General features: G+C 73.2%; 47 protein-coding genes, 6 pseudogenes and 1 riboswitch (2 of these 54 running past the window's edge). Of the genes and pseudogenes, 12 read left to right on the top strand and 41 right to left on the bottom strand.

Annotation, left to right across the window (positions count from 1 at the left end):
* From rpoZ to pyrR, 10 genes are all read right to left on the bottom strand, one after another.
* A protein-coding gene (gene rpoZ, locus QMQ26_RS06355; RefSeq protein WP_100835243.1) for a DNA-directed RNA polymerase subunit omega crosses the window boundary here: on the bottom strand, window positions 1–250 show its 5' portion. The gene continues 17 nt to the left of window position 1, outside the view; the window shows 250 of its 267 coding nt (coding positions 1–250); the start codon lies at window positions 248–250; the stop codon falls past the left edge of the window.
* 52 nt (window positions 251–302) lie between these two features.
* On the bottom strand, window positions 303–860 hold the full coding sequence (gene gmk / locus QMQ26_RS06360; RefSeq protein WP_282205058.1) for a guanylate kinase: 558 nt from the start codon (window positions 858–860) through the stop codon (window positions 303–305).
* A gap of 48 nt (window positions 861–908) precedes the next feature.
* Entirely contained in the window at window positions 909–1235 is a 327-nt protein-coding gene (gene mihF, locus QMQ26_RS06365; RefSeq protein WP_030459182.1) for an integration host factor, actinobacterial type, read from the bottom strand.
* 205 nt (window positions 1236–1440) lie between these two features.
* On the bottom strand, window positions 1441–2304 hold the full coding sequence (gene pyrF / locus QMQ26_RS06370) for an orotidine-5'-phosphate decarboxylase (RefSeq protein WP_100835244.1): 864 nt from the start codon (window positions 2302–2304) through the stop codon (window positions 1441–1443).
* Window positions 2305–2354: 50 nt separating this feature from the next.
* Window positions 2355–3452: a quinone-dependent dihydroorotate dehydrogenase gene (locus QMQ26_RS06375; RefSeq protein ID WP_282205059.1), complete on the bottom strand. Its 1098-nt coding sequence runs from the start codon at window positions 3450–3452 to the stop codon at window positions 2355–2357.
* A 92-nt stretch (window positions 3453–3544) separates the two neighbouring features.
* On the bottom strand, window positions 3545–6853 hold the full coding sequence (gene carB, locus QMQ26_RS06380; protein WP_100835246.1) for a carbamoyl-phosphate synthase large subunit: 3309 nt from the start codon (window positions 6851–6853) through the stop codon (window positions 3545–3547).
* Entirely contained in the window at window positions 6846–8003 is a 1158-nt protein-coding gene (gene carA, locus QMQ26_RS06385) for a glutamine-hydrolyzing carbamoyl-phosphate synthase small subunit (RefSeq protein ID WP_282205060.1), read from the bottom strand. The genes carB and carA overlap by 8 nt, the downstream gene beginning before the upstream one ends.
* Window positions 8000–8557: a PH-like domain-containing protein gene (locus QMQ26_RS06390; RefSeq protein WP_100835248.1), complete on the bottom strand. Its 558-nt coding sequence runs from the start codon at window positions 8555–8557 to the stop codon at window positions 8000–8002. The genes carA and QMQ26_RS06390 overlap by 4 nt, the downstream gene beginning before the upstream one ends.
* Window positions 8557–9849 (bottom strand): dihydroorotase, encoded by a 1293-nt coding sequence (locus QMQ26_RS06395; protein ID WP_282205061.1) that lies wholly within the window; start codon window positions 9847–9849, stop codon window positions 8557–8559. Before QMQ26_RS06395 ends, QMQ26_RS06390 begins: the two co-directional genes overlap by 1 nt.
* A gap of 122 nt (window positions 9850–9971) precedes the next feature.
* Window positions 9972–10583 (bottom strand): bifunctional pyr operon transcriptional regulator/uracil phosphoribosyltransferase PyrR, encoded by a 612-nt coding sequence (pyrR, locus tag QMQ26_RS06400; RefSeq protein WP_100835250.1) that lies wholly within the window; start codon window positions 10581–10583, stop codon window positions 9972–9974.
* A gap of 263 nt (window positions 10584–10846) precedes the next feature.
* On the opposite strand from pyrR, the gene bldD reads away from it, so the two are divergent.
* Complete coding sequence (gene bldD, locus QMQ26_RS06405; protein WP_030459171.1) at window positions 10847–11350, top strand: transcriptional regulator BldD; 504 nt, start codon at window positions 10847–10849, stop codon at window positions 11348–11350.
* Between the two features lie 144 nt (window positions 11351–11494).
* On the opposite strand, the gene QMQ26_RS06410 is transcribed toward bldD, so the two are convergent.
* The 5 genes and pseudogenes from QMQ26_RS06410 to QMQ26_RS06430 form a co-directional block, all read right to left on the bottom strand.
* A complete protein-coding gene (locus tag QMQ26_RS06410; protein ID WP_100835251.1) occupies window positions 11495–12280 on the bottom strand; it encodes a hypothetical protein in 786 nt (261 codons plus the stop codon).
* A 198-nt stretch (window positions 12281–12478) separates the two neighbouring features.
* A complete protein-coding gene (locus QMQ26_RS06415) occupies window positions 12479–13267 on the bottom strand; it encodes a thioesterase family protein (protein ID WP_282206446.1) in 789 nt (262 codons plus the stop codon).
* Window positions 13268–13410: 143 nt separating this feature from the next.
* A pseudogene (gene nusB / locus QMQ26_RS06420) lies at window positions 13411–13846 on the bottom strand (transcription antitermination factor NusB).
* Window positions 13847–13848: 2 nt separating this feature from the next.
* Window positions 13849–14412: an elongation factor P gene (efp, locus tag QMQ26_RS06425; protein ID WP_033211640.1), complete on the bottom strand. Its 564-nt coding sequence runs from the start codon at window positions 14410–14412 to the stop codon at window positions 13849–13851.
* A gap of 70 nt (window positions 14413–14482) precedes the next feature.
* Window positions 14483–15596, bottom strand: a pseudogene (locus tag QMQ26_RS06430) (aminopeptidase P family protein).
* 137 nt (window positions 15597–15733) lie between these two features.
* Between QMQ26_RS06430 and rpmG the strand changes: the two are divergent.
* Together rpmG and QMQ26_RS06440 are read left to right on the top strand one after the other, a co-directional pair.
* Window positions 15734–15898, top strand: coding sequence for a 50S ribosomal protein L33 (gene rpmG / locus QMQ26_RS06435; RefSeq protein ID WP_100835254.1), 165 nt, complete (start codon window positions 15734–15736; stop codon window positions 15896–15898).
* Between the two features lie 65 nt (window positions 15899–15963).
* Entirely contained in the window at window positions 15964–16206 is a 243-nt protein-coding gene (locus QMQ26_RS06440) for a type B 50S ribosomal protein L31 (protein ID WP_100835255.1), read from the top strand.
* A gap of 97 nt (window positions 16207–16303) precedes the next feature.
* On the opposite strand, the pseudogene QMQ26_RS06445 reads toward QMQ26_RS06440, so the two are convergent.
* Window positions 16304–16877 (bottom strand): annotated as a pseudogene (locus QMQ26_RS06445) (XRE family transcriptional regulator).
* Between the two features lie 119 nt (window positions 16878–16996).
* Between QMQ26_RS06445 and QMQ26_RS06450 the strand changes: the two are divergent.
* Complete coding sequence (locus QMQ26_RS06450; RefSeq protein WP_282206447.1) at window positions 16997–17842, top strand: DMT family transporter; 846 nt, start codon at window positions 16997–16999, stop codon at window positions 17840–17842.
* A 24-nt stretch (window positions 17843–17866) separates the two neighbouring features.
* On the opposite strand, the pseudogene QMQ26_RS06455 reads toward QMQ26_RS06450, so the two are convergent.
* Window positions 17867–18970, bottom strand: a pseudogene (locus QMQ26_RS06455) (HoxN/HupN/NixA family nickel/cobalt transporter); the annotation flags it as partial.
* Between the two features lie 31 nt (window positions 18971–19001).
* Window positions 19002–19209: riboswitch (cobalamin riboswitch) on the bottom strand.
* 83 nt (window positions 19210–19292) lie between these two features.
* Entirely contained in the window at window positions 19293–19985 is a 693-nt protein-coding gene (locus tag QMQ26_RS06460; RefSeq protein ID WP_100835258.1) for a DUF6445 family protein, read from the bottom strand.
* A 318-nt stretch (window positions 19986–20303) separates the two neighbouring features.
* Between QMQ26_RS06460 and QMQ26_RS06465 the strand changes: the two genes are divergently transcribed.
* Window positions 20304–24317, top strand: coding sequence for a DUF4011 domain-containing protein (locus tag QMQ26_RS06465; RefSeq protein WP_282205062.1), 4014 nt, complete (start codon window positions 20304–20306; stop codon window positions 24315–24317).
* Window positions 24314–25795, top strand: coding sequence for an AAA domain-containing protein (locus QMQ26_RS06470; protein ID WP_282205063.1), 1482 nt, complete (start codon window positions 24314–24316; stop codon window positions 25793–25795). The genes QMQ26_RS06465 and QMQ26_RS06470 overlap by 4 nt, the downstream gene beginning before the upstream one ends.
* A gap of 104 nt (window positions 25796–25899) precedes the next feature.
* Here QMQ26_RS06470 and QMQ26_RS06475 read toward each other — a convergent pair whose 3' ends face one another.
* The gene (locus tag QMQ26_RS06475; protein WP_282205064.1) at window positions 25900–26706 is read right to left on the bottom strand and encodes an Fpg/Nei family DNA glycosylase; all 807 of its coding nucleotides are present in this window, start codon (window positions 26704–26706) and stop codon (window positions 25900–25902) included.
* A gap of 78 nt (window positions 26707–26784) precedes the next feature.
* Window positions 26785–27351 (bottom strand): helix-turn-helix domain-containing protein, encoded by a 567-nt coding sequence (locus tag QMQ26_RS06480; protein WP_282205065.1) that lies wholly within the window; start codon window positions 27349–27351, stop codon window positions 26785–26787.
* Window positions 27352–27445: 94 nt separating this feature from the next.
* Here QMQ26_RS06480 and QMQ26_RS06485 point away from each other — a divergent pair, with 94 nt between their 5' ends.
* Window positions 27446–28348 (top strand): SDR family oxidoreductase, encoded by a 903-nt coding sequence (locus tag QMQ26_RS06485; protein WP_282205066.1) that lies wholly within the window; start codon window positions 27446–27448, stop codon window positions 28346–28348.
* Between the two features lie 476 nt (window positions 28349–28824).
* On the opposite strand, the gene QMQ26_RS06490 is transcribed toward QMQ26_RS06485, so the two are convergent.
* From QMQ26_RS06490 to QMQ26_RS06550, 13 genes are all read right to left on the bottom strand, one after another.
* Window positions 28825–29667: an AAA family ATPase gene (locus QMQ26_RS06490; RefSeq protein ID WP_404814080.1), complete on the bottom strand. Its 843-nt coding sequence runs from the start codon at window positions 29665–29667 to the stop codon at window positions 28825–28827.
* 73 nt (window positions 29668–29740) lie between these two features.
* Window positions 29741–30193: a type II 3-dehydroquinate dehydratase gene (aroQ, locus tag QMQ26_RS06495; RefSeq protein ID WP_100835262.1), complete on the bottom strand. Its 453-nt coding sequence runs from the start codon at window positions 30191–30193 to the stop codon at window positions 29741–29743.
* Window positions 30190–31284 (bottom strand): 3-dehydroquinate synthase, encoded by a 1095-nt coding sequence (aroB, locus tag QMQ26_RS06500; protein WP_100835263.1) that lies wholly within the window; start codon window positions 31282–31284, stop codon window positions 30190–30192. Before aroB ends, aroQ begins: the two co-directional genes overlap by 4 nt.
* Entirely contained in the window at window positions 31277–31807 is a 531-nt protein-coding gene (locus QMQ26_RS06505; RefSeq protein ID WP_100835264.1) for a shikimate kinase, read from the bottom strand. The genes aroB and QMQ26_RS06505 overlap by 8 nt, the downstream gene beginning before the upstream one ends.
* Window positions 31804–32988 carry a chorismate synthase gene (gene aroC, locus QMQ26_RS06510; RefSeq protein WP_100835265.1) on the bottom strand — a complete coding sequence of 395 codons (1185 nt, stop codon included), beginning with the start codon at window positions 32986–32988 and terminating at the stop codon, window positions 31804–31806. Before aroC ends, QMQ26_RS06505 begins: the two co-directional genes overlap by 4 nt.
* A gap of 170 nt (window positions 32989–33158) precedes the next feature.
* Complete coding sequence (locus tag QMQ26_RS06515) at window positions 33159–33986, bottom strand: shikimate dehydrogenase (RefSeq protein ID WP_100835266.1); 828 nt, start codon at window positions 33984–33986, stop codon at window positions 33159–33161.
* 11 nt (window positions 33987–33997) lie between these two features.
* Window positions 33998–34510 (bottom strand): GNAT family N-acetyltransferase, encoded by a 513-nt coding sequence (locus QMQ26_RS06520; RefSeq protein ID WP_404814081.1) that lies wholly within the window; start codon window positions 34508–34510, stop codon window positions 33998–34000.
* On the bottom strand, window positions 34507–35328 hold the full coding sequence (locus QMQ26_RS06525) for an ABC transporter ATP-binding protein (RefSeq protein WP_282205067.1): 822 nt from the start codon (window positions 35326–35328) through the stop codon (window positions 34507–34509). The genes QMQ26_RS06520 and QMQ26_RS06525 overlap by 4 nt, the downstream gene beginning before the upstream one ends.
* Window positions 35329–35417: 89 nt before the next feature.
* Window positions 35418–37415, bottom strand: a complete 1998-nt coding sequence (gene mltG, locus QMQ26_RS06530; RefSeq protein ID WP_282205068.1) for an endolytic transglycosylase MltG — start codon at window positions 37413–37415, stop codon at window positions 35418–35420.
* A gap of 116 nt (window positions 37416–37531) precedes the next feature.
* Complete coding sequence (gene mltG, locus QMQ26_RS06535) at window positions 37532–38719, bottom strand: endolytic transglycosylase MltG (RefSeq protein WP_282205069.1); 1188 nt, start codon at window positions 38717–38719, stop codon at window positions 37532–37534.
* Window positions 38720–38849: 130 nt separating this feature from the next.
* Entirely contained in the window at window positions 38850–39341 is a 492-nt protein-coding gene (gene ruvX, locus QMQ26_RS06540; protein WP_282205070.1) for a Holliday junction resolvase RuvX, read from the bottom strand.
* Complete coding sequence (gene alaS / locus QMQ26_RS06545; RefSeq protein ID WP_282206449.1) at window positions 39338–42004, bottom strand: alanine--tRNA ligase; 2667 nt, start codon at window positions 42002–42004, stop codon at window positions 39338–39340. Before alaS ends, ruvX begins: the two co-directional genes overlap by 4 nt.
* A 443-nt stretch (window positions 42005–42447) precedes the next feature.
* Entirely contained in the window at window positions 42448–42927 is a 480-nt protein-coding gene (locus QMQ26_RS06550; protein ID WP_100835270.1) for a DUF948 domain-containing protein, read from the bottom strand.
* A 225-nt stretch (window positions 42928–43152) separates the two neighbouring features.
* On the opposite strand from QMQ26_RS06550, the pseudogene QMQ26_RS38170 reads away from it, so the two are divergent.
* Window positions 43153–43530 (top strand): annotated as a pseudogene (locus QMQ26_RS38170) (AAA family ATPase); the annotation flags it as partial.
* A 164-nt stretch (window positions 43531–43694) separates the two neighbouring features.
* Entirely contained in the window at window positions 43695–45329 is a 1635-nt protein-coding gene (locus QMQ26_RS06560; protein ID WP_282205072.1) for an ATP-binding protein, read from the top strand.
* Here QMQ26_RS06560 and rpsD read toward each other — a convergent pair.
* The 4 genes from rpsD to ppk2 all read right to left on the bottom strand — a co-directional run bounded on the left by rpsD (window position 45317) and on the right by ppk2 (window position 49067).
* Entirely contained in the window at window positions 45317–45931 is a 615-nt protein-coding gene (gene rpsD, locus QMQ26_RS06565; protein ID WP_100835272.1) for a 30S ribosomal protein S4, read from the bottom strand. The two genes, QMQ26_RS06560 and rpsD, sit on opposite strands and share 13 nt — an antisense overlap.
* A gap of 305 nt (window positions 45932–46236) precedes the next feature.
* Window positions 46237–47586, bottom strand: coding sequence for a replication-associated recombination protein A (locus QMQ26_RS06570; RefSeq protein WP_100835273.1), 1350 nt, complete (start codon window positions 47584–47586; stop codon window positions 46237–46239).
* A gap of 53 nt (window positions 47587–47639) precedes the next feature.
* On the bottom strand, window positions 47640–48260 hold the full coding sequence (locus QMQ26_RS06575) for an L-threonylcarbamoyladenylate synthase (RefSeq protein WP_282205073.1): 621 nt from the start codon (window positions 48258–48260) through the stop codon (window positions 47640–47642).
* A 9-nt stretch (window positions 48261–48269) separates the two neighbouring features.
* On the bottom strand, window positions 48270–49067 hold the full coding sequence (ppk2, locus tag QMQ26_RS06580) for a polyphosphate kinase 2 (protein ID WP_100838353.1): 798 nt from the start codon (window positions 49065–49067) through the stop codon (window positions 48270–48272).
* Between the two features lie 318 nt (window positions 49068–49385).
* On the opposite strand from ppk2, the gene QMQ26_RS06585 reads away from it, so the two are divergent.
* Window positions 49386–50351: a LysR family transcriptional regulator gene (locus tag QMQ26_RS06585; RefSeq protein WP_282205074.1), complete on the top strand. Its 966-nt coding sequence runs from the start codon at window positions 49386–49388 to the stop codon at window positions 50349–50351.
* Here the strand turns inward: QMQ26_RS06585 and QMQ26_RS06590 are convergent.
* The 4 genes and pseudogenes from QMQ26_RS06590 to QMQ26_RS06605 all read right to left on the bottom strand — a co-directional run bounded on the left by QMQ26_RS06590 (window position 50324) and on the right by QMQ26_RS06605 (window position 54786).
* Window positions 50324–50830, bottom strand: a complete 507-nt coding sequence (locus QMQ26_RS06590) for a GNAT family N-acetyltransferase (RefSeq protein WP_282205075.1) — start codon at window positions 50828–50830, stop codon at window positions 50324–50326. The two genes, QMQ26_RS06585 and QMQ26_RS06590, sit on opposite strands and share 28 nt — an antisense overlap.
* Window positions 50831–50985: 155 nt before the next feature.
* The gene (gene aspS / locus QMQ26_RS06595) at window positions 50986–52809 is read right to left on the bottom strand and encodes an aspartate--tRNA ligase (RefSeq protein ID WP_100835277.1); all 1824 of its coding nucleotides are present in this window, start codon (window positions 52807–52809) and stop codon (window positions 50986–50988) included.
* A pseudogene (hisS, locus tag QMQ26_RS06600) lies at window positions 52806–54067 on the bottom strand (histidine--tRNA ligase). The gene aspS and the pseudogene hisS overlap by 4 nt, the downstream one beginning before the upstream one ends.
* An 11-nt stretch (window positions 54068–54078) precedes the next feature.
* Window positions 54079–54786, bottom strand: coding sequence for an MBL fold metallo-hydrolase (locus QMQ26_RS06605; RefSeq protein ID WP_100835279.1), 708 nt, complete (start codon window positions 54784–54786; stop codon window positions 54079–54081).
* Between the two features lie 223 nt (window positions 54787–55009).
* Here QMQ26_RS06605 and QMQ26_RS06610 point away from each other — a divergent pair, with 223 nt between their 5' ends.
* Complete coding sequence (locus tag QMQ26_RS06610) at window positions 55010–55762, top strand: peptidylprolyl isomerase (protein WP_282205076.1); 753 nt, start codon at window positions 55010–55012, stop codon at window positions 55760–55762.
* A 208-nt stretch (window positions 55763–55970) separates the two neighbouring features.
* Window positions 55971–56987, top strand: the 5' portion of a protein-coding gene (locus QMQ26_RS06615) for a DUF349 domain-containing protein (protein WP_100835281.1). It continues 213 nt past the right edge of the window; the window shows 1017 of its 1230 coding nt (coding positions 1–1017); its start codon is at window positions 55971–55973; its stop codon lies beyond the right edge, outside the window.

The following is a 56987-nucleotide window of genomic DNA, read 5'->3' on the forward strand; positions in this document are numbered from 1 at the left end:
CCTCGGCGGTGAGCAGGCCGGCGTTGATCTCGCGCAGCGCGATCGACAGCGGCTTCTCGTGCACGTGGGTGTCGACCAGCGGGCCGACGTACTCCAGCAGGCCCTCGCCCAGCTGGGAGTAGTACGCGTTGATCTGGCGGGCCCGCTTGGCCGCGTAGATCACCAGGCTGTACTTGGAGTCGGTGGCCTCGAGCAGCTCGTCGATCGGCGGGTTGATGATGCCCTCGGGCGCGGTCATCGAAGAGGACACGCTGAACCTTCCGAAGTGGTTTTGTCAGACCGGCTGGGTGCAGCCGATCCGGTCAGGCTACACCGAGCAAGGCTAGCAGTTCGGCCGCTACCTGCTCGACGGAGGTGTTGACAAGGGTCGTGTCGAACTCCGCCTCGGCCGCCAGCTCGACCTTCGCCACCGCGAGCCGCTCGTCGATCACGTCCTTCGGCTCGGTGCCCCGGCCGGTGAGCCGGCGGACCAGCTCCTCCCAGCTCGGCGGGGCCAGGAAGACCAGCTGCGCCTCGGGCATCGACTCCTTGACCTGCCGGGCGCCCTGGAGGTCGATCTCCAGCAGCACCGGCTCGCCCTTGTCGAGCTTGTCGAGCACCGCCTGGCGCGGCGTCCCGTACCGGTTCCCGGCGAAGACCGCCCACTCCAGCAGCTCGCCGTTGGCCACCAGCTTGTCGAACTGCTCGTGGTCGACGAAGTGGTACTGCACGCCGTCGCGCTCACCGGGGCGCGGGTGCCGGGTCGTCGCCGACACCGACAGCCAGACCTCGGGGAACTGCTTCCTCATATGAGCGACGACCGTGCTCTTGCCGACCCCGGAGGGGCCGGAGAGCACGGTCAGCCGCGGACGCTCACTCATGCACCGATTATCCCGGATCGCGGAGGTTCCGCCGACACCGGCCTCCGGTCAGGAGGCGGCGCCGCCGAACTCGCGCTCCAGGGAAGCGATCTGGTTCGTACCGAGGCCGCGCACGCGACGGCTCTCGGAGATGCCCAGGCGCTCCATGATCTGCTTGGCGCGCACCTTGCCGACGCCCGGCAGGGACTCCAGCAGGGCGGAGACCTTCATCTTGCCGATGACCTCGTCGTCGGACTTGCCGGCCTTGATGACGTCGTGCAGCGAGGCGCCCGAGTGCTTCAGCCGGTTCTTGACGTCGGCACGCTTCCGGCGAGCCTCGGCGGCCTTGGCGAGCGCGGCGGTGCGCTGTTCGGGAGTAAGGGGCGGAAGAGCCACGCCGTTCACCTCAGGTGTGGATGGAAGGGATGAGCCATGACTTGGTGGTGCCCGGACGCCACAGGCTCTGACCTGCGGAGGTGGCCGTGACCACCGCCAACTGGCGTCCTACCGCCGGACACTACCCAACTTGGGCCGCCGCGTCAGGAAAAGAACACGAAAAGTCCAGGTCAGCAGGGGCCGACCTGGGAGTTTTCCGGTCAAATCAACCGAGTTGGCGGCCGATTGCCCAGGCGTTTGTGACGCCCCTCACATCGTCGACGAACACCTGCGCGGCCTGCCGGAGCGCCGCCACCGACGGTCCGTGCCTGAGCACGTCCCGGCTGACCGAGGGCACCACGTTGCGCACCTGGTCGCCGAAGACCCGCGGCAGGTCGGCCGCGGTGGCGCCCTGCGCGCCCACCCCGGGGGCCAGCAGCGGGCCGTTGATCGCCAGGTCCACCCCGGCGTCCGCGAGGGTCGCGCCGACCACCGCGCCGAACGACCCGAGCGGCTCGGCGCCCGCGTTCTCCGCCGCCAGCCGGTCCAGCACCGCCTGCGCCACGCTCCGCCCGTCCGCGCCGACCGCGCGCTGCACCTCGTGCCCCTCCGGGTTGGAGGTCAGCGCCAGCGCGAATAGGCCGCAGCCGTTGGCGTGCGCCAGGTCCACGGCCGGCTGGAGCGAGCCGAAGCCCAGGTAGGGGCTGACGGTGAGCGCGTCGGAGAACAGCGGGCTGTCCGGCGCCAGGAAGGTCTCGGCGTACGCGGCCATGGTCGAGCCGATGTCGCCGCGCTTGGCGTCCATCAGCACCAGCGCCCCGGCCGCCCGGGCCTCGGCCACCGCGCGCTCCAGCACGGCGATGCCGCGGCTGCCGAAGCGCTCGAAGAACGCGGACTGCGGCTTGAGCACCGCGACCCGGTCGGCCAGCGCCTCGACCACCGTGCGGGAGAAGGTCTCCAGCCCGGCCAGGTCGTCGTTCAGGCCCCAGGCGGTGAGCAGCGAGGCGTGCGGGTCGATGCCGACGCAGAGCTGGCCCCGGGTGTCGAGGGCGGCGCGCAGGCGGGTGCCGAAGGGCGTGGTGTCAGTCATCGCGGTCTCTCGTCGTCGTGGTCGTGGTGGTGCTGCCGGCGGGGCGGGCCTCAGCGGTTGCCCCGGCCGACCGCCTCGCCGATGGTGGCGTACCCGGCGGCGCGCAGCCGGGCCGACAGGCCCTTGTGCACCTTGCGCATCCAGAACGGGCCCTGGTAGATGAACGCGGAGTAGCCCTGGACCAGGTCGGCGCCGGCCAGGATGCGCTGCCAGGCGTCCTCGGCGGTCTCGATGCCGCCGACCGAGACGAGGGCGAGCCGGCCGTCGGTGCGCTTGCGCAGCCGTTCCAGCACCTCCAGCGAGCGCTCCTTGAGCGGGGCGCCGGAGAGGCCGCCCGTGCCGATCTCGGCGACCCGCTCGGCGGGGGTGCGCAGGCCCTCGCGGCCGATGGTGGTGTTGGTGGCGATGATGCCGTCCAGGCCGAGGTGCAGGGCCATGTCGGCGATCTCGTCGATGTCCTCGTCGGCCAGGTCGGGGGCGATCTTCACCAGCAGCGGCACGTGGTGGCGGGTGACCTCGTCGACGGCCTTGCGGACGTCCCACAGCAGCGGCCCGAGCACCTGGACGGCCTGGAGGTTGCGCAGCCCGGGGGTGTTGGGCGAGGAGACGTTGACGACCAGGTAGTCGGCGTAGGGGGCGAGCGCCCGGGCGCTCTTCAGGTAGTCGGCCGTCGCCTCGTCCTCCGGCACGGCCTTGGTCTTGCCGATGTTGACGCCGATGACGGGGGTGCTGGTGGTGTGCGGGCGGGCGGCGAGGCGGGCGGCGACCCGGGCCGAGCCCTGGTTGTTGAAGCCCATCCGGTTGATCAGCGCCCGGTCCTCGACCAGGCGGAACAGCCGGGGCGCCGGGTTGCCGGGCTGCGGCTCGCCGGTGACGGTGCCGATCTCGACGAAGTCGAAGCCGAGCATGGCCAGGCCGTCGATGCCGATGCCGTCCTTGTCGAAGCCCGCGCCGAGGCCGAACGGGCCGGGCAGGTCGAGGCCGAGCGCGGTGGTGCGCAGCCGGGGGTCGCGCGGGGCGAGCAGGGCCCGCACCAGCGTGCGCAGGCCGGGCACCGAGCGGGCCAGCCGAATCCAGAAGAAGGCCAGGTGGTGGGCCTTCTCCGGGTCCATCTTCTTGAACAGCAGGTGGAACAGGAGCTTGTACATCGCGGGGTGACCTCCGTCAGCCGAGCCGGACCGGGACATGGACGTGGGGGGCACCCGGCGACCGGACCGGCGTGCCCCCCACGGGTTCGGCCTTAGCTGCGGCCGGAGTTGATCAGGGCGGCGTGCTCCTGGAGCGACATCACGCCGATCTCGCCGCGCCGCAGCTCGGCGATGCCCTGGACGGCCGCGCCCATCGCCTGCACGGTGGTCAGGCAGGGCACGCCCCGGGAGACCGCGGCGGTGCGGATCTCGTAGCCGTCGAGGCGGCCGCCGGTGCCGTACGGGGTGTTGATGATCAGGTCGACCTCGCCCTCGTGGATCAGCTGGACGATGGTCTTCTCGCCGTCCGGGCCCACGCCGTCGGAGTGCTTGCGCACCACGGTGGCGGGGATGCCGCCGCGCTGGAGCACCTCGGCGGTGCCGGTGGTGGCGAGCAGTTCGAAGCCGAGCTCGACCAGCGCGCGGGCCGGGAAGACCAGGTTGCGCTTGTCGCGGTTGGCGACCGAGACGAACACCTTGCCCCGGGTGGGCAGGGCGCCGTACGCGCCGGCCTGGGACTTGGCGTACGCGGTGCCGAAGACCCGGTCGATGCCCATGACCTCGCCGGTGGAGCGCATCTCGGGGCCGAGCACGGTGTCCACGCCGCGGCCGTGCACGTCGCGGAAGCGCGACCACGGCATCACGGCCTCCTTGACCGAGATCGGCGCGTCGGCGGGCAGCGTGCCGCCGTCGCCCTCCCGGGGCAGCAGGCCCTCGGCGCGCAGTTCGGCGACGGTCGCGCCGAGCGAGATCCGGGCGGCGGCCTTGGCCAGCGGCACCGCGGTGGCCTTGGAGGTGAACGGCACGGTGCGGGAGGCGCGCGGGTTGGCCTCCAGCACGTACAGGATGTCGCCGGAGAGCGCGAACTGGATGTTGATCAGGCCGCGCACGCCGACGCCCTTGGCGATGCCCTCGGTGGCCGAGCGCAGCCGCTTGATGTCGTACCCGCCGAGGGTGATCGGGGGCAGCGCGCAGGCGGAGTCGCCGGAGTGGATGCCGGCCTCCTCGATGTGCTCCATGACGCCGCCGAGGTACAGCTCCTCGCCGTCGTAGAGGGCGTCGACGTCGATCTCGACCGCGTCGTCGAGGAAGCGGTCGATCAGCACGGGGTGCTCGGAGATCAGGCCGGCGTGCCGCTCCAGGTAGGAGGCGAGCGAGGGCTCGTCGTAGACGATCTCCATGCCGCGGCCGCCGAGCACGTAGGACGGGCGGGCCAGCACGGGGTAGCCGATCTCGTCGGCGATCGCCTTGGCCTCCTCGAAGGAGAACGCGGTGCCGTGCTTGGGCGCGGGCAGGCCGGCGTCGCGCAGCACCCGGCCGAACGCGCCGCGCTCCTCGGCGAGGTGGATCGCCTCCGGCGGGGTGCCGACGATCGGCACGCCGTTGTCCTTGAGCGCCTGCGCCAGGCCCAGCGGGGTCTGGCCGCCGAGCTGCACGATCACGCCGGCCAGCGGGCCGGCCTGCTGCTCGGCGTGCACGATCTCCAGCACGTCCTCCAGGGTGAGCGGCTCGAAGTAGAGCCGGTCGGAGGTGTCGTAGTCGGTGGAGACGGTCTCCGGGTTGCAGTTGACCATCACGGTCTCGTACCCGGCGTCGGCGAGCGCGAAGGAGGCGTGCACGCAGGAGTAGTCGAACTCGATGCCCTGGCCGATCCGGTTCGGGCCGGAGCCCAGGATGATCACGGCGGGCTTGGTGCGCGGGGCGACCTCGCTCTCCTCGTCGTAGGACGAGTAGAAGTACGGGGTCTTCGCGGCGAACTCGGCGGCGCAGGTGTCGACGGTCTTGAACACCGGGCGGATGCCGAGCGCGTGCCGCACCTCGCGGACCACGTCGGCCCGCAGGCCGCGGATCTCGCCGATCTGCTGGTCGGAGAAGCCGTGCCGCTTGGCGTGCCGCAGCAGCTCCGGGTCGAGCTTGTCGCCCTCGGCGAGCTCGGCGGCGATCTCGTTGACCAGGAAGAGCTGGTCGACGAACCACGGGTCGATCTTCGTGGACTCGAAGACCTCCTCGGGGGTGGCGCCGGCCCGGATCGCCTGCATGACGGTGTTGATCCGGCCGTCGGTCGGGACCTGGGCCTTGACCAGCAGCTCGGCCTTGTCGCCGACCTCGCCGACCCAGCTGAACTGGGAGTCCTTCTTCTCCAGCGAGCGCAGCGCCTTGTTCAGCGCCTCGGGGAAGTTGCGGCCCATCGCCATGGCCTCGCCGACCGACTTCATGGTGGTGGTCAGCGTGGCGTCGGCGGACGGGAACTTCTCGAACGCGAAGCGCGGCACCTTGACGACGACGTAGTCGAGGGACGGCTCGAAGGAGGCCGGGGTCTGCTCGGTGATGTCGTTGGGGATCTCGTCCAGCGTGTAGCCGACGGCGAGCTTCGCGGCGATCTTGGCGATCGGGAAGCCGGTCGCCTTGGAGGCCAGCGCGGAGGAGCGCGAGACGCGCGGGTTCATCTCGATGACGATGACCCGGCCGTCGGCGGGGTTGACCGCGAACTGGATGTTGCAGCCGCCGGTGTCGACGCCAACCTCGCGGATCACCGCGATGCCGATGTCGCGCAGGATCTGGTACTCGCGGTCGGTGAGCGTCATCGCCGGGGCGACGGTGATCGAGTCGCCGGTGTGCACGCCCATCGGGTCGAAGTTCTCGATGGAGCAGACGACGACCACGTTGTCGTGCTTGTCGCGCATCAGCTCCAGCTCGTACTCCTTCCAGCCGAGGATGGACTCCTCCAGGAGCACCTCGGTGGTCGGCGAGAGGGTCAGGCCCTGGCCGGCGATCCGGCGCAGGTCCTCCTCGTCGTGCGCGAAGCCGGAGCCGGCGCCGCCCATGGTGAAGGAGGGGCGGACCACGACCGGGTAGCCGCCGAGGGTGTCGACGCCGGCGAGGACGTCCTCCATCGAGTGGCAGATCACCGAGCGGGCGGACTCGCCGTGGCCGATCTTGGCGCGGACGGCCTCGACCACGCCCTTGAACAGCTCGCGGTCCTCGCCCTTGTTGATCGCCTCGACGTCGGCGCCGATCAGCTCGACGTCGTACTTCTCCAGCGTGCCGGCCTTGTGCAGCGAGATCGCGGTGTTCAGCGCGGTCTGGCCGCCCAGGGTCGGCAGCAGCGCGTCGGGGCGCTCCTTGGCGATGATCTTCTCGACGAAGTCGGGGGTGATCGGCTCGACGTAGGTGGCGTCGGCGATCTCCGGGTCGGTCATGATGGTCGCCGGGTTGGAGTTGACCAGGATGACCCGCAGCCCCTCCGCCTTGAGCACCCGGCAGGCCTGCGTACCCGAGTAGTCGAACTCCGCCGCCTGGCCGATGACGATCGGACCGGAGCCGATCACCAGGACGGACTTGATGTCGGTGCGCTTAGGCACGCTGGCCCTCCATAAGGCTCACGAAGCGGTCGAAGAGGTAGGCGGCGTCGTGCGGGCCGGCTGCCGCTTCGGGGTGGTACTGCACGCTGAAGGCGGGGGTGTCGAGCGCCTGGAGGCCCTCGACCACGTCGTCGTTGAGGCAGACGTGGGAGACCTCGACCCGCCCGAAGGGGGTGTCGCTCACCCGGTCCAGCGGCGCGTCCACGGCGAAGCCGTGGTTGTGGGCGGTCACCTCGACCTTGCCGGTGGCGCGGTCCTGCACCGGCTGGTTGATGCCGCGGTGGCCGTACTTGAGCTTGTAGGTGCCGAACCCGAGGGCCCGGCCCAGGAGCTGGTTGCCGAAGCAGATGCCGAAGAACGGGGTCTTCTTCGCCAGCACGCCGCGCAGCACCTCGACCTGCCGGTCGGCGGTGGCCGGGTCGCCGGGGCCGTTGGAGAAGAACACGCCGTCGGGCCGCACGGCGTAGATGTCCTCCACCGAGCTGTTCGCGGGCAGCACGTGCACCTCGATGCCGCGCTCGGCCATCCGCTGCGGGGTCATGCCCTTGATCCCGAGGTCGAGGGCGGCGACGGTGAACTTCTTCTCGCCGATCGCCGGGACGACGTAGGTCTCCTTGGTGGCGACCTCGGCGCACAGGTCGGCGCCCTTCATCTCCGGCGCGGACCGCACCTTGGCCAGCAGCTCGGCCTGGTCGGCGAGGGCCGGGCCGGAGAAGATGCCGACCCGCATCGCGCCGCGCTCGCGCAGGTGGCGGGTGAGCGCACGGGTGTCGATCCCGCTGATGCCGACGACGCCCTGGCGCTCCAGCTCCTCGTCCAGCGAGCGCTTCGAGCGCCAGTTGGAGGCGACCCGGGCGGGGTCGCGGACCACGTAGCCGGAGACCCAGATCCGCTGCGACTCGTCGTCCTCGTCGTTCCAGCCGGTGTTGCCGATCTGCGGGGCGGTCATCACGACCACCTGGCGGTGGTAGGACGGGTCGGTCAGGGTCTCCTGGTAGCCGGACATGCCGGTGTTGAAGACCGCCTCGCCGAAGGTCTCGCCGACCGCGCCGTACGCCTGGCCGCGGAAGGTCCGGCCGTCCTCCAGGACGAGCACGGCAGGCACGCGCTCCCGCCTGGTGCGCTGCGTGGTGGGGGCAGGTGCGGTCATGTGGCGGCCTCTTCCGTCTTCATCGTCTTCGTACGTGTCACTAGTGCCTGCACGGCCTCGACCCAGTCGTCGTGCGCGGCGGCGGCGTCCAGGCGGAAGCCGCTCTCCAGCTCGCTCCCGCCGAGCCGCCAGCCGACCACCAGCAGTCCGCTCGGCACGACCTTCCCGGCGAGGCCGGAGTCGGTGCGGGCGCCGGTGAGCGCGGCGGCCGGAATCCACAGGTCGTCCTCGCCGGGGCGGCGGGCCAGCAGGCCCCGCTCGGTGAGCGTGAGTTCGGCCAGGCTGCGCTTGCCCAGGCCGTGCGCGACGACCCGGTCCAGCCAGTTCCCGGCGGTGGTGGAGCCGTGGTAGCGGCCGGGCGCCGCCAGCAGCGCCGGGCCGGGGTCCTGCGGTGCGGGCTCCGGCGCGGGCAGGTCGGACTGGAGCGTGCGCCGCCAGTTCCAGCCCTGCCGCATCAGCCAGTAGACCAGCGCGATCAGGATCAGCAGGCCGACCGTGGCGCCGATGTACCCGGGCCAGTCGGTGACGCGGCCCTTCTCGGTGGCGAGCAGCATCAGCGCTCGACCAGCTCTCCGGCCAGCACGGTCGCCTCACCGCGGAGGAAGGTGGCGTGCACCCGGCCGGGCAGGTCCATCCCCCGGTACGGGCTGTTGCGGGAGCGGGTGGCGAAGGTGTCGGGGTTCACCACTCCACGGTACGCGGGATCGAACAGCACCAGGTTGGCGGGCTCGCCCACCGAGACCGACCGTCCGTGGCCGCTCAGCCGCCCGATCCGGGCCGGGCGGTGCGACATCCGGTCCGCGACGCCCTCCCAGTTCAGCAGGCCGGTGTCGACCATGGTCTGCTGCACGACCGACAGCGCGGTCTCCAGCCCGACCATGCCCATCGCGGCGACCGTCCAGGCGCAGTCCTTGTCCGCGGCGGGGTGCGGGGCGTGGTCGGTGGCGACGGCGTCGATGGTGCCGTCGGCCAGCGCCTCGCGCAGCGCCTCGACGTCGGCGGCGGTGCGCAGCGGCGGGTTGACCTTGTACACCGGGTCGTTGCTGCGCACCGTCTCGTCGGTGAGCAGCAGGTGGTGCGGGGTGACCTCGGCGGTGACGTCCCAGCCGCGGCCCTTGGCCCAGCGGACGATCTCGACCGATCCGGCGGTGGACAGGTGGCAGATGTGCACCCGGGCGCCGAGGTGCGCGGCGAGCAGCACGTCCCGGGCGATGATCGACTCCTCGGCGACGGCGGGCCAGCCGGGCAGGCCCAGCTCGCCGGAGACGGCGCCCTCGTTCATCTGGGCGCCGGCGGTCAGCCGGGGCTCCTGGGCGTGCTGGGCGATCACGCCGTCGACGGTCCTCACGTACTCCAGGGCGCGGCGCATGAGCACCGGGTCGTCCACGCACTTGCCGTCGTCGGAGAACACCCGGACCGCGGCGGCGGAGTCGTGCATCGCGCCGAGTCCGGCGAGCTCCTTGCCCTCCAGGCCGACGGTGACGGCGCCGACCGGCTGCACGTCGCAGTAGCCGGAGGCCCGGCCGAGCCGCCAGACCTGCTCGACCACCTCGGCGCTGTCGGCGACCGGGAAGGTGTTGGCCATCGCGTGCACCGCGGTGTAGCCGCCCATGGCGGCGGCCCGGGTGCCGGTGAGCACGGTCTCGGCGTCCTCCCGGCCGGGCTCGCGCAGGTGGGTGTGCAGGTCGACCAGGCCGGGCAGGGCGACCAGGCCGTGCGCGTCGAGGTCGATGTCGGCCGTGACGTCCAGGTCCTCGCCGATCGCGGCGAAGACGCCGTCGGCGATGTGGATGTCCCGGGGGGCGCCGCCGAGGATCTGGGCGTTGCGGATCAGGTAGGTGGTCACTGGGCGGCCTCCTGGGGGTCGGGGGTGCGGGGAGCGTCGGTGTCGGTCGCCGGGCCGGGGGCGCGGCGCGGGGCGGCCGCGGCGCCGTCGGGGCCGGGGTCGGGGTGGCGCTTCACGCGGCGCTACTGCGCGGGGTCGGGGTCGGCGGCGAGGGCCTGGGAGGAGCGGGCCGCGTAGTCGCGGTCGCCCAGCAGGACGGCGTCCAGCCCGTCGGACTCGGCCAGCCGGACCTGCACGGCCTCGCGCAGCGAGGTGGGCAGGTTCTTGCCCACGTAGTCGGCGCGGATGGGCAGTTCGCGGTGACCGCGGTCGACCAGGACGGCCAGCCGGACGGCGCGCGGGCGGCCGATGTCGTTGAGCGCGTCGAGCGCGGCGCGGATCGTCCGGCCGGAGAACAGCACGTCGTCGACCATGACCACCAGCTTGCCGTCGATGCCGCCGGGCGGGATCTCGGTGTGCTCCTGGGCCCGGGCGGGCTTCAGCCGCAGGTCGTCCCGGTACATGGTGATGTCCAGCGTCCCGAGCGGGATCTCCCGGCCGGTGATCTGGGCCAGCTTGCCCTGGAGCCGGCGGGCCAGGTGGACGCCGCGGGTGTGGATGCCGAGCAGCACGACGTCCTCGGCGCCCTTGGCGCGTTCGACGATCTCGTGCGCGATCCGGGTGACGACCCGGGCGATGTCGGTGGCGTCCAGCACCTGGTGCGGGGCGCGGGGGGTGGAACTGGGTGTGGTCATGCCGGAGCGGACCTCCTTCCCCGCCTCACGGGACGGGTCTTAAAGGATGTCTGGAATGGTTTCCGACCGCAGCCGGAGCCTCGCCCATGGTAGCAGCGTGCTGATCGCGGCCCGTTCGCCGCCCGTTCGCACGAGTGCCCCATTCGGCTTGACGCGCCACCCTCACTCTACGTAACCTCACAGTGAGTTACGAAGGTGCGCCGCAGTGGCCCTCGTCGCTCACATTTCAGCGCACGCGAAGCAATCTCGTCCGGGGAGATCCATTGTCCAGCGACTACGCGAAGCAGCTCGGAGCCAAGCTCCGGGCGATCCGCACTCAGCAGGGGCTCTCCCTGCACGGCGTCGAGGAGAAGTCCCAGGGTCGCTGGAAGGCTGTGGTCGTCGGCTCCTACGAGCGCGGCGACCGCGCGGTCACCGTGCAGCGCCTCGCCGAGCTGGCCGAGTTCTACGGCGTGCCGGTGCAGGAGCTGCTGCCCGGCGGCACCCCGGGCGGGGCCGCCGAGCCGCCGCCGCGCCTGGTCCTCGACCTGGAGCGGCTGACCCAGGTCCCGTCCGAGAAGGCCGGCCCGCTGCAGCGCTACGCCGCGACCATCCAGTCGCAGCGCGGCGACTACAACGGCAAGGTGCTCTCGATCCGCCAGGACGACCTGCGCACCCTGGCCGTCATCTACGACCAGTCCCCCTCGATCCTCACCGAGCAGCTGATCAGCTGGGGCGTGCTGAACCCGGACGCGCGCCGCGCGGTCCGCGAGGAGGACGCGAGCTGACCTCGGTCGGCCGCTCGTCCGTTTGAAGAAACGTCACAGCGGGGCGGGACACCGGAAGCAACCGGTCTCCCGCCCCGCTGTCTCGCGCTTCCACCGTTTCCACGCTCGGGGCCCGGGCCCGCCGGGCCGCGTCGGCCGGGCGGCTCAGACCACCGTGCCCAGGCTGAACCCGGGGGCCGCCGCCACCCCGGCCACCGCCAGCTCGGCCGGCGACCACTCCTGGCCGGTGCTCCGCCAGGCCCAGGCCACCTGCCGGTACTCCCCGCACAGCGCGCCCGAGCCCTGCGTCCCGTGCAGCACCGCGGCGCCCGGCAGTTCGCGGTAGAGCCCGGCGCACAGCACCGCGGTGACCAGGTCCAGGTCCTCGTCGTTGATCCGCACCGCGCCGTCCTCCCAGTGCAGCACCCGGGCCCGGGCCTCCAGCGGCCCGGACGGCGCGTCCACCACCACCCGGAACTCGTACGCCCCGCAGCCCGCCCCGACCAGCACCCGCCGGAACACCTCGGACGCCTGCTGGTACGTCCAGCGCGCCCGCGGCTCGGCCGCCGCGCCCGCCGTCCCGCACAGCGCCCCGTCCATCAGCAGGTCCGCGTACCGGAGCGTCAGCCCGCCCTCGCGGGCCCGGACCAGCCGCGGCAGGAAGTCCGGCAGGTCCTCGCCGCGGTACGTCACCAACTGGGTCTGCAGCGGCGGGTTGACCAGGTAGCCGTCCCGCGCGGCCTGCTCCCGCACGTCCAGCCCGTGCAGCAGGCAGTAGTCCGCGAAGTCCTCCGGGTGGAACATCCGGGCCCGGACGGTGCCGTACTCCTCGACCGCCCCCGCCAGCAGCTCCCCGGCCTCCCGCAGGTACGTGGCGTAGTCCGGCGCGTCCGTCACCTGCCAGGCCCGCACCCGCTCGAAGTCCGCCTCGCCGGTCAGGATGCCCGTCACGAAGACCTCCCCGCCCCGGTGCGAGGGCTCTGCACTGCAACGGCGCGGCCGGCGGCTGTTCCTGGACATCGGTGGCTCCCGGGGTTCTCGGTCGAGCGACTGCTGTCCCACTCCTCCCCTCCCACACCCGCCCCACACACACGGCCTGTCACAAGTCTGCAACCGACCGTCGCCGGAGCGGGTCCGGGCCGGGGGAGCTCAGCGCGGCGTCTTCGCCAACTGGCGGGACTGGGCGACCAGTCGGCCGTTCTCGTCCCAGATCTCGCAGTCCTCCTCGAAGTACCCGCCGGCCACGTTGCGGGTGGCGTGGGAGACCCGGAGCCAGCCGTCGGCGGGCAGCGCCCGGACGTGCACGGTGAGTTCGATGGTGGGGGCCCAGCCGGGGCGGCCGAGGTCGAAGGTGACCGGCGGGAGGGCGTCGGCGGCGAGCAGCAGGGAGAGCGGGTCGGCGGGGCGCTTGTCGGCGAGCCGGAACCAGCCCTGCATCCGCCCCCGGTGGGACGGCTGCCCCATCGCCCAGCCGATGGCGGCCGGGTCGAGCCGCAGGTCGAGGCGCTGCAACAGGGCGGCCTGGGCGATGAGTTCGCGCGGGGCGTGCTCGACGCCTATGCACTGCTCGGGCCCGGGCAGCTCCGGCGGCAGCGCGGTGGTGGCGACCTCCGCGTCGAGCCCGGCCAGGTCGGTGAAGGAGGCGGTCAGGCGCAGCCGCTCCTCACCGCCCTGGGAGAGGACGGCGCTGCCGGTGGCCAGGCTGCGCCCGCGCCGGACGATCTCGGTGCGGACGGTGGCCGGGCCGGGACGGGACGCGGAGACGTAGGTGCCGCTGACGGTGAGCGGGTGCGGGTGCGCCGGTCCGGCCTCCCGGGCGAGGGCGTGCGCGGCGAAGGCGAGCAGCAGGCCGCCGTTGACGCCGCCGCCGATCTGCCAGCCGTCGCCGAGTTCGCCGTCGTAGCGGCCGGGTTCGCCGGGGTGCGGGGTGAGCGCGATGCCCTGGTCGAACTCGAAGGCGGGGGTGGTCTCCGCATGGCTTCGCGGCCCTTCTGCGCGGCGGGCAAGGACATTACTTGCCGGTAGCTTACGCGCGAAGGCCGCCGGACCAACAGGTCCGACGGCCTTCGGGGGTGCGGGGCTCAGCGCCGGATGCTCGGCTTGAGCTCCATGAACCGGGCGAGCAGGCCGTTGACGAAGGCCGGCGACTCGTCCGTGGAGAACTCCTTGGCGATCTCCACCGACTCGTCCAGGACCACCGCGTCGGGCGTCCCGTCCTCCCAGATCAGCTCGTACGCACCGAGCCGGAGCACGTTGCGGTCGGCGATCGGCATCCGGTCCAGCGTCCAGCCCACCGCGTAGGTGGAGATCAGGTCGTCGATGGTGCGCGCGTGCTGCGCGTAGCCCTCGACCAGCTGCATGGTGTACTCCGCGACCTGCGGGATGCCCTCGTCCGGACGGGGTCGCGGGCCCGCGCGATCCAGTCGGCGAGCACCCGTTCGGGGACACGCCGCGGTGGTCCGCCTCGAACAGGATCTGGAAGGCCCGGGTGCGGGCCTTGCTACGAGCAGCCGCCACGGTTACTTGACCCGGCCGAGGTAGCTGCCGTCGCGGGTGTCGACCTTGACCTTCTCGCCGGTGGTGACGAACAGCGGCACCTGGATCTCGGCGCCGGTCTCCAGGGTGGCCGGCTTGGTGCCGCCGGTGGAGCGGTCGCCCTGGACGCCCGGCTCGGTCTCGGCGATGACCAGCTCGACCGCGGCGGGGAGCTCGACGTACAGCGGGACGCCCTCGTTCTGCGCGACCAGGGCCTCGAAGCCCTCCAGCAGGTACTTGGCGGCGTCGCCGACGGTGGCGGAGTCGACCGGGACCTGGTCGTAGGTGTCCATGTCCATGAAGATGAACGCGTCGCCGTCGCGGTACGAGTACTGCATGGTGCGCTTGTCGACGTTGGCGGTCTCGACCTTGATGCCCGCGTTGAAGGTCTTCTCGACGACCTTGCCGGAGAGGACCTCCTTCAGCTTGGTGCGAACGAAGGCCGGGCCCTTGCCGGGCTTGACGTGCTGGAACTCGACGACGGTCCAGAGCTTGCCGCCGTCCAGCTTGAGGACCATGCCGTTCTTGAGATCGTTCGTGGTAGCCACGGGCGCACTTACTCCTGATATGTCCGCTGTCAAGGAACACCAAGCGGCGCGCCGCCGGGACCGGGCTCGGTCACAGCGCGAGGAGCTCCTTGGTGGTGATGGTGAGCAGCTCGGGCCCGCCCTCCTCGGGAGGCCGCACCACGAGCGTGTCCTCGATCCGGACGCCGCCCCGACCCGGGAGATGGACCCCGGGGCCGACGGTGACCGGCACGCGATTGTCCAGTTTACCCATGTCGGCGGGCCCCAGGCGCGGAGCCTCCCGGATCTCCAGGCCGATGCCGTGCCCCAGGGCGTGCACGGAGCGCTCGGCGTGGCCCGCGGCCTGGAGGATCGAGCGGGCCGCGTCGTCCGGGACGTGCTGCTCGACGCCGGGGCCGAGGGCCTCCCGGCCGGCCCGCTGGGCGTGGAAGACCAGCCGGTGCAGCTCGACCTGCCAGGCGGCGGGGCGGCGCCGATCACGAAGGTGCGGGCGGTGGAGATGCCGTAGCCGCGGTAGCTGGCGCCGAGCGCGACGGTGAGGAAGTCGCCCTCCTCGACCCGGCGGTCGGTGGGCTGGTGGCGCTCCAGGCCGGAGTGGGTGCCGGTGCCGACCGAGACCGGGAAGGCGGCCCGGTCGGCGCCGTGGTCGATCATCCGGCGCTCCAGCTCCATCGCCAGGTGCCGCTCGGTGCGGCCGACCAGGATGGATTCGAGCAGCTCGCCGAGGGCCTGGTCGGCGATCTCGGCGGCGATCCGCAGGTCGGCGATCTCGTGCTCGTCCTTGACCACCCGCAGCCGCTCGACCGCCCGGTCCAGGTCCAGCAGCCGGTCCGCCTGCGCCAGCCGGGCGACGGCGCGGTGCCGGGCCACCGTGAGGTCGTGCTCCTCGACGGCCAGGTCGCGCACCCGCAGCCGGGCGGCGGCCTCGGCGGCGGCGCACGCGGCGTCGGCCTCGCCGGGCACCGGCAGCCGGGTGACCTCCGGGTCGAGCCGCCGCTCGCCGCCCTCGCCGCCCTCGGCCGGCTCGGCGTCCTCGGCACCGCGAGCACCGCGCGCTCGCGGGTGAGCAGCAGCGCGGCGCCCAGCGGCGGGCAGCCGGTCAGGTAGCGGACGTTGGCGGCGCGCGTGATCAGCGCGGCGTCGGCCCCGGCGGCGCTGCAGTGCTCGCGGAGGCGTTCGCGTCGTTCGGCGTGCGCGTCGGACATGCTCCGAGCCTACGAACGGGGGCCCCGGGGCGCCCGTCGGGGCGGGCCGTCGGGTGGGGAATGCCCGGCGGGCGGCCGCGTTGTGACCTGATGAAAACGGCAATCGTTGCCGGGAGAAGGACGGAGAGGAGGCGGGCATGGCACGCAGCGAACTGCGACCGGTGGTCACGCTCCGGTCGACGGCGGGCACCGGGTTCACCTACGCGACGCGGAAGAACCGCCGCAACGACCCGGACCGGATGGTGCTGAGGAAGTTCGATCCGGTGGCCGGGCGGCACGTGGAGTTCCGCGAGGCCCGCTGAGGCGCCCGGGAGGCCCGGGCGCCCGAAAGACCAGACCGACCGACACACGGCGAGGAGGAGCAGTCATGCAGCAGGGAATTCACCCCGACTACCGTCCGGTGGTGTTCCGCGACAAGACCGGGGGCCTGTCGTTCCTGACCCGTTCCACCGCCGCGAGCGGGCGGACGGTCGAGTGGGCCGACGGGCGGACGTACCCGGTGGTGGACGTCGAGACGTCCTCGGCGAGCCACCCGTTCTACACCGGCAAGGCCCGGCTGATGGACACCGAGGGCCGGGTGGAGCTGTACCGGCGCAGGTACGGCGGCTGACGGCGCACGGCGTGACGCGAAGGGCCCCGGGGCTTCCCCGGGGCCCTTCGCCCGTGTCCGGCCGACGGTCGGCGGTCGGTCGTCGGCCGGCTGTCGGTTACGCGCCGGGCGGGGGGACCGAGACCACCATGGTGACCAGGCAGGGCGCGTCGCCGTCGTTGCGGTAGCCGTGCGCGGTGCCGGCCTCGTAGGAGGCGGTGGCCCCGGCCGGGACGCGGTGCTCGCGGCCGTCCAGGGTGAGGGTGAGCACGCCCTCGTCGACCCGGGCGATCTCGACGGTGCCGGGCGGGTGCGGGTCGGAGGCGTGCGACTCGCCGGGGTGCAGCCGCCAGGACCACAGCTCCAGCGGCCCGGGGGCCTCGGCGCCGCCGAGCAGGGTGCCGCTGCCGCCCCCGGGGCCGTTCCACAGCCGGACGGCCTGCTCGGCGGGACGATCCGGACGGCGGAGGTCTCGTCGTAGTCGAGCAGCCGGGCGATCGAGACCCGAGCGCGTCGGCGAGCCGGACCACGGTGCCCACGCTCGGGTTGGTGCGGGCCTGTTCGATCTGGACGACCATGCCGCGGCTGACCCCGGAGCGGGCGGCCAGGGCGTCCAGGGTGTGGCCGCGTTCGAGCCGCAGGCGCTTGAGGTTGCGGGCGAGGGCCTGGGTGACGAGATCGGCGTCCGGCACGGGCAGTCCAATATTCTGGTTGGGCGAGTGCAGCAGGTTGAACTATGCTGCGGCGGCATCGACAGATCCACCGACTGTACTGCGGGGTCCACCATGCTGTCCGCCTACCGGCTCCTCCGGTGAGCGCCGCGTTCGCGCTGCTCGCCAGCCTGCTCTGGGGCGTCGCCGACTACGGGGGCGGGGCGATCACCCGGCGGGTGCCCGCGCTGACCGTGGTGGTGCTCTCCCAGTCGGCCGCCGCCGCGGTGCTCGCGGTCGCGGTGACCGCCACCGGCGGCTGGCCGGGGGCGTCCCCCGTCCTCTGGTACGCGGTGGCGGCGGGCGTGGTCGGGCCGTTCGCGCTGCTGGCGTTCTACCGGGCGCTGGCGCTCGGGCCGATGGGCGTGGTGTCGCCGCTGGCCACCGTCGGCGTGCTGGTGCCGATCGGCGTCGGCCTGTTCCTCGGCGAACGGCCGGGCGCCGTCCAGGGGTTGGGCATCGCGGTGGCCGTCGCCGGGGTCGCCCTGGCGGGCGGCCCGCAGCGCGGCGGGCCCGCGGTCGGGCGGCGGGTGCTGGTGCTGACGCTGGGCGCGGCGTTCGCCTTCGGGGCGGTGCTGGCCCTGGTCGCGCACGCCAGCGCGGGCGGCGCCCTGCTGCTGACGCTGTGCGTGCAGCGGCTGACCAACGCGGTGGTCGGGGCCGGGATGCTGGCCGCCGCGGCCCGCCGACAGCCCCTCGGGCTTTCGGCGGGCGCCCGGTCGCTGCCCGCGCTGACCGCCGTCGGGGTGGCCGACGTGGCCGCGAACGGCCTGTACGCGGCCGCCTCGCACCTGGGCTCGGTGGCGGTGGCGGCCGTGCTGGCCTCGCTCTACCCGGTGGTCACCGCGCTGATGGCGCGCGGCCTGCTGAAGGAGCGGCTGCTGCGGGTGCAGGTGGTGGGCGCGGGCCTCGCGGTGGCCGGGACGCTGATCCTGGCCGCCGGTTGACGCCCCGTCAGGACGCGTCCGCCCCCGCGCCGCCGAACGCCCGGAGCGCTTGGCGATCCGCCAGTAGCCGATCGCGGCGGCCCAGACCACCACGAACAGGCCGACGATCACGAAGCCGACGTTGTCCAGGCCGAGGCCCGCGATCCAGCCGGTGACGGGGTCGGTCAGGTCGAACTTGTCGTGCAGCACGGCGACCAGCTCGATGGTGCCGATCACGAAGGCCACCGCGATCGACAGCCCGGTGATGGTCAGGTTGTAGTACACCTTGCGGACCGGGTTCGAGAACGCCCACTGGTAGGCGATGTTCATGAACGTGCCGTCCAGGGTGTCGAACAGGCTCATCCCGGCGGCGAACAGCAGCGGCAGGCAGACCACCGCGTACCAGGGCAGGCCGGAGGCCGCGCCGGAGCCCGCCATCACCATCAGGGTGACCTCGGTGGCGGTGTCGAAGCCCAGACCGAGCACCATGCCGACCGGGAACATCTGCCCGGGGCGGCTGATCGAGCGGGTGGCCCGGTTCAGCAGCCGGGCCAGGAAGCCCCGGGCGTCCAGGTGCTTCTCCAGCTCGGCCTCGTCGTACTCCCCGGCCCGCATCGCCCGGAACACCCGCCAGATGCCCAACAGGGCGACCAGGTTGAGCGCCGCGATCAGGTAGAGGAAGGCGCCGGACGCGGTGGTGCCGACGGTGCCCAGCACCTGGTGGGTGGTCGAGTCCTCGTCCATCAGGGTGCCCGCCAGCGCCGCGCCCCCGGCCACCAGGGCGGCCATCAGCACCACCATCGAGGAGTGGCCGAGCGCGAACCAGAAGCCCACCGAGACCGGGCGGCGGCCGTCCGCCATCAGCTTGCGGGTGGTGTTGTCGATCACCGCGATGTGGTCGGCGTCGAAGGCGTGCCGCATCCCCAGGGTGTACGCGGTGACGCCCAGGCCGACGCCGAACACCTGGGTGCCGACCCGGTAGTCGTGCGGCACCACCAGGAACAGCAGCGTCCCGAAGGCCACCGCGTGCAGGGCCAGGATCACCGCCATCAGCCCGGCCGTGCGCAGGGTGTCCTCGCGCCGCCAGCGCAGGGCGGGCAGGACGGCGACCGGGCCGGTCCCGGCCAGGGTCGATTCGGGCGCGGTCATCCGCGGATCACGCTCCAGCACCTCGTGGATCACTTCGTGAGATGCCGTGGCCGGTCTCCTGGCTGACGGGGTGTTGCGCGCCGGCGCCCGGCCTTCCCGGCCGCGGGGCCAGTGGCACGGGGTGGGAGCCGACGACTCCCCGATCACAGTGGCGAGGGCCGCTCCGGACTCCCGTGCCGCGCACTCGGTGGCGGACACGGTGCACCGGCTTCCCGAGCACCACGGCCCGCCCACCGTAGGCCCGCCGCGGGTGCCGCGGCAAGGGCGCACCCGGGCCGGGGTGGCGCAGATCACGCCTGGTCAGCGGCGTGCTGAGCGCGGGTCAGGCCATCCAGAAGAAGACGCAGGTCATCCGCTTCTCCTCCAGCGCCGTCCCGTGGTACTCGGTCGCGGTGTGGATCAGGTTGGCGGTGTAGAGCAGCAGCCGGTTGTAGCGGTGCGGGACGGCCAGGTCCTCGGTGAAGGAGTCCGGCGGGACGAAGCGGGTGCCCAGCGCGTCCACCAGGTTGTTGTGCGGGGCGACCACGCTGTTGCCGCCGAGCCGGCCGCCGGGCAGGCTCTGCCGGTAGAAGCTGGTGCCGCAGCGCTTGGGGACGGCCGGGTTGAGGTACAGCACGGCGGCGTAGCGGCACAGCGAGCGGGAGTCGGTGTGCGGGCGCGGCTCGCACTCCCCGGCGCCCACCACCTGCACGCAGTTGTGGTTGAAGGTGCCGCCCTCGGCCTCGTCCAGCGCCCAGATCCGCGGCGCGCCGGTGGCCTCCCGGACCAGCTTCTCGACCTGCGCCAGCTCCGCCGGCTCCAGGCCGGGCATGGCCCGCAGGCCCGGCCAGGACTCCGGCTTGTGCGGGTAGCCCTCGTCCCAGTCGGTGCGCGCCAGGTGCCGGGCGCGCACCGCGTCCGGGTCCGGAAGGACGTCGTCCAGGACCCAGTAGTCGCGGCCGCGGGTGGGCTTGCGGTACGGCAGGACCGGGAGCGCCGGGGCGGGGCGCCGGTCCTGGAACGGGAGAGCGGGCATGGACCCGACAATAGGAGCGGCGTTCCGGGGCCTCGCCCAAGGCCCGGTCAACCTTGCGTCAAGGCTTGCCCGTGACGCGGCGTCAGGACCGCTGGCAGCGCGGGCACATCGGCACCACCCGGTGCGCCGAAATCGTGCTCCCGTCGATGGGGCGGACGCTAGACGAGCACCAGCCGCGCAAGCGTCCGGCCGCGCCGATCCCGATTGCGGCACGAACCGCTGAACACACCCTGCGCAACCGGACGAACGCACTATGCTGCCCCCACCCAATCCGCACGACATTCACACGATCTGACAGGTTTGAACGGAGTCATCTGCATGGTTCACCGCCGCTCCGGACAGCGCAGCGCCACCGACCCCCTGGAGCCGCTCCTGGAGTCCTGGCAGAAGTCCCTGATCGACCTGGGCTTTCGCAACCGGCTGGTGCACTACCGTCGCGGCGGCAGACAGGCGGGCACGGACATCGTCGCCCCGGAACTGGCGCGGGTGCTGGAAGCGCTGCCCAAGGGCTGCCTGTTCGCCCCAGTGCCGGAGACGAGCCCGGATGCCGGGACATCGGTCGAACCGTTCGGATACTCCGACCTCCCGCTCACGAAGCCGACCGGAGGCCGCCCCCTCGACACACCCGCCTCTCGCACGGGCACCGGCGGGACCCGGCTCGCCCTCCGCACGACCAAGGCGACCCAGGGCGAGCAGGACAGGCACCTCAAGCGCCTGGCCGCCGTCGCACAGGAGAAGTACAACGACTTCGGCCTGTGGGTCCTGCACCTCGGTGTCGGTTTCCTCCAGTGGCGGCCGGCCGCCGACGCCGATCCCGTGTCCTCTCCCCTCCTGCTGGTGCCGGTGCGGCTGCGCAAGTGGAGGGGCGACTCCTTCCTCCTGGAACTCAACGGGGACGAGGAGCCGAGTTTCAACCCGGCGCTAGCCGTCAAGATGGAGGAGATGGGCCTCGAATGGCCCGCCCCGGAACAGATCGACCTCACTGACGCCGTGGCCCTGTTGGAGCAGGTCCGCAGGACCGTCTCGGGCCGCACGGGGTGGCAGGTCAGCGAACGTGTGGTGCTGGACGCCTTCAACTCCAGCAAGGAGGTGATGTACCGGGACCTGCGGGACAACGTGCAGAGGATCCTGGGCAGCCCGCTGGTGCGCACCCTGGGGCTGGGCTCCGGTCCGGCCGACACCGCAGGCTGCTTCGACTTCGATCCGGTGCCGCTCGACCTGATAGACCAGAAACAACCGCCGGAGAGAGCCCCGCTCGTGCTGGACGCGGACTCCTCCCAGCGCCAGTGCGTCGCCGCCGCGATCGACGGCAGGAGCTTCGTGATGGACGGCCCGCCCGGTACCGGCAAGAGCCAGACCATCACCAACATGATCGCCGGGCTCCTGGAGCAAGGGCGCAGTGTCCTGTTCGTCAGCGAGAAGGCCGCCGCGCTGGACGTGGTGCGCAACCGCCTCGAACAGGTCGGTCTGGACGACTACGTCCTCGCCCTGCACAGCAACACCGCCAACCGCAAGCAGGTCGCACAGGAGCTGGGCCGCGCGCTCGCCGCGCCCCGCCGTTCCTTCCCCGCCGCGCGTCGGGACGAGCTCCTCACCGCAGAGGAGCTGCGCCGGGAACTCTCCGGGTACGCCGCCGCGATGAACGAGCACCACGAGGGCATGAATCGCTCCCTGCACGACGTCCTGGGCCGGGTCTCGTTGCTGCATTCCCTGCCGCAGCTCGCCCCGGAACGGGAGTTCGACGCGGTCGGCCTCACCGAGGAACTGCTGCGCGGCATCCTCGACGGCGCGCGGTGGGTTTCCCGGTCTTGGCGGCCCGCGGTGGAGGGCGAGTCGTTCGTCTGGCGCGGACTCGGTGAATCCGGCGGTGAACTGGACGCCTTGGCAAGGGCCTTGGAAGACTTCGCCGGCCTGCGCGGAGCCTTGGCCCCACATGGCCCGCTACTGGAGGCCATGGGCTGGGACGGCCTCTACGACGTCGAGCGTCTGATCAACGCCATCCGGCTGGGTGCCGGTCGGCCCGCCGTCCCCCTGCCCTGGTTGACGACCGAACCGGACCGGATCACTGACGGCATCCGGATGTTCGAACGCCGGCTGGAGGCAGTGGAAGCCTCCGAGCGGAAGGCCCGCGACCTGCTCGGAGCGGGCTGGGCCGAACTCGCGGATCCCCTCGCACCGGTCTCCCCCGAACCCGGACCGCAGGAACGGGCACTGGCGGAGCTCGTCCCGGCCGGCCTGGACCTGGCCGAGGCCACCGCCGTACAGGTCGATGCCCTCACCAACCGGCTGACGGCCGATGCGCGGAACCTGGAACGCGCACTGCAGCAACTCGCCAACGCGGCACGCGTGTACGGCGTCCCCGCGCCGGAGACCTGCGCCCAGGGCCTGCGCTTGGTCCAGCTGACCGGTCTGTCCTTGCCGGAACAGACCCAGAAGCCCCCGGCGCAGTGGCTCACTCCCGCCGGTGCGGCCCAGGCCCGTACCGCCCTGGACCGGCTGTCCGACGCGATCGCCGATCTGCGTGCGGCCCGCGACAAGGCCCGTCGGCAGTTCACCGAGCAAGTCCTGGCGGAGACTTCGCTGGTGGATGTGGCCCAACGCTTCGCCACCGTGCATCGCTCGATCACCGCACGCCTGTCCTCCGCGTGCCGGGCCGATCGTCGTACCGTACGAACCCTGCTGCCGGCGGGTGCCAAATGCACGAAGGCCGTCCTCGCCGCACTGCCGGACGCGGTCGCCTGGCAGCAGGCCCAACAGCGGCTCGAGTACGAGGGCCGTCGGGGCGGGGAGTTCCTCGGCCACTTCTGGCAGGGTGAGGAGACCGACTTCTCCTCGGCGGAGAAAGCGCTCGGCCTGGCCTCACGGGCCACCGAACTCGCTCCGCAGGTCCTGGACCTCGAAGCGTTCCGCTCCCAGCTCGCGCACGGCGGGGAGCCCCGTCCGACGGCCCGCGAGGCCGCCCAACAGGCTGGCGAATCGCTCGCCGCGTGGCGCGACTCGCTGGTCCTGCCGCCCCGCCTGGGCGCGCCCGGCGAGTTGGAGGACGGTTCCCTGGCCGATGCCGTCCGTTGGAGCACCGCCCACCTGCCACCGTTGCGGGAGGCCTCCCGGCTGCTCGCGCACGTCCGTACGGTGTCCGGACACGACGACCTGACCCTAGGGCGGGCACGCGCCGCGGTCACGGCCGCGCTGACCGCCCGGGCCGCCGACGAGGAGTTCGCCGCACACTCCGCCGGAGACGGTGAGCTCCTCGACGTGCTGTACGCCGGCCGCGGCACGAAACGAACCATGCTGGAGCAGGCCTTGACCTGGCTGCGGAGGCTGCGGGAGAACTGCCTACTCGAAGACGGGGTGTTCCCCACCGAGGCGGCCCGGATCCTCCACCGGGCGCTTCCCGACCCCGTGCTGGAGGAGGCCAAGGACTTCTGGAACCGCTCCAGCGCCAGACTGACCGACATGTTCGACGCGTCACGTGAACGTGAACTGCGCGCTGCCCTGTCCGTGACCTCGTCGGCCGAGCTGCTGCTGTCGCTGCTGGACGGCGATCGCGGCGGACCTGACGAGTGGGCCGCCTACCAGCGGGGCCAAGGAGCCCTGGAGAAGGCCGGCCTGGGTGATCTGACCTCCCGTGCCGTCCGAGCCGGGATGACCCCGGAAGACTTCCCGCAGGTGGTGGAGAAATCCGTATTGCACTCCTGGGCGGATCGCGTGGTCCAGCGCGACCCCCGACTGGTGTGGAACCGGGCCGAGGACCGCGACGACAAGGTCGCCGCGTTCCGTGACATCGACCGCTCCCTCGCCGAACACGCCCGGACGCGGGTGGCCCGCGCCTGCGATCTGAACCGCCCCGACGCGCTCAGCAGCCCCGGCACGAGGCTGATCCAGCACGAAGGCAAGAAGAAGATCCGGCACAAGCCCGTGCACGTGCTGCTCCGGGAAGCCGGAGCGGCGGCGCTACGCGTCAAACCCTGCTTCATGATGAGCCCCCTGACGGTCAGCCGGTTTCTGCCGCCGGACCTTGCCTTCGACGTTGTGATCTTCGACGAGGCGTCCCAGATCCTGCCGCAGGACGCGATCAACTGCGTTTACCGGGGCAAGGCCCTGATCGTGGCCGGGGACGAGAACCAGCTGCCGCCCACCGCGTTCTTCACCGCGGGCGAGGAGGAGGACGACGACCCGTACGCCGAGGACGAAGTCCCCCGGTACGAATCGCTGCTCTCCCTCGCCAAGGGCAACGGGATGCTCAAGGAGCTCTCGTTGCGCTGGCACTACCGCAGCCGGCACGAACACCTGATCGCCTTCAGCAACCGGCAGTTCTACCGGGGGCGATGACCACCTTCCCCGGCGCGTTCTCCGAGGGCCCCGACGTGGGCGTGGCCTTCTTCCGGGCCGAGCAGGGCCTGTACCGCTCCGGTGCAGCAGCGCGCAACAACCCCGGCGAAGCCGCTGAGGTCGCCCGCCGCGTCATCCACCACTTCCGCACCCGCCCGGGCCGTTCGCTGGGCGTCGTCGCGCTCTCCCAGGCCCAGGCCGAGGTGATCCGAGAGGCGGTCGACCAGGAACGCCGGCAGAACCCCGGCCTGGACGAACACTTCTCCGACGACCGGCTGGACGGCTTCTTCGTCAAGAACCTCGAAGCGGTACAGGGCGACGAGCGCGACGTGATCATCATGTCCGTCGGCTACGGCCCCGATGAGAACGGCAAGCTCAACCAGAACTTCGGACCGATCAACCGCAAGGACGGCTGGCGGCGACTCAATGTCGCCGTCACCCGGGCCCGCTACCGGGTCGAGGTGGTCGCCTCCTTCGATCCCGACGCCCTCCGCCCGTCCGAAAGCGCGAGCTTCGAGCACTTCGCCCGCTACCTCAAGTACGCCAAGTACGGCCCGGCCGCACTCGCTCAGGACACTACGGACGACAACGCCCTGCCCGAGAGCCCGTTCGAGGAGTCGGTGCTGGAGGTACTGCGCGGCTGGGGCTACACCGTCCAGCCCCAGGTGGGCGTCGCGGGCTACCGCATCGACCTGGGGGTGCGTGACCCTCGATGGCCTGGACGCTACGCCCTCGGGGTCGAGTGCGACGGTGCCATGTACCACTCCTCCAAGGCGGCCCGTGACCGGGACCGGCTGCGCGAATCCATGCTCACCGGCCTCGGCTGGACACTGCACCGGATCTGGGGCACCGACTGGTACCGCAACCGGGCGGCGGCCGAGAACCGGCTACGAACCGCGGTAGAACGGGCCGCGGCCCGCAGCGCGGCCACCGCTCCCCCGTCCGGGGTCGCGGCGGAGGTCCCACGAACCGCGTCCGCGCCGCACTCTCCGACGGCGGCACCCGCACCGAGGCGCTCGTCCTCCGACAGCTCGGTCCCGGCTCAGGATGTCCTTGCGAATTCCTCCGAACAGCGCGTCCACCACGAGTTGGAACAGTTGCGGGCACAACTGGAACTGCACTCTGACGCGGCCGTTTCCGACTCCCGGCCCCGGGCCCGTACCGACCAGCAACGCAGGCAGCGCGGGCTCACCGAGCAACTGGAGGAGCGTGCCGCCCTGCTCAAGGCCTACCTGACCGGTGACCGTAGAGCCATGGCGGGCACGGTGTGCCCCGGCCGCCTGGTGCGGATCGATTTCGGCGGGGACCAGCAGGAGTACGAGATCACCTCCCAGGAACCGCACTCCACCGAGGTCGAGAAGCTCAGCCCATTCACACCGCTCGGCCGGGCCCTGCACGGCCGGATGGCCGGCAACCGCATCGAGTACGAGCACGACGGACGCCGGGTCACGGTACAGCTGCTGACCGTCCGGGACTGACCACACTGCGGTGCGCGTCGCCGGGTGGCCTTCTGACAGGAGCCGCCACCCGGCTCGGCACGCCCCTCGGGCGAGGGGTATCCCAGCCCAGGGTCAGGAGTGCGTCAGGACCGCTGGCAGCGCGGGCACCAGAACAGGTTCCGGGCGGCCAGCTCCTCGGTGCGCACCGGGGTGCCGCAGACCAGGCAGGGCCGGTCGTGCCGCCGGTACACGTACACCTCGCCGCCGTGGTCGTCCACCCGCGGCGGGCGGCCCATCGCCTCCGGGGTGTGCTCGGGGCGGACGGTGTCGATCCGGCCCGCGGCCACGCCGTCGCGCATCAGCGCCACCAGGTCCGTCCAGATCGCGTCCCACTCGGCCCGGGACAGCTCGCGCCCGGGGCGGTGCGGGCTGATCCCGAGCCGGAACAGCACCTCGGCGCGGTACACGTTCCCGACGCCGGCCAGCACCTTCTGGTCCATCAGCAGCGCGGCCACCGTGCTGCCGCTGCGGGAGATCCGCCGCCAGGCCGCCTCCCCCGACTCCCCCGCCCGCAGCGGGTCCGGCCCCAGCCGGCGGTGGACGGCCGCCTTCTCCTCCGGCGTGAGCAGCTCGCAGGCGGTCGGCCCGCGCAGGTCGGCGTACCCGGTGTCGTTGACCATCCGCAGCCGGACCTGCCCGACCGGCTCGGGCGCCCCGCCCGCCCCGAACGCGTACTTGCCGTACAGCCCCAGGTGCACGTGCAGCCAGTGCTCGCCGAAGCCCAGGAACAGGTGCTTGCCGTGCGCCTCCGCCTCGTCCAGCACCCGCCCGTCGATCAGCGCGGCCCCCTCCGCGAAGCGCCCCTGCGGACTGGACACCCGCACCGGGCGCCCCCCGAACAGCTCGTCGTTCTGCCTGGCCAGGCGGTGGATCACATGCCCCTCGGGCACCGGCGGTCAACTCCTCGGTCGTGGTGGTCGCGAGGAGTCCATTGTCCCAGGGCGCTCGGACAGGCCGGGCGGCCCGGCTCAGAGGGCGGCGGCGGCCTCGCGCAGGGCGGCGAGTTCGGCCAGGGCGAGGGCGGTGAAGTCCTGGCCGGGGCGGGCCGCCCAGTGGGCGAGGGCGGTGCGCAGGGCGAGCAGGGTGAGTTCGGCGGTGAGGACGGCGGCCGGGTCGGGGACGCCGCGCTCGCGCAGGGCCGCGGTGAGGGCGGTGGCGAGGGCCTCGCGCTTGAGGAGTTCGCGTTCGGTGAGCTCGGGGTTGGCGGCGACCACCTGCTGGCGCTCGCGGACGGCGGGGTGGCGTTCGGCGGTGAAGGCGTGGGCGCCGGCGGCGGCGAGGGCGGCCCCGGCGGCCTCCAGCGGGCCGGCCCCGGGCGGGGCGGCGACGATCGCGTCGGCGAGCAGGCGCAGCAGCGCGTCGCCGCCGGAGAGCACCTCGCGCTTGTCGGCGAAGTGCCGGAAGAAGGTGCTCTTGGCCAGCCCGGCGCGTTCGGCGATCTCGGCGACGGTGGTGCGGTCGTAGCCCTGGTGGACGAAGAGTTCGAGCGCCGCGCGCTCCAGCCGTTCGCGCGCGTTCGGGTCCCATCTGGCCATGGCACGGAGTCTACGTGACGGGAGATGGTCGCATCACGGGGCTCCGCGCGTTATGGTGACGGGACAAGGTCTCATCACTCGGAGGTCCACCCCCATGCACGTCTTCGTCACCGGAGCCAGCGGCCACCTCGGCTCCGCCCTCGTCCCCGAACTGCTCGCCGCCGGCCACCGGGTCACCGGCCTGGCCCGCTCCGACGCCTCCGCCACCGCGCTCACCGCCCTCGGCGCGGACGTCCGCCGCGGCGACCTCGACGACCTGGACGGCCTGCGGGCCGCCGCCTCGGCCGCCGACGGGGTGGTCCACCTCGCCTTCAAGCACGAGTCGATGCTCGACGGCGACTACGCGGGCGCGATGGCCGACGACCTGAAGGCCGTCCGGGCCCTGGTCGAGGCGCTCGCGGGCACCGGCAAGCCGCTGGTCGGCACCGGCGGGACGGGCGGCGGCAACACGCCCGGCCGGCCCTCCCTGGAGAGCGTGGTCGCCCCCGGCGCCCCGCGCACCGAGGCCGAGCAGGCGATCGTCGACGCCGCGGCGGACGGGGTGCGCTCCAGCGTCGTCCGGCTGCCCCCGGTCGTCCACAGCCCGCTCGACCGGCACGGTTTCGTCCCCACCCTGATCCGGATCGCCCGCGCCACCGGCACCTCCGGCTACCTCGGCGAGGGCACCAACCGCTGGCCCTCCGTCCACACCCTGGACGCCGCCCACCTCTACCGCCTCGCCCTCGAACACGCCCCCGCCGGCACCCGCCTGCATGCCGTCGACGACGAGGGCGTCCCCTTCCGCGAGATCGCCGAACGCATCGGCATCCGCCTCGGCGTCCCCACCGCCCCCGTCCCCGAGGACCGCGCCGCCGAACACTTCGGCTTCCTCGCCCGCCTCGTCCCCCTCGACCTGCCCGCCTCCTCCGAAGCCACCCGCGCCCTGCTCGACTGGCACCCCCGGCACCCGGGCCTGCTCGACGACCTCGACCAGGACCACTACTTCACCGAGAGCTGACCCCGCACGGCCCGGGGCAGCGACCGTCTCCAGCCCCCTCCGCCCCCGCCGCGCAGCGGAACCTCAGCGCGCGTGCAGCCGACTCAGGACCGGGGGAACCTCAACGCGCGTGCAACCGGGTCGAGTTCGCACGGTCCGAGGCTGCCGCGGTCTCCGACGCACCCCCACCCCGCCCCTCGCCGCGCAGCGGAACCTCAACGCGCGTGCAACCGGCTCAGGACCGCGCGGTCCGAGGCTGCCGCGGTCTCCGACGCACCCCCACCCCGCCCCTCGCCGCGCAGCGGAACCTCAACGCGCGTGCAACCGGCTCAGGACCGCGCGGTCCAAGGCTGCCGCGGTCTCCGACGCACCCCCACCCCGCCCCTCGCCGCGCAGCGGAACCTCAACGCGCGTGCAACCGGCTCAGGACCGCGCGGTCCAAGGCTGCCGCGGTCTCCGACGCACCCCCACCCCGCCCCCCGCCGCGCAGCGGAACCTCAGCGCGCGTGCAGTCGGCTCAGGACCGCGCGGTCCAAGGCTGCCGCGGTCTCCGGGACGCTCAGGTTGGAGTTGTCGATGATCGGCAGGCCGGAGGTGCGCCAACCGGCCATCCGGCCGTGGATGCGGGCGACTTCGTCGTCGGAGAGGCGGCGGTTGCCGGAGCGTTCGGCGTTGCGGGTGAGGACGCGGTCGAGGCCGGGGAGCAGGACGACGGGGATCATGCCGGGGCCGATGTGGCGCTTCCAGCCGCCGAGGCCGATCGCGGGGCGGTCGGGGAAGACCGCGTCGTCGATGATGCAGGAGATGCCGTTGGCGAGGTAGTTGCGGCAGGCGAAGCCGCAGGTGCGGCGGGCCAGGCGGTACTGGGCCTCGGAGGCGGTGTTCCAGCCGGACTGCGGGTTGGCGAAGCCGGACTGGACCCACTCGCGGACGTCGTCGAGGCTGATGTGCGCGGTGGGGGTGGGGCGGCGTTCGGCCCAGTGCCGGGCGACGGTGGTCTTGCCGGCGCCGGCCGGGCCGATCAGCAGGACGGCGATCGGGCCGGGCAGCGGGGCGGGGAACGCGGGCTGCTGCGGTGGCGGGGCGGGCAGTTGGACGGTCCCTCCGGTCGGGAGCAGGAAGTGGCCGGTGCCGCCGGGCGCGACCGGGCCGACGGCCGTCAGCGGGACGGTCGGGCGGTCCGGCCGGGGCGCGGTCGGCCCCAGGGTGGGGATCGCCTGGGTGGCGCCGGGCGGGGCCGGTGCGGGGTACGGCGGCTGGGGGCCGGTCGGCTGCGGGGACACCGCAGGTCGTGGTGGCACTTGGCCCCCCGCGTGCTGGTTCTGCGCGTACTGGCTCACCGTCACCTCCCTGCGCCGAATGTACACGTGGGCCCGGTGGCGGGCACAAGTCCGCCACCGGGCCCGGCGTGCGTCAGCGGCCGGTGAGCTGCTCGGCGAGGGCGCGCAGGGCGAGCTCGTAGGAGCCGAGGCCGAAGCCGGCGATGGTGCCGGAGGCGACGGCGGCGATGACCGAGGTGTGCCGGAAGGTCTCGCGGGTGTACGGGTTGGAGATGTGCACCTCGACCAGCGGGGCGGTGCGCTGGGCGGCGGCGTCGCGCATCGCGTACGAGTAGTGGGTGAAGGCGCCCGGGTTGATCACCACGGGGGTCTTCGCGTCCGCCGCCTCGTGCAGCCAACCGACCATCTCCGCCTCGGAGTTGGTCTCCCGGACCTCCACCGACAGGCCCAGTTCGGCGCCGAGCGCGGTGCAGCGCTCGACCAGGCCCGCGTACGAGGTGGAGCCGTAGACGTCGGGTTCGCGGGAGCCGAGCCGGCCCAGGTTGGGGCCGTTCAGGACCAGGACGCGGGTGGCGGGCGTGCTCATCCGGAGACCTCCCCGTAGGCGGCGACCAGCACGGACGGGTCCGGGCCCTCCAGGATGGAGGTCTTGGCCAGGCCGTCCAGGACGACGAAGCGCAGCAGGTCGCCGCGCGACTTCTTGTCGATCTTCATGGCGTCCAGCAGCTTCGGCCAGGCGTCCGCGCGGTAGGTCAGCGGCAGGCCGACCGAGGCCAGCACGGTGCGGTGGCGGTCGGCGGTGGCGTCGTCCAACCGCCCGGCCAGGCGGCCGAGTTCGGCGGCGAAGACCATGCCGATGGAGATCGCCGCGCCGTGCCGCCACTTGTAGCGCTCGTTGCGCTCGATGGCGTGGCCCAGGGTGTGGCCGTAGTTGAGGATCTCGCGGCGGCCGGACTCCTTGAGGTCGCCGGAGACCACGTCGGCCTTGACCTGGATGGCCCGGCGGATCAGCTCCAGGGTGTGCGGCCCGGCCGGGGTGGTGGCGGCCTCCGGGTCGGCCTCGACCAGGTCGAGGATGACCGGGTCGGCGATGAAGCCGGCCTTGATCACCTCGGCCAGGCCGGAGACGTAGTCGTGCTTGCCGAGCGTCTCCAGGGTGTCGAGGTCGGCCAGCACGCCCGCGGGCGGATGGAAGGCGCCGACCATGTTCTTGCCCTCGGCGATGTTGATGCCGGTCTTGCCGCCGACGGCCGCGTCGACCATGCCGAGCAGCGTGGTGGGCACCGAGATCCAGCGCACCCCGCGCAGCCAGGTCGCCGCGACGAAGCCCGCCAGGTCGGTGGTGGCGCCGCCGCCGAGGCCGACCACCACGTCGCTGCGGGTGAAGCCGGTCTGGCCGAGCACCGACCAGCAGTACGCGGCGACCTCGGCGCTCTTGGCGTCCTCGGCGTTCGGCACCTGGAGGGCGATCGCCTCGTAGCCCTGGTCGGCGAGGTCCGCGCGGACCGCCTCGCCGGTGGCCTCCAGGGCCTCCGGGTGGATGACGGCGACCCGCTTGGCCTTCGGGCCGATCAGCGGGGCGAGTTCACCGAGCAGCTGGTGGCCGATCAGCACCTCGTAGGGGGCATGGCCGTCGCTGCCCGCGACCTGGATGCGGACGAGGTCCGGGTCAGACATGGGGGTTCTCCAACTCCAGTGCGTCGAGTACGGCGTCGGCGACCTGTTCGGGCGTGCGGTCCCCGGTGGCGGCCACGGTGGTGGCGACCTCCAGGTAGAGCGGGCGGCGGGCCTCCATCAGCTCGCGCCAGCGGGCCCGCGGGTTGACCGCGAGCAGCGGGCGGGGGGCGTCCAGGCCGACCCGCTTGACCGCGTCGGCGAGCGGCACCTCCAGGAACACCACGGGCAGCGGGGCGAGCAGCGCCCGGGTCTCCTCGGCCATGACCGCGCCGCCGCCGAGCGCGAGCACGCCGGGGAAACCGGTGACGGCGGCCCGGACGGCGGCCCGCTCCAGCTGCCGGAAGTGCGGCTCGCCCTCGTCGAGGAAGATCTCCGGGATGGGCTTGCCGGCGGCCTGCTCGACGTCGGTGTCGGTGTCGCGGAACGGCAGGCCGAGGCGGTCGGCGAGGACCCGCCCGACGGTGGACTTGCCGCTGCCGGGCGGGCCGACCAGCACCACCGCGGGTGTGGCCGGTGCGCTCATCGGACGATCAGGTGGTCGAGGTAGGACCGGACGTTGCGGCGGGTCTCGGAGACGTTGTCGCCGCCGAACTTCTCCGCCACCGCGTCCGCCAGCACCAGCGCCACCATCGCCTCGGCGACGATGCCGGCCGCCGGGACGGCGCACACGTCGGAGCGCTGGTGGTGCGCCTTGGCCGGCTCGCCGGTGCGCACGTCCAGGGTCTGCAGGGCCCGCGGGACGGTCGCGATCGGCTTCATCGCGGCCCGCACCCGCAGCAGCTCGCCGGTGGACAGGCCGCCCTCGGTGCCGCCGGAGCGGCCGGAGGTGCGCCTGACGCCGTCCGGCGTCGGGACGATCTCGTCGTGCGCCTGCGAGCCGGGCACCCGGGCCAGGTCGAAGCCGTCGCCGACCTCGACGCCCTTGATCGCCTGGATGCCCATCAGCGCGGCGGCCAGCCGGGCGTCCAGCCGGCGGTCCCAGTGCACGTGCGAGCCGAGGCCGACCGGCACGCCGTAGGCCAGCACCTCGACCACGCCGCCGAGGGTGTCGCCGTCCTTGTGGGCCTGGTCGATCTCGGCCACCATCGCCTTCGACGCGTCGGCGTCCAGGCAGCGCACCGGGTCCTCGTCCAGCCGGGCCTCGTCGGCGGGCAGCGGCAGCACCCCGGCCGGGGCCTTGGCGGCGGCCAGCTCCACCACGTGGCTGACGATCTCGATGCCGCAGGTCTCCTTGAGGTAGGAGCGGGCGACCGCGCCGAGCGCGACCCGGGCCGCGGTCTCCCGGGCGCTGGCGCGCTCCAGGATCGGCCGGGCCTCGTCGATCGAGTACTTCTGCATGCCCGCCAGGTCGGCGTGGCCGGGGCGGGGCCGGGTCAGCGCCTCGTTGCGGGCCAGGCCCGCGAGCACCTCGGGGTCGACCGGGTCGGCCGACATGACCTGCTCCCACTTCGGCCACTCGGTGTTGCCGACCATGACCGCCACCGGCGAGCCCATGGTCTCGCCGTGCCGGACGCCGCCGAGGAAGGTCACCTGGTCCTGCTCGAACTTCATCCGCGCGCCGCGGCCGTAACCGAGCCGGCGGCGGGCCAGCGCGTCGGCCACCATCGCGGTGGTGACCGGCACCCCGGCCGGCAGGCCCTCCAGCGTCGCGACCAGAGCGGGGCCGTGCGACTCCCCCGCCGTGAGCCAGCGCAAGCTACCCACCGAAAGCTCCTTCGTCAGCGGCCCGCGCCGTGAACGGCGGCCGGCCCGGCGTCTCGTCCTGCCCGGCCGCAGGAACACGGCGGGCGAACTCCGATCCTTTCACGTCCCGCAGGTCACCGGGGCCACGGTCCGGGTGGCGGACAGCGAACGTCCGGAACCGAACGGGTCCGTCACCCGGCGAGCGCGGTCTCGCCCGCCTTCCGCATCGCGGCCAGCGGGCCGTGCGGCACGCCGGTGAACCGCTCGAACTGGAGCACCGCCTGGTGCACCAGCAGGTCCAGCCCGCCCAGCACGGTGCCGCCGCGCTCCAGGCAGGCCGCGGCCAGCGCGGTCGGCCACGGGTGGTACAGCACGTCGAACAGCACGCCGGGCGTCGCCGTCAGGTGCGCCGCGAAGCAGTCGGTCGCCCCGACCGGCGTGGTGGAGACCGTCAGCGGCCCGGCCAGCGCCCGCGCGGCGTCCGCCCAGTCGGCGGTGCGCACCACCACGCCCAGCCGCTCCCCCAGCTCCCGCATCTCGGCGGCCCGGGCGGCGCTGCGCACGTACGCGGTGACCTCGCCGTCGCAGACCTGGGCCAGCGCGGCCAGCGCGGAGGAGGCGGTGGCCCCGGCGCCCAGCACCGCGGCCGACCCGACCCGCTCGACGCCGTGCTCGCGCAGCGCGTTGACCAGGCCGGGGACGTCGGTGTTGTCGCCGTGCCGCCGCCCGTCGCGGTCGATCACCACGGTGTTGACGGCGTCCACCGCCCGGGCGGTGTCGCTGACGGTGTCCAGCAGCGGCCGGATCGCCCGCTTGAGCGGCATGGTCAGCGACAGGCCGGCCCACTCGGCGGGGTCGAGGCCGGTGACGAACGCCGCCAGCGCCGACTCGTCGAGCTCGTACCGGCCGTACCGCCAGTCGGTCAGCCCGAGCGCGGCGTACCCGGCCGTGTGCAGGAGCGGGGAGAGCGAGTGGGCGATCGGCGAGCCGAGCACGGCGGCCCGGTGCGGGGTGGTCACGAAGCGGCCTTTCAGGGAGTGGTGCTGGTGGTACGGGCGGCACTGGTGGTGCGGGAGGGGTCGGCGGCGGGGCGGTGCAGGAAGACGTCGACCGGGTCCTCGGACTCCGGCACGAAGCCGTGCCGCTCGTACAGCCGCCGGGCGGGACTGCCCCGCAGCACGTTCAGCCGGACGGCCAGGCCCGCGGCGTCGGCCCGCTCCAGCGCGTCGCGCAGCACGGCGGTGCCCAGGCCGCGGCCGTGCAGCGCCGGGTCGAGGTAGAAGTGCTCCAGCAGCAGGGTGCCGGGCCGCTCGTCGGGGGCGAGCGCCAGGCAACCGGCGGGCGACGGGAAGCCGGGCACCTCGACCACCGAGGTGTGCCGCGGGCGGTACGCGTCGCGCAGCCGCTGCCGGACCTTCCGCTCGTCGTAGCGGCCCAGCCGTTCCAGGTCGGGGCGCATCGCCGCGGCCCGCAGCTCGGCCAGCGGCTCCAGGTCGGCGGCGGTGGCGGGGCGCAGCGTCCAGGCGGGCGGGGCGGTGGTCACTCGGTGCCCCGGCGGGTGCGGGCGGACCAGCGGCCCTCGCTGTGGGTGATCCGGATCGGGTGCCGGAAGCACGCGGAGACCAGCTCGGTGGTCAGCACCTCGGTGGCGGGGCCGGCCGCGGTGGTCAGGCCGTCGCGCAGCAGCAGGGCGTGGCTGGTGGTCCCGGGCAGTTCCTCCAGGTGGTGGGTGACCAGCACGGAGGCCAGCTTGGGGTAGCGGGAGCGCAGCTCGTCCAGGCTCTCCAGGAGCTGTTCGCGGGCGGTCAGGTCGAGGCCGGTGGCGGGCTCGTCGAGCAGCAGCAGCCGGGGCTCGGGCATCAGCGCGCGGGCGATCAGGACCCGGCCGCGCTCGCCCTGGGAGAGCGTGGTCCAGGGGCTCTCGGCGCGGTGCGCGACGCCCAGGGTCCGGATCAACTCCTCGGCGTGGTCGAGCTGTTCGGCGGTGGGCTTGTGCCACAGGTCCGGCTCGATGGTCTGCGTGGTGCCGGTCAGCACGACCTGCCGCACCGTCAGCGGGGAGCGCAGCGGGTGCCGCGGGTTGACGTGCCCGAGGTGCGCGCGCAGCTCCCGGACGTCGACCTTGCCGAGCTGCCTGCCCAGCACCTTCACGGTGCCCGCGGTGGGGTGCTCGACCGCGCCCAGCAGCGACAGCAGGGTGCTCTTGCCGGCCCCGTTCGCCCCGAGCACCGCCCAGTGCTCCCCGGCCCGGACGGTCAGCGACACGTCCCGCAACAGGTACTGCCCACCCCGCACCACGTCGACGGCGGCGGCCTCCAGCAGGGCCGGTTCGGGCAGGTGCGGTGTCTGCGGTGTCTCCATCCGCCTCACGCTACCCGCACCACCCGGCCGTCCCGCAAAGCCATATCGCCCACCGGACGGCCCGTCGTGCTCAGGTCAGGACGCGCAGGTCAGGACGTGCAGGCGACGTGCTTGGAGTCGTACTTCATGCCCTTGGCCAGACACCACTCCTGGGTGTTCTTGGCGTGCTCCGCGCCGGTCGCCGCGAACTTGGTCTCCTGCGGCGAGACGGCCAGCCAGAACACCCAGTCGCCCGGCGTCGGGTTGAGCACGGCGTCGAGCGCCTCCTGCCCCGGGTTGCTGATCGGGGTCGGCGGCAGGCCCGGGTTGATGTACGAGTTGTACTTGTTCGACCCGTCGTTGATCTCCTGCTCGGTGAGCTTGGTGCGGCCCAGCGAGTACTGCAGGGTGGTGTCCACGCCCAGCTTGTGCTGGGTGACGTTGGTGGTCAGGCGGTTGGAGATGGCGCGGGCCATCTTGCCGAAGTCCTCCGAGTTGTTGCCCTCGGCCTGCAGGATGCTGGCCTCGGTCACCACCTCGTACGCGTTCTTCAGGCCGATCTTCTGCGCCGCCTCGTCCAGCTTGAGGTCGCCGTACTTCTGGACGGCGTTGGCCACCATCTGCTTCAGCAGTTCCTCGGGCTTCATGCCGTCGGCGACCGAGTAGCGGGTCGGCCAGAGGAAGCCCTCCGGGTTGTTGTTGGCGTAGCCGGGCAGGCCCAGACTGCCGGCCTGGTCCTTGGCGACGTTCGCCGTGGTGCCCGGGGCGAGCTTCAGCTTGCCGTCGATCTTGGTGTAGACGTCGGCGGCCTTCAGCCCCTCGGGGATGATCAGCGCGTTGCCGCCGTTGGACTCCACCAGCTCCTTGAGCGCCGCGGCGGCGGACATCTGGTGCCTGAGGGTGTAGACGCCCGGCTGGATGCCGCGCCCCTTGGGGTCCTTCTCGTACGCGGCGCTGAACGCCTTGATGCTCTTCACCACGCCGGCGTCCAGCAGGGTCTTGCCGATCGCCTCGCCGGCCGCGCCCTCCTTGACGGTGATGTTCACCGAGCCGGAGCCGTCGCCCTTGAAGTCCGGCGGCGGGCCGAAGTGGTCCTGGTAGAAGCCGTAGCCCCACCAGCCCGCGCCGCCCATGCCGCCGAACAGCACCAGGGCGACCACCAGGCACGCACCGCGGTTGCGGCGGCCCGACTTCTTGCCCTTCTCCTTGCGCTTGCGCTCGGCCTCGCGGGAGTCGTCGTGCTCGGAGAAGAACGAGGCGTCCTCGTCCTGCTCGTCCGGGTACCCGTCCTCGGCCCAGTCCTCGTGCTCCTCGTCGGCCCGCTCGTCGGGCGCGGCGGTGCTCCGGCGGCCGGCCGACGGGTTGTCGAGGGCCGCGGCCTCCGCCTCCCAGTCGATGCCGTCCGGCCCGGGGCCGCCGACCGCCTCCGCGGACCGGGGCTGCGCCGCCCGCGCGGCGGGGCACTGCTGCGGCTGCGGCACGCCCTGCTGCTGCGGGTGGCCGGGCTGCGGGTGGCCGGGCTGCGGCACGCCCGGCTGCTGCTGCACCTGCCGGCCGACCGGGAAGCCGTGCGGCGGGGTGCCCTGCTGCGGCATGCCCGGCTGCGGCGGCAGGCCCGTCCGCTGGCCGAACTGCTGCTGCGGCTGCACGCCCTGCTGCGGATAGCCCTGCGGCACGCCCTGCTGCTGCGGATACCCCTGCTGCGCCGTGCCCGGCTGCATCCCGGGCTGGTGCTGCTGTTGGACGAACTGCTGCTGCCCGCCGTAGGAGCCGCCCTGCTGCTGCGGGTACCCCTGGGGCACGCCCTGCTGCTGCACGAACTGCTGCTGGCCCCCGTACGAGCCGCCCTGCTGCTGCGGATAACCCTGCGGCACGCCCTGCTGCTGCGGGTACCCCTGCTGCGCCGTGCCCGGCTGCATCCCGGGCTGGTGCTGCTGCTGGACGAACTGCTGCTGCTCGCCGTAGGACCCGTCCGGCTGCTGCGGGTACCCCTGGGGGTACTGCTGGAGGTAGTCCGGCTGCCCGTACGGGCCCTGGGACCGGGGCTGTTCGCCGGGGTACCACGGCTGGTCGCCCTGGGAGCCGTAGCGCCCGCTCTGATCAGTCATCGATCCCCTTACAGCGTCCAGGGTGTCCGTCGAACCCGCGTGCTGTCCGCGCAGCCCGTGGTCGGAGACGCTACCGTACCGCAGCGTAGCCAAGGACGGTCACTGCCTGCTGTCGTTCACGGGGAGGGGCTCCCGGCGGGCGGGGGCGAGGCGTGCTGGGCGCGGTAGGCGTTGAACTCGTCGACGTTCTTGCGCTGCTGCTCCTCGCTGTCGGTGAACCTGGTGTCCCCGGGTCGGACGGTCACGAAGTACAGCCAGTCACCGTCGGCGGGGTGGAGGGCGGCCCGCAGCGCGTCCCGGCCGGGGTTGCCGATGGGGGTGGGCGGCAGGCCGGGGTGGGCGTAGGTGTTGAAGGGCGAGTCGAGCCGGGTGTCGTCCTGGGTGGTGGTGAGGGTGGAGCGGCCGAGTGCGTAGTTGATGGTGGAGTCGAGCTGGAGCGGCATCTTCTTGGCGAGCCGGTTGTAGACGACGCGGGCGACCCGGGCCATGTCCTCGGGGTTGTCGGCCTCGGCCTGGGCGAGGCTGGCGACGGCCAGCAGCCCGTACGGGGAGACGCCGTTGGCGCCGGCCGCGTCGGCGACCGCGGGGCCGTCGAGGTTGCCGTCGGCCTCCTTGACCATGTCTTGAAGGAGGGTGAGCGGAGTGCTGTCCCCGGTCACGGCGTAGGTGGCCGGGTAGAGGTAGCCCTCCAGGTGGCCGGCGGCGTCGGCGGGGAGGCCGAGCTCGGCGGCGTGCTGCTCGGCGGCGGCCGCGGTGGTGCCCGGTTTCAGGCCGAGCCGGGTGTCGATCGCGGCGAAGACCTGGGTGGAGCGCCAGCCCTCGGGGATGGTCAGGGCGTTGGCGTTGGACGGGTCGAGCAGCACGTTGAGTGCCGAGACCGCCGACATCTTCTCCTTGAGTGTGTAGGTCCCGGGGTGGATGTTGTCGCCGGCCGGGCTCTTGGCCGCGGCCTCGGTGAACGCCCGGGTGGAGGCGACCACGTGCTTGGCGGTCAGCGTCTTGCCGATCTGGGTGATGCTGGCGCCCTGCGCGACCGAGACCTGGACCTGCCCGGTGCCGCCGCCGGGGTAGTCGGGGGCGGGCTGCTCGCCCTCGGGCCAGAGCACGAACAGCGCGAGCGCGGCGGCCATCGCCACGCCGAGCAGCCCGGCGACGCTCAGGCAGCACGCGGCGCGGGTGCGCAGCTGGTCCGGGTCGGGCGGTTCGACGCCGTACGGCAGGCCGGGCGGGGCGCCCTCGGGCTCCAGCACGGGGGCGCCGAGGTGGCCGGGGGTGAGTCCGGGCGCGGTGTACGGGTCGGTCACGGCGGGCCTTCCGGCGGCGGGCGGCGTCCTGGCGCCGCGGCCGGGCGGCCTCCGCCCCCGCACGACGCCAGGGGCCCGTGCGGACGCGCGTCCGCACGGGCCCCTCGACCGGGAAGCTAACCCGTACCGGTCAGACCACCGGCTCGACACTCTCGCCGGGCGCGCGTCCGCTCACCCGTTCGGTCTCAAGGGCCGACTGCAGGATCACCACGGCGGCGGCCTGGTCGATCACCGAGCGGCCCTTCTTGGCCGACCGCCCGGAGGCGCGCAGCCCGGCGGCGGCGGTGACGGTGGTCATCCGCTCGTCCACCAGCCGCACCCCGACCGGGTACAGCAGGCCGGCCAACCGGCCCGCGTACTCGCGGACCTTGGCGGCGGCCGGGCCCTCCTTGCCGTTCAGCGAGCGCGGCAGGCCGACCACCACCTCGATGGCCTCGTACTCCTCCGCGATCGCCCGCAGGCGGGCCTGCGAGCGGCCCCCGGCGGGGACGGTCTCCACCGGCGTGGCGATCAGCCCGTCGGGGTCGCAGACCGCGACCCCGATCCGGGCGTCGCCCACGTCGACGGCGATCCGCCGGCCGCGCCGGAAGACCTTCTCCTCGATGGGGTGCTCCTCGCTCACGCGCGCTCGGCCACCAGCGCCCGCACGGCCGCGACGGCGTCCGCGACGGCGGCCGGGTCGGTGCCGCCGCCCTGCGCCACGTCGTCCTTGCCGCCACCGCCGCCGCCGAGGGTCTTGGCCGCGGCCCGGACCAGCTCGCCGGCCTTGATGCCGCGCGCCCGGGCGTCCTCGTTGGTGGCGATCACGGTCAGCGGGCGGTCGTTGGCGACGGTGAACGCGGCGACCACGGCCGGGCGGTTGCCGAGCCGGGCCCGGACGTCCAGCACCAGCTTGCGCAGCTCGTCCGCGCCGGTGCCGTCACCGACCCGGGCGGCGACCAGGGCCACGCCCCGGACGTCCTCGGCGCCCTCGGCGAGGCCCGCGGCGGCCTGGAGGACCTTCTCCGCGCGGAACTTCTCGATCTCCTTCTCGGCGTCCTTGAGCTTGGTGAGCATCCCGGAGATCTTCTCCGGCAGCTCCTCCGGGCGGCCCTTGACCAGCTCGGTCAGCTGGGAGACCACGGTGTGCTCGCGGGCCAGGAACTTGTACGCGTCGACGCCGACCAGCGCCTCCACCCGGCGCACGCCGGAGCCGATCGAGGACTCGCCGAGCAGCTTCACCAGGCCCAGCTGGGCGGTGTTGCCGACGTGCGTGCCGCCGCACAGCTCCTTGGAGAAGTCGCCGATGGTGACCACCCGCACCGAGTCGCCGTACTTCTCGCCGAACATCGCGATGGCGCCCTGCTTGCGGGCCTGGTCCATCGTCATCACCTCGGCGGTGACGTCGAGTTCGCGGACCAGCACCTCGTTGATCTTCTGCTCGACGTCGGTCAGCACCGAGCCGGGGACGGCGGCCGGCGAGCCGAAGTCGAACCGGAAGCGGCCCGGCGCGTTCTCCGAACCGGCCTGGGCGGCGGTCGGGCCGAGCGCGTCGCGCAGCGCCTGGTGGGTCAGGTGGGTGGCCGAGTGGGCGCGCGAGACGGCCCGGCGGCGGTCGGTGTCGATGGTGGCGTACGCGGACGCGCCGAGCACCACCTCGCCGAACAGCACCCCGCCGGAGTGCACGATCACGCCGGGCACCGGCTGCTGCACGTCCCGGACCTCGACCACCGCACCGGAGTCGAGGCGGATGCGGCCGTGGTCGGCGAGCTGGCCGCCGCCCTCGGCGTAGAACGGGGTGCGGTCGAGGATCAGCTCGACCTCGTCGCCCTCGGTGGCGGCCGGCGACGGGACGCCGTCCACCAGCAGGCCGACCACGGTGGCCTCGCCCTCGGTGTGGCTGTAGCCGGTGAAGACGGACGCGCCCGCCTTGTCGGCGACCTCGCGGTACGCGGCGACGTCGGCGTGGCCCATCTTCTTCGCCCGGGCGTCGGCCTTGGCGCGGTCGCGCTGCTCCTGCATCAGGCGGCGGAAGCCGGCCTCGTCGACCTGGAGGCCCTGCTCCTCGGCCATCTCCAGGGTGAGGTCGATCGGGAAGCCGTAGGTGTCGTGCAGCTTGAACGCCTGCTCGCCGGAGAGCACCGCGCCGCCGGACTGCCTGGTCTCGGTGACGGCGGCGTCCAGCAGGCTGGTGCCGGAGCGCAGGGTCTGCAGGAAGGCGTTCTCCTCGGCCACGACGACCGTCTCGATCCGCTTGCGGTCGCTCTCCAGCTCCGGGTACTGCGGGGCCATCGCCTTGATCGAGACGTCGATCAGGTCCTTGGCGACCGGCTCGGTGGCGCCCAGCAGCCGCATGTTGCGGATCGCCCGGCGCAGGATGCGGCGCAGCACGTAGCCGCGGCCCTCGTTGCCGGGGGTGACGCCGTCGCCGACCAGCATCAGCGCGGTGCGGAAGTGGTCGGTGACCACGCGCAGCGAGACGTCCGACTTGTGGTCGGCGCCGTAGGTGTGGCCGGTGAGCTCGGCGGCGCGGTCGAGGATCATCCGGCTGGTGTCGATCTCGAACAGGTTGTCGACGTCCTGCAGGACGGCGGCGAGGCGCTCCAGGCCGAGGCCGGTGTCGATGTTCTTGCTCGGCAGGTCGCCGAGGATCTCGAAGCCGTCCTTGCCGTCGCCGTGGCCGCGCTCGTACTGCATGAAGACCAGGTTCCAGATCTCCAGGTAGCGCTCGCCGTTGACCGCCGGGCCGCCCTCCTCGCCGTACGCGGGGCCGCGGTCGTAGTTGATCTCCGAGCACGGGCCGCACGGGCCGGGGACGCCCATCGACCAGAAGTTGTCCTTCATGCCCAGGCGCTGGATCCGCTCGGGCGGGACGCCGACGACGTCCCGCCAGATCTGCTCGGCCTCGTCGTCGTCCTGGTAGACGGTGATCCAGAGCTTCTCCGGGTCCAGGCCGTAGCCGCCGTCCGTCACCGAGCTGGTCAGCAGCTCCCAGGCGAACGTGATCGCGCCTTCCTTGAAGTAGTCGCCGAACGAGAAGTTGCCGCACATCTGGAAGAACGAGCCGTGCCGGGTGGTCTTCCCGACCTCCTCGATGTCCAGCGTGCGGACGCACTTCTGCACGCTGGTGGCGCGCGAGAACTGCGGCTTGACCTCGCCCAGGAAGTACGGCTTGAAGGGCACCATGCCGGCGTTGACCAGCAGCAGGGTGGGGTCGTCGGCGACCAGCGAGGCCGACGGTACGACGGTGTGGCCGCGCTCCTCGAAGAAGCGCAGCCAGCGGCGGCGGATCTCTGCCGACTCCATCAGTGGGGGTCCTTCCGATCGGTCGTGCGGCCCGGCAGCTCGCGCTGGCGGGGCTTGGCAACGAGGGTCTGGGGGGGTGCGGCGCGGTGCGCGCGACGACGGGGGCAGGGCGGCGGCCGGGGAGCCCGGGGCCGCCGAGATAGCTCGGGCCCCGTCGTCGGCGGCGGCCGGTCCGCCCAGCGCGCGGCGGCGGGGCGGCTCGACGACCGCCGTGCCGTCCAGGCCGAGGTCCGCGCGCAGCTCGCGCTCGCGCTCGTCCATGCCGGCCCGGACGTCCCGGGCGAAGCGCTTGGCCGCGTCGCCGAGGTGGAGCGCGCCGCGGGCGGCGGTGCCGGACAGCGAGTCCGGGGTGAGGCGGTGCACCGCCTCGTTGGCCTTGTTCATGGCCCAGACGGTGGCGCCCGCGCCGACCGCCATCCAGAAGATCCTGCGCACCATCGCCGTCAGCCCCTCACGGCCCGGCGGACCCGGGCCAGCAGCCCGCCGCGCGGCGCCGTCGCGGCCCGCACCTCGGCCCGGATCAGCCGGGCCAACTCCTCGCGCTCACCCGCCTGCTGCGGCACCGCGCCGGGCCCGGCCTGCTGCCGGGAGACGGCCTTGCGGACGCCGTAGCTGAACGCGGCCACCTTCACCAGCGGCCCGCCCAGCGTGGCGGCCACGGTGGACGACAGCGCCTTGGCGTCGGCCGCCGCGTCCTGCACGTTGGCGGTGATCTCGTCCACCCGCTCCAGCTGCTCCTGCGCGCTGTGCACGGCGCTGCTCGCGTCCCGCAGCAGCGGGACGGCCTGCTCGGTGACGGCGGAGACCAACCCGGTGGCCTCCCGCAGCACCTTGGACAGCCGCACCAGCACCACGGCGAGCAGGGTGACCAGGACCGCCCAGAAGACGGCCACCAGCAGCCCGGCCAGCTCTCCCACGGACACCTTCGCGCGCTCCCTCGCTGTGTTTGCGGAAGTCAGCCAACTTCCACTGGAACCCTATCGCGACGGCGGCCCGTCCCCCGACCGGTATATCCGCCGGCGGGCCCGCCCCGGCCCGGCCGGACCGGCGGATTCGGCGCGTAACCTACCGTCAGGTCACCTCGTTGGGGGTTTGGCTCGCGGAACGCGGGTCGGCGGGTTCCGGGTTTCCTAGCGGCGGGGGCGTCCATGGCGAGCACGGCGGCGGGCCGGCTGCCGGCCGAGGTCACCAGCTTCGTCGGCCGGGCCGCCGAACTCGACGAGCTGTCCGCCCTGCTGGCCCGGGCCCGGCTGGTCACGGTGACCGGCCCGGGCGGCGTCGGCAAGTCCCGCCTCGCGCTGCGCGCCGCCGCCCGGCTGGCCGACGGCTTCCCGGACGGCGCGCACCTCGCCGAGCTCTCCCCCGTGCAGGACCCGCTGCTGCTCGGCCACGCCGTGCTGGAGGCGCTGCACCTGACCGACCACACCGCCCGCCCGCCGCTGGACGTGCTGGTCGAGCAACTCGCCGACCGCCGGGCCCTGCTGGTGCTGGACGGCTGCGAGCACCTGGTCGACGCCTGCGCCGAGCTGGCGGACGCCCTGCTGCGCGCCGCGCCCGGCCTGCGGGTGCTCGCCACCTCCCGGCAGTCGCTGCGCACCGCGGGCGAGCACCTGCTGCCGCTGGCCCCGCTGCCGTACGAGGCGGCGGCCGACGGCGGGGGCGGGGCGGCGGCGGGCCGGACCCGGAGGCGATGCTACTGTTCGCCGACCGCGCGGCGGCCGTCCGGCCGGGCTTCCGGCTGGAGGCCGGCAACCGGGCCGGGGTGGCCCTGCTCTGCCGCCGGCTGGACGGCATCCCGCTGGCCCTGGAGCTGGCCGCCGGGCGGCTGCGCGCGCTCTCCGTCGAGCAGTTGGCGGCCCGGCTGGACGACCGCTTCCGGGTGCTCACCGGCGGCGCCCGGACGGCCCCGCCCCGGCACCGCACGCTGCGCACCGCGATCGGCTGGAGCCACGAACTCTGCACCATGCAGGAACGTTTACTCTGGGCCCGCCTCTCGGTCTTCGCCGCCGGCTTCGACCTGGACGCCGTCGAGTACGTCTGCGCCGGGCGCGGCCTGGAGCCGGACGACGTGCTCGGGCTGGTCGACTCGCTGGTCGACAAGTCCGTCCTGGAGCGCCTCGACGGCGACGGCGCCGTCCGCTTCCGGATGCTCGACACCCTGCGCGAGTACGGCGCGCACTGGCTGCGGGCCGGCGGCGACGGCCCCCGGCTGCGCCGCCGCCACCGCGACTGGTACCTCGGCGTCGCCACCTGGGGCGAGGTCGAGTGGTTCGGCCCCCGCCAGGCCGAGACCGCCGACCGCACCCGGCTCGCCCACCCCAACCTGCGCGCCGCGCTGGAGTTCTCGCTCGCCGAACCCGGCGAGGAGCAGCTCGCCCTCGTGCTGGCCGGCACCCTCTGGTACTTCTGGGTCGGCACCGGTCACCTCGGCGAGGGCCGGCACTGGCTCGACCGGGCCCTCGCGCTCGCCCCCGAACCCACCGACGCCCGGGCCAAGGCGCTCTGGGTCACCGGCTACCTCGCCACCCTCCAGGGCGACCTGGACCGGGCCCGCCCCGCCCTGGAGGAGTGCCGCCGCCAGGCCCAGGACACCGGCGACGACCGGGCGCTGGCCTACGCCGTCCACCGGCAGGGCTGCGCCGCCCTGATCGGCGACGACCCGGCCCGCGCCGCCGAGCTGTTCGAGGAGGCGCTGTGGCACTACGACACCCTCGGCGAGCTCAACTCCAACGTCCTGATGGCCAGGTTCGAACTCGCCCTCGCCCGGCTCTTCCAGGGCGACGAGGAGGGCGGCCGGGCCGGGATCGAACGGCTCCGGGAGACCTGCGAGGAGCACGGCGAGCAGTGGGCGTACGGCTACTGCCTGTACGCGATGGCCTTCGCCCGGCGGCAGGCCGGCGACCTGCGGACGGCCCGGACCCTGGCCCGCGAGTCGATGCGGCTCAACCACCTGTTCCGCGACCTGCTGGGCATCGTGCTGGCGATGGACCTGCTGGCCCTGCTGGCCACCGAGGGCGCGGACGCCGACCTGCGCGAGGCCCGGGTCCTGCAGGGCGCCGCGCACCGGCTCTGGCGGGCCGTCGGCACCCCGTTCTTCGGCTCCCGCTCCTTCAACGGCCCGCACCTGGAGTGCGAGCGGCGCGCCCGGGCGGGCCTCGGCGGCGAGGAGCACGCGGCGGCCTTCCGGCTCGGCTCCCGGCTCGGCCTGGACGCCGCCGTCCGCCGCGCCCTCGACCCGCCCGCGGCGGACGGCCCCGGGGAACGGGAAACGCCCCCGCGGTCCGAGGACCGGGGGGGCGTTCCGCTCGCGGGTCAGCGCGAGTAGTACTCGACGACGAGCTGCTCGTCGCAGACGACCGGAACCTCGCGGCGCTGCGGCGCGCGGTCCAGGCGGAAGGCCAGGGCCTTCAGGTTGACCTCGAGGTACTTCGGGGTCTGGCCCTCGCCGGCGTTGCCGCCCTCACGAGCCACCTGGAAGGGGACCTTCTCCTTGGACTTGTCCTTCACCGTGACGACGTAGCCCGGCTTCATCTGGAACGACGGCTTGTTGACCTTCGAGCCGTTGACCTCGATGTGACCGTGCACGACCATCTGGCGGGCCTGGTAGATGGTGCGGGCGATGCCCGAACGCAGGACCAGGGAGTCGAGGCGGACCTCCAGCAGGGCGACGAGCGCCTCGCCGGTCTTGCCCTCGACCTTCTTGGCGGCCTCGAAGGCACGCGCCATCTGCTTCTCGCTGAGGTCGTACTGCGCGCGCAGACGCTGCTTCTCGGTCAGACGGACCTTGTAGTCAGAGTTCTGCTTGCGGCCACGGCCGTGCTGGCCGGGCGGGTACGGACGGGCCTCGAAGTACTTGACGGACTTCGGGGTCAGCGGAACGCCGAGAGCACGGGCGATCTTGACCTTGGGGCGCTTCTGGTTCGCCATGTTTCCTTTTCCTGTTCAGATACGGCTGTCACCAGGTGTTGACGGAGGACGCTTCTCGCGGCCCGGAGAAAAACCGCCCGTTGCCGGACGGTCAGCCGCTCTCCGCGACCGGGCACTATGTGCTTGCACACGGGGCACCCACGACCGGGAAGGGTGGTGGGAGGCCCGCGACACCGAAGACCGGTGCACGCCGCTCCTGGGGGAACTCCCTCGCGGGAGGCCCCGGTTCGGTGCCCCGCTGGTGCGGCCGGTCGCTCCTCGCGGAACCCCGGGCCCGGGACACACCCCCCTACTATACGGGACGGTCACTCCCCCTTGAGCCGGGCCCTGGTCCACTCCGCGATGTCCGCGTACCGGGCCTCGCCGCCCCGCCTGGTCGGCCGGTAGTACTCCTTGCCGTGCACCTCGTCCGGCGCGTACTGCTGCGCGGCGATGCCCTCCGGCAGGTCGTGCGGGTACTGGTACCCCTTGCCGTGCCCGAGCTTCTTCGCCCCGCCGTAGTGCGCGTCCCGCAGGTGCGCGGGCACCGCGCCGGCCAGGCCCTGCCGGACGTCGGCCAGGGCGGCGTCGATGGCCAGGTACGCGGCGTTCGACTTGGGTGCCAGGGCCAGCGCGATCGCCGCCTGGGAGAGGATGATCCGGGCCTCCGGGAAGCCGATCAGCGCGACCGCCTGGGCGGCGGCCACCGCGGTGGACAGCGCCGTCGGGTCGGCCAGGCCGACGTCCTCGCTGGCGGAGATCATCAGGCGGCGGGCGATGAAGCGCGGGTCCTCCCCGGCCTCGATCATCCGGGCCAGGTAGTGCAGCGTGGCGTCCACGTCGCTGCCGCGGATCGACTTGATCAGCGCGCTCGCCACGTCGTAGTGCTGGTCGCCGTCCCGGTCGTAGCGCACCGCGGCCTGGTTGACCGCCGTCTCGGTCGCCGCCAGGGTCAGCAGCTTCTCCCCCTGCTCCAGCGCCGCCCCGGCCGCCGCCTCCAGCGTGGTCAGCGCCCGCCGGGCGTCGCCCCCGGCCAGCCGCACCAGGTGGTCCTCGGCCTCCGCGCTCAGCTCCACGCTGCCGCCCAGGCCCCGCTCGTCGGTGGTGGCGCGGCGCAGCAGGGTGCGGACGTCCTCGTCGGTGAGGGACTCCAGGGTGAGCAGCAGGCTCCGCGACAGCAGCGGGGAGATGACCGAGAAGTACGGGTTCTCGGTGGTCGCGGCGATCAGGGTGACCCAGCGGTTCTCCACGGCGGGCAGCAGCGAGTCCTGCTGGGCCTTGGAGAAGCGGTGGATCTCGTCCAGGAACAGCACCGTCTCCCGGCCGCTCATCCCGACCGCCCGCCGGGCGCCCTCGATCACCGCCCGGACCTCCTTGACGCCGTGCGTGATCGCCGAGAGCTCGACGAACCGGCCCTCCACCGCCTGGCTGATCACGTGCGCCAGCGTGGTCTTGCCGGTGCCGGGCGGCCCCCAGAGGATCACCGAGCTGGTGGCCGCCGGGCCGCGCGACCCGGCGACCAGCCGGCGCAGCGGCGAGCCCTCCTTGAGCAGCTGCCGCTGCCCGGCCACCTCGTCCAGCGTCCGCGGCCGCATCCGCACCGCGAGCGGGGCGCGCCCCGGCTCGGCGCTCTGGCGTTCCTCGGCGGCATGGGTGAAAAGGTCGGGCTCGTCCACGCCCCGAGCCTATGCGACGGCTCCGACAGCCGGCCCCGGCCGGGGCCGGGCCGTCATTCGAAGCGTTCCGGGTCGCCCGCGCCGTAGCGGACGATCTCCGGCACCCCGTCGGAGAAGTCGACGACCGTCGTCGGCACCGTCCCGCAGTCGCCGGAGTCGACCACCGCGTCCAGCACGTGGTCGAGGCGCTCCTTGATCTCCCAGCCCTGCGTCATCGGCTCCTCCTCGCCGGGCAGCAGCAGGGTGCTGGAGACCATGGGTTCGCCGAGTTCGGCCAGCAGCGCCTGGGTGACGGCGTGGTCGGGGATGCGGACGCCGACGGTCTTCTTCTTCGGGTGCAGCAGCCGGCGCGGCACCTCCCTGGTGGCGGGGAGGATGAAGGTGTAGCTGCCGGGCGTCGCGGCCTTGACGGCGCGGAAGACGTTGTTGTCGAGCTGGGCGAACTTGCCCAGCTGGGCGAAGTCCTGGCACATCAGGGTGAAGTGGTGGCGGTCGTCGAGCCGCCGGATGGTGCGGATGCGGTCCAGGGCCTCCCGGTTGTCGAGGCGACAGCCGAGGGCGAAACAGGAGTCGGTCGGGTACGCGATGAGGGCGCCGTCCCGGAGGCTCGCCACCACGGTGCCGACGGTGCGCGGCTGGGGCGTCTCGGGGTGCACGTCGAAGTACTTCGCCATTGCTCGACCCTACTTCCCGGCCTGCGCCAGCACCGTCGCGGCGTGGTCGAAGACGTACTTCTGCAGGTCCCGCGGCGGGCGCTGGTAGCCGCGCGGCTCGGGGCGGGGCGGCAGGGCGACGGCGGGCCTGACCACCTCGTGGTACGGGACGGTGGACAGCAGGTGGGCGATCATGTTGATCCGGGCGCGCCGCTTGTCGTCGCTCTCGACCACGTTCCAGGGTGACTCGGGGATGTCGGTGTAGACGAACATCTCGTCCTTGGCCCGCGAGTAGTCCTCCCACCGGGTGAGGGACTCGACGTCCATCGGGGAGAGCTTCCACTGCCGCATCGGGTCGTGCAGCCGGTCGCGGAAGCGGCGCTCCTGCTCGACGTCGCTGACCGAGAACCAGTACTTGCGCAGCAGGATGCCGGCCTCGACCAGCATCCGCTCGAAGGTGGGGCACTGGTGCAGGAACTGCCAGTACTCCTCGTCGGTGCAGAAGCCCATCACCTTCTCGACGCCCGCCCGGTTGTACCAGGAGCGGTCGAACAGCACCATCTCGCCGGCCGCCGGGAGCTGTTCGACGTAGCGCTGGAAGTACCACTGGCCGCGCTGGCGCTCGGTGGGGGCGGGCAGGGCGACCACCCGGGCGATCCGGGGGTTGAGGAACTCGGTGACGCGCTTGATCGCGCCGCCCTTGCCGGCCGCGTCCCGGCCCTCGAAGACGACCACCATCCGGACGCCCTCGGTGCGCACCCACTCCTGGAGCATGACCAGTTCGCGCTGGAGGCGGAGCAGCTCGTCCTCGTAGAGCTTCCTGGGCATCCGCTCGGCCCGGCGGGGCTTCTTGCCCGCCCTGCCCGCGCCGCCCGCCTTGCCTGTGCTGCTGCCCGCCCTGCCCGCCTTGCCTGTGCTGGGTGCCGCCACGGGTGTGCCCTCCGCTCACCGGGTCGTCGACGCTGACGATCCCTCAGGCTAAGGGCCGCCGGGCGCCGCCGCAGTTCGGGCGGCCCACGGGCACCCCTCCCCGGCGGGCACCGGCGGTCCCCCGTGCCGCCGGTGCCGTGCGCGCCGGGGAAGGCCGGACCACTCTGCGGCACCCCCGGGGCCCGGGTCCAATGCCTTGCTCCATAACCTGGGGGCATGGATGTGGACACCCGGATGCTGCGCTACCTGACCGCGGTCGCCGAGGAGGGCCAGCTGACCGCGGCCGCGGCCCGGCTGGGGGTGAGCCAGCCGACGCTGACCCGGCAGGTCAGGGCGCTGGAGCGGCAGCTGGGGGTGGAGCTGTTCCGGCGCTCGCGGACCGGGGCGGTGCCGACCGCGGCGGGCGCGGAGCTGGTGGCGCGGGCCGCGGAGCTGCTGGCGGGCTGGGAGGGGGCGCTGCGGGCGACCAGGCTGGCGGCGGCGGAGGCCGGCGGGGAGCTGCGGGTGGGCTTCGAGGGGTCGACGATCAACCTGCTGGGCCGGGCGGTGGTGAAGGACTTCACCCGCCGGATGCCGGGCTGGCGGGTGCGGCTGCGGCAGAACGACTGGTTCGACGAGTCCTCCGGCCTGGCCTCGGGCGAGCTGGACCTGGCGCTGTGGCACGCCCCGGCGTCGATGGCCGAGCGGTACGCGCACGCGCCGCTGGGCACCGAGGAGCGCTGGGTGGTGCTGGCGGCCGACCACCGGCTGGCGGCCCGGACCGCGCTGGACGCGGCGGAGCTGTGGGACGAGCCGTTCGTGGCGATCCCGGAGCAGGCCGGGGTGTGGCGGGAGTACTGGCTGGGCGCGCCGGAGCGCGGCGGGCGGCCGGTGCGGATCGGGGCGGTGGCGCACAACGCGGACGAGTGGATGGCCGCGGTGGCCTGCGGGCAGGGGGTGGGGTTCGCGCCGCGCGCGGTGGGCCGCTGGGCGAGCCGCCCGGACGTGCGCTGCCTGCCGGTGCGCGGGCTGGGGCCGAGCCTGGTGGGGCTGTTCCGGGCGCCGGGGCGGGCGGAGACGCCGGCCATGGCGGCGTTCGCGGAGTCCTGCCGGCTGCACCTGGAGGTGCAGTTCCGGGCGACCGGTGGCGGCCGGTCGGTCCCGGAGGCGGGCGCTCAGACCTCGGCGAACGGCGCGGGGTAGCGGCACATCCCGTGCGGGACGCCGCCGGCGCCGGGCAGCGGCAGGGCCTGGAAGTACCCGTCGGGGACGTCGAAGGGCCCGGTGATGCGGTGCCCGGAGGCGGGCGCGAAGCCGAACCGGCCGTAGTAGCCCGGGTCGCCGAGCACCACCACGACCCGCTCGCCGGCCTCGGCGGCGGCGGCCAGCGCGGCCCGCACCACGGCGGTGCCGACGCCCTTGCGCTGCCACTCGGGGGCGACCGCGACGGGCGCGAGGGCCAGGCCCCGGCCGTTGCCGATCCGCAGCCGGGTGAGCAGGGCGTGGCCGATGACGACCTCGCGCTCGTCCACGGCGACCAGGGACAAGGCGGGCAGCCAGGCGGCGTCGCGGCGCAGCGCGTCCACCAGGTCCGCCTCTTCGGGGCCTGGGAAGGCCGCCATGTGCACCCGCCGGGTCTCGGCGGTGTCGGTGGGGAGTTCAACTCTGGTGCGTACGGTCATCCTTGATCCCTCGTGCGCCCTGCACCCCGTTGTGCAGCGGTCCGGCCCCGGGCGGTGGCAGCCTACTCCTGGTGGGCGCGCACCGGCCGGGGCCGGGACGAATCGTGATCTCCGTGATGCCCCGTCAGAACTCGGCGGGGCACCCGGGGCGGGGGTCAGGCGGTGGGCTCGGCCTCGCTCCCGGCACCGGCCTTGGCGGCGTCCTTGGCGTCCTTGGCGTTGTCCTTGGCCTTGGGCTGGGCGTCCACCCCGGCCTCGCGGCGCTGGGCCGGAGTGATGGGGGTGGGGGCGCCGGTCAGCGGGTCGCCGCCGGTGGAGGTCTTCGGGAAGGCGATGACGTCCCGGATGGTGTCGTAGCCGCCCAGCAGGGTGACCACGCGGTCCAGGCCGAGCGCGATGCCGCCGTGCGGCGGCGGGCCGTAGTTGAAGGCGTCCAGCAGGAAGCCGAACTGCGCGGCGGCCTCCTCCTCGGACAGGCCGATCGCGTCGAACGCCCGCTTCTGCACGTCGCGCTGGTGGATGCGGATCGAACCGCCGCCCAGCTCCGAGCCGTTGAGCACCAGGTCGTAGGCGTTGGAGAGCGCGCTGCCCGGGTCGGTGTCGAAGGTGGCCAGCGACTCGGCGGTCGGCGCGGTGAAGGGGTGGTGCACGGCGTGCCAGCCCTGGAACTCGCCCTTGTCGTCCTCGATCGGCTCGAACATCGGGAAGTCCACGACCCAGAGGAAGGCCCACTGCGACTCGTCGATCAGCCCGCAGCGGCGGCCGATCTCCAGGCGGGCGGCGCCGAGCAGCTCCTGCGAGGGGGTCTTCTTGCCGGCCGCGAAGAACACCGCGTCGCCGGGCTTGGCGCCCGCGGCGGCGGCCAGGCCGGCCAGGTGCTCCTCGGACAGGTTCTTGGCGACCGGGCCGCGCAGCTCGCCGGTCTCGGCGTCCACCAGGACGTACGCGAGGCCGCGGGCGCCGCGGGCCTTGGCCCAGTCCTGCCAGGCGTCGAGCTGCTTGCGGGGCTGCGAGGCGCCGCCGGGCATCACGACCGCGCCGACGTACGGGGCCTGGAAGACCCGGAACCCGGTGCCCTTGAAGTACTCGGTCAGGTCGGTGAGCTCCTGGCCGAAGCGGACGTCCGGCTTGTCGGAGCCGTAGCGCGCCATCGCGTCGGCGTAGGTCAGGCGGGGCAGCGGGTTCGGGATCTCGTACCCGTGCACCTCCTGCCAGATCCGGCCGACGATCTTCTCGCCGAGGGCCAGCACGTCCTCCTGGTCGACGAAGGACGCCTCGACGTCGAGCTGGGTGAACTCGGGCTGCCGGTCGGCGCGGAAGTCCTCGTCGCGGAAGCAGCGGGCGATCTGGTAGTAGCGCTCCATGCCGGCCACCATCAGCAGCTGCTTGAACAGCTGCGGCGACTGCGGCAGGGCGTACCAGTGGCCCGGCTGGAGGCGGACCGGGACGAGGAAGTCGCGGGCGCCCTCGGGGGTGGAGCGGGTCAGGTACGGGGTCTCGATGTCGAGGTAGTCGTTCTCCTCCATCACCGTGCGGATGATGTGGTTGACCTTCGAGCGCAGCCGCAGCGCGCGGGCCGGGCCCTCGCGGCGCAGGTCGAGGTAGCGGTAGCGCAGCCGCACCTCCTCGTTGACCGAGCCGGGCTCGTACTCGGCGACCTGGAACGGCAGCGGCGCGGCCTCGGACAGCACCTCGATGGACTCCACGACGACCTCGACCGCGCCGGTCGGGATGTCGGGGTTCTCGTTGCCCTCGGGGCGGACCCGGACCTCGCCGGTCACCTTCACGCAGTACTCGGACCGCAGCCCGTGCACCGACTCCAGGTCGCGGACCACGACCTGCACGGTGCCCGAGGCGTCCCGCAGGTCGATGAAGGCCACGCCGCCGTGGTCACGGCGGCGGGCCACCCAGCCGGCCAGGGTGACGGTGGTGCCGGCGTGCTCCGCGCGGAGCGTGCCCGCGTCGTGCGTGCGGATCACAGCTGCTTCTCCTTCAGGGTGGTGACGAGCGCCGCCAGGGCGACGGGGGTCTGCTCGCCGGACTCCATGTCCTTGAGCTGGACCACGCCCTCGGCGAGGTCCCGGTCGCCCGCGATCAGGGCGTAGCGCGCACCGACCGGTCGGCGGACTTCATGGCGTTCTTGATGCCCTTGACACCGAACGCGAGGTCGGTGGCCACCCCGGCGCGGCGCAGCTCGACCGCGGTGGCGAACAGGACGGTCTTCGCCTCCTCGCTGAGCGCGACGGCGTACACCTCGGTGCCGGCCGGCAGGTCGAGGGCGACGCCCTCGGCCTCCAGCGCCAGGAAGGTGCGGTCCACGCCGAGGGCCCAGCCGACCGAGGGCAGCGCCGGGCCGCCGATCATCTCGGACAGGCCGTCGTACCGGCCGCCGCCGCCGATCGCGGACTGGGCGCCGAGGCCGTTGTGCACGAACTCGAAGGTGGTGCGGGTGTAGTAGTCCAGGCCGCGGACCAGCTTGGGGTCGTCGGTGAACGCGACGCCCGCGCGGGTGAGCAGGTCGCGGACCTTCTCGTCGTACTCCTTGCAGTCCTCGCAGAGGAAGTCCCGCAGCATCGGGGCGTCGGTGAGCTGGGCCTGCACCGCCTCGCGCTTGTCGTCCAGCACCCGCAGCGGGTTGATCTCCGCGCGGCGGCGGGTCTCCTCGTCCAGGTCGAGGCCGGACAGGAACGCGATCAGCGCGGCGCGGTAGACCGGGCGGCACTGCCTGTCGCCGAGGCTGTTGAGCAGCAGCGCGTAGTTCGACAGGCCGAGCGAGCGGAAGGCGTCGTCGGCCAGGATGATCAACTCGGCGTCCAGGGCCGGGTCCTCGGCGCCGATCGCCTCCGCGCCGACCTGCGAGAACTGCCGGTAGCGGCCCTTCTGCATCCGCTCGTAGCGGTAGTAGTTGCCGGAGTACCAGAGCTTGACCGGCAGGTTGCCCTGCTTGTGCAGGTTGGCCTGGAGGGCGGCGCGCAGCACCGAGGCGGTGCCCTCGGGGCGCAGCGCGAGCTCGTCGCCGCCCCGGGTGGTCAGGTTGTACATCTCCTTGGTGACGATGTCGGTGGACTCCCCGACACCGCGGGAGAAGAGCTTCACGTCCTCGAAGACCGGGGTCTCGATGTAGCCGTACCCGGCCCGGCGGGCGGGGGCGGCGATCGCCTCGCGGATCGCCAGGAAGGTCGCCGAGGTGGGCGGCAGCAGGTCGTAGGTGCCCTTGGGGGCGGTGAAGGTGCTCAACTTCTCTTCCGTCACATTCCTCGTCGCGGGAAGGCCGGCGCGCCGAACGCACCGCCCGCCTGCTGGAGGTAGGGGTTGGTGGCGCGCTCTCGGCCGATGGTGGTCTGGGAGCCGTGGCCGGAGAGCACCACGGTCGCGTCGTCGAGGGGCAGGCACACCCGGGCCAGCGAGCGCATGATCGCCGCGCTGTCTCCGCCCGGGAGGTCGGTGCGCCCGATGGAGCCGGCGAACAGCAGGTCGCCCGAGAAGAGCACCGGCGGGACGTCCGGTGCGGCGGGTGTCCTGAACGTCACCGACCCCCCGGTATGGCCGGGGGCGTGGTCGACGGTGAGGTGGAGCCCGGCGAGTTCCAGCACGGCGCCGTCGGTCAACTCCCGGACGTCGTCCGGCTCGCCGACGGTGATCGAGCCCATCAGCTGCTGCCCGAGCGAGCGCCCTAGCGCCTTCTCCGGGTCCGCCAGCATGTAGCGGTCCGCGGGGTGGACCCAGGCCGGTACGCCCTGCGCGCCGCAGACCGGGACCACCGAGGCGACGTGGTCGATGTGTCCGTGGGTGAGCAGCACCGCGACCGGCTTGAGCCGGTGCTCGCGGATCAACTCCTCGACGCCGTCGGCCGCTTCGTGGCCCGGGTCGACGATCACGCACTCCTCGCCGGCGGCGGGTGCGACCAGGTAGCAGTTGGTGCCCCAGGCCCCGGCGGGGAATCCGGCGACGAACACGCGAGTCCTTCGTTCATGCGGTGGCGGTCTGCTTTTCCCCCGCAGCCTACCGGCGGCACCGGGCCGCGGGCGAACCGGTTGTCCGGTGCGTTCAGGGCTTTCTCATCTCGCGCTGATCCCGTCCTGACGCGCGGGGTCCTTACACTGGGCCGCCGACGGGTGCGATGATCCGTGCACGCCAGCTCGAAGTCCCCCCACTACAACATCCCAGGAGACACGTCCGGTGGTCAGCAGCGAACAGCGGCGACGGCAGCTCGCCCGTGAGAAGTACGAGCGCCAGATGCAGGCGCGCGCCGAGGCGTCCGCCAAGCGCAGGAAGCGCAGCGCGATCGTCGCCGGGGTGCTGGCCGTCGTGGTGATCGGCGGCGTCTCCGCCGTCGCCACCGAGGCGTTCGACTCGGACGGGAAGAAGGACGACAAGGCCGCCTCCGCCGCGCCGTCCCCGTCCGCCAGCGGCAAGCAGTGGGCCACCGAGCCCGCGATGTCGATCGACACCGCCGCCGCGTACACCGCGACGATGGACACCTCGGCCGGCAAGGTCACCTTCAGCCTGGACGCGGCGAAGGCCCCGCACACCGTCAACTCCTTCGTCTTCCTGGCCGGTCAGCAGTTCTGGGACGGCACCAAGTGCCACCGCCTGACCACGGAGGGCATCTACGTCCTGCAGTGCGGCGACCCGACCGGCACCGGAACGGGCGGCCCGGGCTACCAGTTCGCGGACGAGAACCTCACCGGCGCGACCTACCCGGCGGGCACCGTCGCGATGGCCAACTCCGGCGCGAACACCAACGGCAGCCAGTTCTTCCTGGTCTACAAGGACACCCAACTGCCGCCCAGCTACACCCCGTTCGGCAAGATCACCGGCGGCCTGGACGTGCTGCAGAAGATCGCCGACGCCGGTGTCCAGGGCGGCGGCGGCGACGGCGCGCCCGCCACTCCGGTCAACGTCACCAGCATCACCGCCGCGAAGGGCTGACCCGCCGCGAAAATCGACCGGCGCCGGATGCGGACAGCACCGGCGCTGGTCGCCTATGTTGCTGTTGTATAGGGTGCCCAGACCGTCGGCCGTCACCCTCGGCGCGAGAACAACGGCGGCTCGGGACGGCGGGCTCCATCGGTCCGCCGCACATCAACTGTGGACGACGCTCCCGCCCGTGGGCGTGGCGTCATGTGGAGGAGGCGCTGTGAGCAGCGACCCGTGGGGCCGTGTCGACGAGCAGGGGAACGTCTACGTGAGGACGGCCGACGGCGAACGCCAGGTCGGCTCCTGGCAGGCCGGCTCCCCCGAGGAGGCCCTCGCCTACTTCGAGCGCAAGTTCCAGGGCCTGGAGGCGGAGACCGCCCTCCTGGAGCACCGGGTGCGCAAGACCGACCTGGCCGCCAAGGAGGCGCAGGCCGCGCTGGAGCACCTGCGCGCCCAGGTCGCCGAGGCGCACGCGGTCGGCGACCTGGCCGGGCTCGCCGCCCGCCTGGACACCCTGGCCGGCGAGATCGAGACCCGGCAGAGCGAGCGCAAGGCCGCCCGGGCCAAGGCCCAGGAGGAGACCCGCGCCGCCAAGGAGGCGCTGGTCGCCGAGGCCGAGCAGCTCGCCGAGTCCGAGCAGTGGCGGGAGGCCGGGGACCGGCTGCGCGCCCTGGTCGACAACTGGAAGGCGCTGCCGCGGCTGGACCGCAAGAGCGACGACGAGCTGTGGCACCGCTTCTCGCACGCCCGCTCGGTCTTCTCCAAGCACCGCAAGGCGCACTTCGCGGCGCTCGACTCGGAGCGCGAGTCGGCCCGTTCGGTCAAGGAGAAGCTGGTCGCCGAGGCCGAGGCGCTGTCCGGCTCCACCGAGTGGGGCCCGACCGCCGCCGCCTACCGCGACCTGATGACCCAGTGGAAGGCCGCCGGCCGCGCCCAGCGGGACGCGGAGGAGGAGCTGTGGGCCCGCTTCCGCGGCGCCCAGGACGTCTTCTTCCAGGCCCGGTCCGCCGCGTTCTCCGAGCGCGACGCCGAGCAGGGCGAGAACCAGAAGGCCAAGGAGGCGCTGCTGGTCGAGGCCGAGGCGATCCTGCCGATCACCGACCTGAAGGCCGCCAAGGCCGCGCTGCGCGACGTCTCCGAGCGCTGGGAGGCGATCGGCCACGTCCCGCGCGACGCCCGCCCGAAGCTGGACGGCCGGCTGAGCGCGGTGGAGCGCGCCGTCCGCGAGGCCGAGGAG

Origin of the sequence: Kitasatospora fiedleri (assembly GCF_948472415.1) — a bacterium.
Classification (GTDB): domain Bacteria; phylum Actinomycetota; class Actinomycetes; order Streptomycetales; family Streptomycetaceae; genus Kitasatospora; species Kitasatospora fiedleri.

What these genes read in the sequence shown, in the direction of transcription:
- gmk (WP_282205058.1), bottom strand. Translation starts at nt 860, where the DNA reads ATGAGTGAGCGTCCGCGGCTGACCGTGCTCTCCGGCCCCTCCGGGGTC.
- pyrF (WP_100835244.1), bottom strand. Translation starts at nt 2,304, where the DNA reads ATGACTGACACCACGCCCTTCGGCACCCGCCTGCGCGCCGCCCTCGAC.
- QMQ26_RS06375 (WP_282205059.1), bottom strand. Translation starts at nt 3,452, where the DNA reads ATGTACAAGCTCCTGTTCCACCTGCTGTTCAAGAAGATGGACCCGGAG.
- carA (WP_282205060.1), bottom strand. Translation starts at nt 8,003, where the DNA reads ATGACCGCACCTGCCCCCACCACGCAGCGCACCAGGCGGGAGCGCGTG.
- QMQ26_RS06390 (WP_100835248.1), bottom strand. Translation starts at nt 8,557, where the DNA reads ATGCTGCTCGCCACCGAGAAGGGCCGCGTCACCGACTGGCCCGGGTAC.
- pyrR (WP_100835250.1), bottom strand. Translation starts at nt 10,583, where the DNA reads ATGACCACACCCAGTTCCACCCCCCGCGCCCCGCACCAGGTGCTGGAC.
- rpmG (WP_100835254.1), top strand. Translation starts at nt 15,734, where the DNA reads ATGGCACGCAGCGAACTGCGACCGGTGGTCACGCTCCGGTCGACGGCG.
- QMQ26_RS06440 (WP_100835255.1), top strand. Translation starts at nt 15,964, where the DNA reads ATGCAGCAGGGAATTCACCCCGACTACCGTCCGGTGGTGTTCCGCGAC.
- QMQ26_RS06460 (WP_100835258.1), bottom strand. Translation starts at nt 19,985, where the DNA reads ATGCCCGCTCTCCCGTTCCAGGACCGGCGCCCCGCCCCGGCGCTCCCG.
- QMQ26_RS06465 (WP_282205062.1), top strand. Translation starts at nt 20,304, where the DNA reads ATGGTTCACCGCCGCTCCGGACAGCGCAGCGCCACCGACCCCCTGGAG.
- QMQ26_RS06470 (WP_282205063.1), top strand. Translation starts at nt 24,314, where the DNA reads ATGACCACCTTCCCCGGCGCGTTCTCCGAGGGCCCCGACGTGGGCGTG.
- QMQ26_RS06480 (WP_282205065.1), bottom strand. Translation starts at nt 27,351, where the DNA reads ATGGCCAGATGGGACCCGAACGCGCGCGAACGGCTGGAGCGCGCGGCG.
- QMQ26_RS06485 (WP_282205066.1), top strand. Translation starts at nt 27,446, where the DNA reads ATGCACGTCTTCGTCACCGGAGCCAGCGGCCACCTCGGCTCCGCCCTC.
- aroQ (WP_100835262.1), bottom strand. Translation starts at nt 30,193, where the DNA reads ATGAGCACGCCCGCCACCCGCGTCCTGGTCCTGAACGGCCCCAACCTG.
- aroB (WP_100835263.1), bottom strand. Translation starts at nt 31,284, where the DNA reads ATGTCTGACCCGGACCTCGTCCGCATCCAGGTCGCGGGCAGCGACGGC.
- QMQ26_RS06505 (WP_100835264.1), bottom strand. Translation starts at nt 31,807, where the DNA reads ATGAGCGCACCGGCCACACCCGCGGTGGTGCTGGTCGGCCCGCCCGGC.
- QMQ26_RS06525 (WP_282205067.1), bottom strand. Translation starts at nt 35,328, where the DNA reads ATGGAGACACCGCAGACACCGCACCTGCCCGAACCGGCCCTGCTGGAG.
- mltG (WP_282205068.1), bottom strand. Translation starts at nt 37,415, where the DNA reads ATGACTGATCAGAGCGGGCGCTACGGCTCCCAGGGCGACCAGCCGTGG.
- alaS (WP_282206449.1), bottom strand. Translation starts at nt 42,004, where the DNA reads ATGGAGTCGGCAGAGATCCGCCGCCGCTGGCTGCGCTTCTTCGAGGAG.
- QMQ26_RS06560 (WP_282205072.1), top strand. Translation starts at nt 43,695, where the DNA reads ATGCTACTGTTCGCCGACCGCGCGGCGGCCGTCCGGCCGGGCTTCCGG.
- rpsD (WP_100835272.1), bottom strand. Translation starts at nt 45,931, where the DNA reads ATGGCGAACCAGAAGCGCCCCAAGGTCAAGATCGCCCGTGCTCTCGGC.
- QMQ26_RS06575 (WP_282205073.1), bottom strand. Translation starts at nt 48,260, where the DNA reads ATGGCGAAGTACTTCGACGTGCACCCCGAGACGCCCCAGCCGCGCACC.
- ppk2 (WP_100838353.1), bottom strand. Translation starts at nt 49,067, where the DNA reads ATGCCCAGGAAGCTCTACGAGGACGAGCTGCTCCGCCTCCAGCGCGAA.
- QMQ26_RS06585 (WP_282205074.1), top strand. Translation starts at nt 49,386, where the DNA reads ATGGATGTGGACACCCGGATGCTGCGCTACCTGACCGCGGTCGCCGAG.
- QMQ26_RS06590 (WP_282205075.1), bottom strand. Translation starts at nt 50,830, where the DNA reads ATGACCGTACGCACCAGAGTTGAACTCCCCACCGACACCGCCGAGACC.